The sequence below is a fragment of the Anaerosinus sp. genome (assembly GCF_965318445.1).
The window spans coordinates 55,708-113,378 of sequence record NZ_CBDNNH010000004.1 but is presented as its reverse complement, the minus strand read 5'-3'; the positions used below and the strand labels follow the sequence as shown (position 1 = coordinate 113,378).

The window sequence follows — 57,671 nt, the reverse complement described above, 5'->3', positions numbered from 1 at the left end:
ATATGATTATTTAATAGAAGCAAAAGATGAATTTTTACAAGAATTGTGTGAGCATCATGTTAGTGGACAACTGAAAGTTGCACCTGAACATATAGCGAAAAAGGTCACGGATTTAATGGGCAAATCAGGAAAAGAATCTTATGTTAAGTTTGCTGATGCTTTTAGAAAAATGAATGAAAAAATCGGCAAGGAACAATATTTAGTTCCTTATTTTATGTCCAGTCATCCGGGTGCAACCTTAAAGGAAGCTGTTGAGCTGGCTGAATTTATTCGAGATTTAAATTATCGACCTGAACAAGTTCAAGATTTTATTCCAACACCAGGGAGTTTATCAACCTGTATGTATTACACTGGAATAAATCCCTTAACGGGAGAGAATGTTTATGTTGCCAAAGATGCCCAAGAAAAAAAGATGCAAAGGGCATTATTGCAATATCGTGATGAGAAAAATTATATGTTAGTGTATCAAGCATTACAAAAAGCGAATCGTACTGATTTAATTGGTTTTGGACCAAAGTGCCTAATTCGTCCGATGCGGCATCAAAAGCAATTAAATGAAAAGAGAACAGCAAAGAGCTCAGCACGATTTCAAAGGAAGAAAAAAACTGAGAAAAAGAAATAAAAGGGAAAAAACTCCATTATCTAAGAAGATAATGGAGTTTTTTTGTAGGAATAGAAACCCAAAAATTTACATATTTTGAAAAGTTTTTTTGCTATACTTAGGAAAGTGAATCAATAGAAAGATGATGAAAAAATGTATATTTATCTTGATATTTTTATTGTTATTAACTTTATCTTAAATGGAATTATATTGTATTTAACTGCCTATTTAAATAATATACCCTGTAATTTTTATCGGTTAATTATAGCAAATATTTTTTCTGTTTTATATTTAATCATAGGACTAGTATTCAATAATCAGCTTTTTTTTCATCCTTTAATAAAGTTTATCATTTCTTTAGGTTTAATCTTCATTTTATTTGGCAAGAAAAAAGTGCGAAACTTTCTCATGTTAGTAGGCACTTTTTATTTTATTTCCTTTCTCTTAGGAGGTGCTATATTTGGATATTTATTTATGTTGGATTACCAGCCGATTGGATGGTTAGCGTCGAAAAATCAATTTTATTTATCTTTTACTCAATTGGTTTGTGGAGTAAGCATTGGTATTATTATCATTTTATTTATTTTTAGATCAATTGCTGTGGCAAGGAAAGAAAAAAATAGTTTTCAAAAAATTACGGTGGTCTATCAAAACAAATCTATTTCCGTGATGACTTTAATTGATACGGGAAATCGTTTGTATACGATGCAGGGACATTATCCAGTAATATTAATTGAAAAAAACGTGTTATTACCTTTGTTCCCAAAGTCTGTTATAGATTTTTTAAATAACAATTCGTCTTTAGAATGGATTAGTAGATTGGAACAAAATCTTGACGATGTATGGTGTAAGCGCTTATTCTTTGTTCCTTATAAAAGCTTAGGAGGAAAGCATATTTTATTAGCGTTTCACCCAGATGCAATTATGATTGGCGATAATTTAACGGCAATAAGTAAAGTTGCTATTGGAATACATGAAGAAGCATTCTCTGAGTTTGGACAATATCAAGGGTTATTGCATCCTGATATAAAGTAAGACTAAGATTCAGGCACTTAGTCGCTTGCCTGTGCAGGTATCAATCCTATTTATAGAAGTTAGGAGTCTTATAAGCAGGGAACCAAGATCTTTTATTTTGTGTGAATCGCTTATTTCGCTAGATGATTGGGTTAGTTATCGGATAAAAATACATTAGTTGAAAAGGGGTTAATGCATGAATATCAACCTTAATATGTTAAATATTAAATTACGATTTATCGCTTTATGTAAAATATTTGGATTTATAAAGGAATGTGAGATTTATTACATTGGAAGCAGCGAGGTATTGCCACCTCCTTTAAGCCCAGAGGAAGAAATAACTTTATTAAATTATTTAGAAACCGACCGTGAGGATGTTAAAAATATTTTTATTGAAAGAAATTTACGGCTGGTTGTTTATATTGCTCGAAAATTTGAAAATACAGGGATTGGAATAGAAGATTTAGTTAGTATTGGAACTATTGGATTAATTAAAGCAGTGAATACATTTAATCCTGTAAAGAAAATTAAGTTAGCTACATATGCATCAAGGTGTATTGAAAACGAAATTCTAATGTATCTTAGACGGAATAATAAGACTAGGTCTGAAGTGTCTTTTGATGAGCCCTTAAATATAGATTGGGATGGAAATGAGTTACTATTGTCTGATGTATTAGGAACAGAGAATGATGTTATTTATAAATCGATAGAGGAAGAAGTCGATCATAATCTTTTATATTCGGCAATGGGTAAATTAACTCAAAGGGAAAAAAAGATCATGGAATTAAGATTTGGATTAAACGATAATTATAAAGAAAAAACACAAAAAGAGGTTGCTGATTTATTAGGGATTTCTCAATCGTATATATCAAGACTGGAAAAGAGAATTATCAGAAGACTTAGAAGAGAATTTAATAAAATGGAATGAGAACAATAAAGCTTATCGGACATTTAATCCGATAAGCTTTATTTTTTACATTGAATGAAATGGAATTTATATGGTAATAATAACAAAAGAGATGAAGATCTAGATGTTTATAAAAAGCATATAGACTTTATTTGAAATTCCTAAACTTTGTTTGAATGATAAGAGGGAGGAAAGACAAAATGATGATAAATAAAGTTGAAATTTGCGGTGTAAATACAGCTAAACTTCCTGTAATTTCTGCTAGTAAAATGCGGGAGCTTTTTGTCATTTTACAAAGTGGTGAACTATCTGCAAGAGAGAAATTGATTCATGGAAACTTGCGATTAGTTTTAAGTGTGATTCAAAGATTTAATAACAGGGGAGAATATGTAGATGATTTATTTCAAGTTGGGTGTATTGGTTTAATGAAAGCGATTGATAATTTTGACTTATCGCAAAATGTTAAATTTTCGACCTATGCTGTTCCTATGATTATTGGCGAAATTAGACGTTATTTAAGAGATAATAATCCAATCAGAGTCAGCAGATCGATGCGAGATGTTGCATATAAAGCTTTGCAGGTAAGAGACTCATTAATCAATCGCTATTCTAGGGAACCTTCAATTAATGAAATCGCTTCTGAATTAAAGATTCAACGCGAGGAAGTTGTTTTTGCCTTAGATGCAATTCAAGAACCGATCTCGTTATTTGAGCCGATTTATCATGATGGCGGAGATCCTATTTTTGTTATGGATCAAATTGGGGATGATAAAAATCTTGATATGAATTGGTTAGAAAGTGTGGCAATAAAAGATGCTTTGCATAAGCTAAGTCAAAGAGAAAAACATATATTGACATTAAGATTTTTTGAGGGAAAAACACAGATGGAAGTAGCTGAAGAAATTGGAATATCACAAGCACAAGTATCACGTTTGGAAAAGGCTGCTTTAGGACATATGCGTAAACACATTTAGGAGGAGTATAGTGAAGGTTTCCAGGAAAAAGATATTTATAGTTTTATTATTGTATATTTTTTGTGCAGTTGGATGGAGTTTTTTTTCTGAAGCAATTGCACGTAATGCACCCGATGAAAAGGAACTAGGCTTAATTCGCTTACATGTTCTAGCTAATAGTGATAGTAATGAAGACCAAATACTAAAACAAAAGGTTAGAGATGGTATTTTAGCGTATTTAGAACCTAAAATGAAGTTGGCAGAAAAAAATTCAGATGCGAGACAGATTATTATTGATAATAAGAATGCATTGATTGAATTAGCTTATAAAGTAATTCATGAAAATGGTTATCATTATTCTGTGGATTTAGAACTAGGTGTTTTTGAATTTCCTATCAAATCATATGGCGACTTAGTTTTACCAGCAGGTCAGTATGAAGCTGTTCGCATACTAATTGGAGAGGCAAAAGGGAGTAATTGGTGGTGTGTGTTGTATCCGCCTCTATGTTTCGTAGAAGAGAGTAAAGTAAATTCAGTTATGTTATCGGATTCTGAAGCAAAAGATGAAGACATTCATTTCAAATTTAAGATTGTAGAATTATTGAAAGAATATATGTAAATTTACTAGCACATTTTTTTTACTTGTTCATATACTATAGTAACCAAGCAGTAGTCAGGAGGATATGAACAATGCTAAGAACATATGATTTACGAATGAAAGATGTGATTAGTATACATGACGGAAGAAAACTAGGAAGCGTTTCAGATATAGAGTTTGATTTAGAGTCGGGAAAAATGACAGCGTTAGTTGTTCCGGGAACGGGAAAATTTTTTGGGTTGTTTACTAGAGGGGAAGATATCGTAATTCCTTGGCATAAAATTAATAAAATAGGTGCAGATGTTATTTTAGTTGAAACAAATGAAATATATACAGTAAAATCATGAAATGCCAGATCGCTAAACCTTTTATAGGAATTTAGCGATTTTTTTGTTTTTAAAAGCAGGATTTGCACTATATATGACGTATTTAAAATAGGTCTAGTACAAGATATAGAGAGTAATATACTTTTATTTTAAATAAAGGTTTTGATAAATCTAGGAGGTCTATAATGAATTGTCCATATTGTAGTATTGGAGATAGTAAAGTAGTAGATTCACGGGCTGCGGAGGAAGGAACAACGATAAGAAGAAGACGTGAATGTTCAAATTGTGGAAAGCGCTTTACTACATATGAAGTTGTTGAAAAAATTCCGTTTATGGTGATTAAAAGGGATGAGAGGAGAGTTCCTTTTGATAGAGATAAATTATTTAATGGGATATTGAGATCATGTGAAAAAAGATCAATTCCAATAGACTCTATTAACGTATTGACAAATCAAATTGAAAAAGAGATCCGTAATACGATGGAAAGAGAAGTTTCAAGTCAAGTTATTGGCGAGGTTGTAATGAAATATCTTAAAGAGTTTGATCAAGTGGCGTATGTTCGATTTGCTTCTGTATATCGCAAGTTTGCTGATGTGCATGAATTCTTTCAAGAATTAGAAAATTTGATTGCAAACAGTGTTGGAAAGAAGGAATAGAATGTTTAACAAGATAAAAAAGCGTGATGGGCGGGAAGTTGATTTTGATGAACATAATATAACTGAAGCAATTTTTAAAGCTGCAAAGTCAGTTGGTGGAGCAGATCGGCAATTAGCAATGGAATTAACGTTAGAAGTATTAAAAATTTTAAAGGAAAAATATAGAGAAAAAATTTTTAGCGTTGAAGAAGTACAAGATACTGTAGAAAAAGTACTGATTGAAACCGGTCATGCTAAAACGGCAAAGGCATATATTTTATACAGGGATAGAAGAACGAAAATTAGAGATGCTAAATCTGATTTAATGGATACGGTTGCAGAAATTTTAATAGAAACAAGTAGAGAAAATGCGAATATATCAAATTCTCCATCTGCTAAAATGTTACAAATTGCTAGTGCTGCAAGTAAAGTTTACTATTTAAATCGATTGATTCCGGAAAAAATCGCCAATGCGCATATGTGTGGCGATATTCATATTCATGACCTGGATTATTATGGTAAGACGTTAAATTGTGTACAAATTCCTTTAGGAAAGTTATTAAAAAATGGCTTTAATAATGGAAATGGTTACATTAGACCGCCTAAACGCCCTAATGCGGCTACTGCATTGGCTGCAATTATTTTGCAGAGTTCGCAAAATGATATGCACGGAGGACAATCCTTTGCTTTCTTTGATCGTGATATGGCAGCATTTGTGGAAAAAGCATCAAATGATGAAGTCTACCAGGCGATGGAAGCCTTCATCTATAATTTAAATAGTTTGCATAGTAGAGCGGGAGCGCAGGTTCCTTTTTCAAGCATTAACTTAGGGACGGATATATCAGAAAGCGGTCGGAGAGTTACAAAAAATCTTTTACTTGCCTATGAAAAGGGGCTGGGACGTGGTGAAAACCCAATTTTCCCTAATATTATTTTCAAAGTAAAAGAGGGAATTAATTTTAATCCCGGGGATCCTAATTACGACTTGTTTAAATTGGCGATTCGAGTAGCAGCGCAAAGATTAAATCCTACCTTTAGTTTTCTTGATGCTTCATTTAATAAAATTTATGGAAATCAGATTGCCTATATGGGCTGTAGAACTCGCCTTATGGCAAATGTTTGCGGACCAGAGGTTACAGATGGAAGAGGAAATTTAAGCTTTACGACGATTAATTTGCCGCGAGTGGCAATACAGGCGAGAGGGGATTTAATTGCTTTTTATCAACGACTTACAGAATTGATAGACCTAGTGGTTGAACAATTATTACATCGCTTTAAAGTACAAGGAAATTTAAAAGTGAAAGATATGCCCTTTTTAATGGGACAAGGCGTATATTTAGATTCGGAAAAATTAAATTTTAATGATAGAATAGAAGATGTGATAAAGAATGGATCTTTATCGGTAGGGTTTATAGGTTTAGCAGAAGCCTTATATGCGTTAATGCGAAAGCATCATGGAGAAAGCAAGGAAGCGCAACTTTTAGGCGAAGAGATTATTGCTTTTATGCATAATAAGATGAATAAAGCAACGGAGCGCTATGGTCTTAACTTTTCTTTGATTGCTACTCCTGCTGAGAGTTTAGCAGGGCGTTTTGTCAAACTTGACCGAGCTCAATATGGCATAGTAAATGGTGTGAATGATAAGGATTATTATACCAATTCGTTTCATATCCCAGTAAATTATAAAATTAATGCATATGAAAAAATCCAGCTGGAAGGAATTTATCATAAATATACTTTAGCAGGGCATATTAGTTATGTTGAATTTGATGCACCGCCAATTAATAATCTTAGTGCGGTGGAAGATATCATTCGTCATATGAAGGCTTCTGATATAGGTTATGCAGGAATCAATTTCCCGGTGGATTTTTGCGAAAATTGTGGGTATATTGGTGTAATTCATTCAGATAGCTGTCCATTATGCAAGCAAAATAATATTAAGCGTATTCGCAGAATTACAGGATATTTAAGCACAATTAATCGTTTTAATGATGCAAAATATGATGAGTTAAATGATAGAATTGTTCATTTGTAGTAATTTGCTATAAATAATTAAACGCCCACATATTTGTGGGCAGTTTTTTATTTAAGATTTGGAGGAGTTTTATATGTCGTGGGTAATAAAAGAAGCCCTAAATAAAATATTAGACCAGGAAGAAGGATATATTACTTTTCCGGCAGGTCAAAGAACACCATTTGCATTAGTATATCCCAATTCATATCATGTAGGTATGTCGAATTTGGGGATTCATATTTTATATAAGTTATTAAATGAGCGCAAAGATATTGCATGTGAACGCTTCTTTTTGCCGGAGAAAAAATTTGAAGCAGAGTTTATCAAAACGAATACTCCTTTGCTAAGCTTAGAGACGCAGATGCCATTGCACAAATTTCCGCTCATCGGGATTAGTATATCCTTTGAAATGGATTATTTTAATATCGTCAAGATATTGGATATGGGAAAAGTGAAAATATTTGCAAAAGATAGAAGCGACATGGATCCGATTGTTATCGCAGGGGGACCTTGCGCAACTTTTAATCCAGAACCATTAAGTGATTTTATTGATGTTTTTGTTATTGGTGAGGGAGAAAATACCGTTCAAGAGCTTATGGATGTATATTTTTCAGCAATTGATCAAGGGTTATCAAGAGATGAAGTCTTGCTTTCCTTTACGAAGATTCCAGGTGTTTATATTCCTAAATTTTATCGGCACCAGCTTAATGAAAATAATCAATTAACTGTTATACATCTTACAAGTGTACCAGAGAAAGTAACTCGTCAATGGGTAGAAAATTTAGATGATTTTGATGCGCAGAGTGTCATTTTTACGGATAAAACTGAATTTGGTGGGTTATGTTTACTAGAAATAGCTCGTGGTTGTGGCAGACATTGTCGATTTTGTATGGCGGGATATTGTTTTAGAAAGCCTAGGACGCGTTCATTAGAAAAGCTAAAAGTAAATTTAGAAGAAATAAAAAAAGTTGGGAAAAAAGTCGGATTGATGGGAGCTGCCATTTCAGATTATCCTGAAGTTGATGCATTATGTAAAGATATATTGGGACTTGACATGAGTATGTCGGTTGCGTCATTAAGGGCTGATTCTTTTACGAATGATTTAGCCGATTCTTTAGCTAAAAGTGGATTGAAGACAATTACTTTAGCGCCTGAGGCTGGAAGTGAAAAATTACGAAATGTAATAAATAAAGGGATTAATGAAGAGGATTTATTTCGGGCAATAAATATCGCAGTCAACGCGGGAATAAAAAATTTAAAGCTCTACATTATGATTGGTTTGCCATTTGAAACAGATGACGATATTGAAGAAATTATTAAAATGGCAAAGAAGATAAAAGACTATAGAGAAAAGTTAAACTGCCGAGGAACGATTACTTTGAGTATAAATCCTTTTATTCCTAAACCTTTTACCCCATTTCAATGGTTGCCAATGGACGATTTAAAAAATATCGATTATAAGTTAAAGCAGATAAAGCAATCGTTAAAGGGAATTAAAGGAATCGAAATTATTATGGAATCTCCTAAAGAAGCTTATGTGCAAGGAATACTCGCGCGCGGAGACCGAAGGGTTGGAAAGGCTATTTATGACGCTTATCAACTAGGTGGAAGTAAAAAACTAAAAGTTTCCCTGGAACAAAATGGCTTAGAGGATTCTTTTTACTTATATCGAACCAGAGATAAAGATGAAGTATTTCCATGGGAAACTTTAGATATGGGGTTTACGAAGCAATATCTTTATGATGAATTGCTAAAAGCTGCCGAACAGAAAAAAACAATAAAATGTTTTGATGGCTGTAATCGATGTGGAGTTTGTAAACACAGTGAATAAGGATGTGACAAGATGTGTCGTTTTTATATAAAATGCAAAAATAATCTATGGTATGGATTTTTTAATCACTTTAATTCTAACTTAGTTACCCAAGCAATATCTACACGATTTCATGGTGTTAGTAAGGCTGAATTTTCCTCTTTGAATTTAGCTTTGCATAATGGTGACAATTCGAAAGATGTATGGCAAAATCGCGAGGCTTTTTGCTTAGGATTAGGAATCGATGCAAAAAAAATAGTAACTGCGCAACAGGTTCACGGAACGAATGTTCTTTGCGTCGATGAATCTTACTTGGGGCGGGGGGCCTTCGATTATGAGGAGGCAATTGAAAATACAGATGGACTGATTACCAATGTACCCGATTTACCATTGATGATGTTTTTTGCAGACTGCGTTCCCATCTTAATTTTTGATCCAATAAAAAAAGCAATTGGAATTTGTCATGCTGGTTGGAAAGGAACTGTACACAGAATTGCTCAAAAAACTGTACAAGCTATGGAAAGTTCATTTAATTCAAGGCCAGAAGATTGTTTAATTGGAATTGGACCATCTATAGGCCCATGCTGTTTTGAAGTAGATGAACCTGTGTATACACAATTTAAGCAGGCGTTTCCTTCGCTTACTTACAAGCAAACTTCAAAAGAAAAATGGAAAATTAATCTATGGGAAGCAAATAGGCTTCAGCTAAAGAATATTGGTGTTCTTGATAAAAATATAATTTGTAGCAATGTTTGTACAAAATGCAATTCAGATGTATTTTTTTCCTATCGTGCTGATGAAGGAAAAACAGGACGAATTGCAGCGATAATTCAATTAAAAAGTTAACAAATATTTGTTTTGATGATATTTTAGTAGAGGATATTTATATTTCTTCTCGAATTATCCATATGATGGAGGGGTTATCGTTGATTGCAGAAAAATTAACCCAGGTTATGCGAAATATAGAAATAGCGAAAGGAAATAGAAATCGCTATTTTGATGAAAATGTAAAATTAATTGCAGTAACAAAAAATCATGACGTAAATGCAATGCGCGAAGCGATAGACCATGGAGTAAAATTTGTGGGAGAAAATCGCATTCAAGAAGCAATGCAAAAGGTTGAAACATTAAATCGTTCAGTAGAATGGCACTTAATTGGACATCTACAGACAAACAAAGCAAAGTATGCAGTGGATTTATTTGATTTAATTCATTCGATTGATAGTGAAAGGTTAATGGCTGAAGTTAACCGTGTCGCTAACAAAATAAATAAGATACAAAAGGTATTACTTCAGGTAAATGTCTCAGAGGAAAAAAATAAATTTGGTATTTCTACAAAAGAAATAGAACCATTTTTAGATTCTGTTGGACAATATGATCATATTCATTTATGCGGTTTAATGACAATTGCGCCACACTATAACAATGTTGAAGATGCCAGACCAATATTTAGAGAATTGTTCCAGATTTTTTGTAATTTGAAGCTGAAGCGTTTTAAAAATGTTTCTATGGACTGGTTATCTATGGGAATGACCAATGATTATATGGTAGCTATAGAAGAAGGTGCAAATTTAATTAGAGTTGGCACGGGGATTTTTGGCCAACGGCAATATTGATGGAGGGGAAAAAATGAGTTTTTTAGATAAAGTGTGTGGAAAATTAGGTCTTATGGATACGGTGGATACTGATGAGGAATTTAAGGAATCTCCATTACCTACTGAAAATGTCAATGAGACGAAATCCAAAAAGGCAGCAGGAACTAGTTCAACCGCAACTTCCTTTAGCAATGTAATCAATATGCCAAAAGCTAATATCACTGCGGTGAAACCATCGGTAAAAGTAATTGTAGTAGAGCCGTTTTCCTTTGATGATGCACAACATATTGCAGATCATTTAAAAAACCATAAACCGGTTGTGGTTAATTTTGAGAATACAGATCAAGAAGTAGCTAGGCGTATGATTGACTTTATTAGTGGAACAGTTTATGCGTTAGCAGGAACGATTAAAAAGGTTGGAAACAATATCTTTTTATGTACTCCAAGTAATGTTGATGTAGCTTATACCCCTAAGAATGAAGAAGAATCTGAGTTAGTTATGCCTTGGTTAAATAAATAGGAGGAAGCAATTTGGATAATTTAAAGATTGGATTTATTGGTGGCGGGGCAATTGCTGAAGCTATTTTAAGTGGGATAATCAAAGCAGGATTAGTTCCTGCAAGAAATATTAATGTAGCTGAGATTATTGAATCACGTCGAGCATATTTACAAACTACATATAATATTGAAGCTCAAGGTGAAGGAAATATTGTTGGAAGTAGTGTAGATGTTTTATTTTTAACAGTGAAGCCACAAGTTGTTCATGGTATTTTAAAGTCTATTTATAAAAGTGTAAAAAAGGACACCTTAATTATCTCTGTTGTTGCTGGATTGACTTTAGAATCCTTACAAAGATATTTTTCAGAACAACCCGTAATTCGCGTCATGCCTAATACGCCAGTAGCAGTAGGAGAAGGAATGGCGGCAATTGCAATGGGACAATATGCGACAGAAGACGATAAAAAAATTGCATTAGAAATCTTTGATTCAGTTGGTAAGGCAGTTGTTTTAAGTGAGAGTGCCATGGACGCAGTAACGGGATTGTCAGGTAGTGGTCCGGGATATGCTTTTGTTATTATTGATGCTTTAGCTGATGCTGGAGTAAAGATGGGATTAACTCGAGATGTATCAATTACACTTGCTGCTCAAACGATGTTGGGGGCAGCGAAAATGGTTTTGGAGACAGGCAAACATCCGGCTGAGCTTCGTGATATGGTCACTTCTCCAGGAGGAACAACTATTGCAGGAATTTACGAATTAGAAAAAAGTGCTGTAAGAAGTGCTTTAATTGATGCGGTTGAATCTGCAACGAATAAATCTAAATCAATGGGGAAAAAGAATGGCTGATCGTGAAAAAATATTGAGATATTATCGTGGAACTGAAGGAGCGGAAATTGCGGCTAGATTACTTGATATTGCAGAGCTTGTGTCTAAAAATCGCAAGTATAAGGTGAGTGAATTTTTAGACCCGTATGGCTATACAATTGCTGAGACGATTGCCGCGTCTTACGATAATATAGAAATTAATAGTTCTGGGGGGTACTATGGAGCTGAGCGGCAGCGGGTTTCCTTTAAACATAAAGATTTTCTTGGCAATGAGGATTTTGCGATAAAGGTAATCAAAGCGACTTGGAATGATAAGTATTATCATATTTCGCATAGGGATATCCTCGGCTCTTTAATTGGCCTTGGTATCGAAAGAAATGTCCTTGGTGATCTATTAGTGAAAAGTGATCATTGCAAAATATTATTAGATAGCACCATTTATGAATATGTTATGCAGAATTTTATTCAAATTGGAGCGGCAAGTATTAGTGTAGAAGAATGTGATTTAAGTGAAATTGAACCTAAAGAAGAGCGGTGTAAAGAGATTAGGGCAACTGTAGCATCGCTTCGACTTGATTCAGTTGCTGCAGCAGGTTTTAGTTCATCACGTAGTAAAATTGTTGCGGATATTGCAACAGAAAAAGTAAAACTAAATTGGCAATCAATCAAAGGCGCTTCACAGACAATAAAAGTTGGGGATATTATCTCAATGCGTGGGCGAGGCAGAGTTGAAGTAGAGGAAATCCGTGGACAAACTAAAAAAGGTAGAATTAGTATTGTATTAAAAAGATACATATAAAGTGATATTTGAGGAGGAGTATGCATGCTTACACCATTAGATATTCATAATAAAGAATTCAAAAGAAGTTTTCGCGGTTATAATGAAGATGAGATTGATGAGTTTTTAGATAGGGTTGTTAAAGATTATGAGCAACTATATCGTGAAAATGTTGACTTAAAGGATTCTATTGATAAACTTAAAACTAAAGTTGAACATTTTCAGCATTTGGAAAATACTTTACATAATACTTTAGTTGTAGCTCAGGAAACTGCAGAAGAAGTGAAATTAAATGCGAAAAAAGAAGCAGAGCTCATTATAAAAGAAGCAAAGGCTACAGGACAGCGTTTGCTTGATGAAGCAAATCTAAAAGTAAAAGAAAAAATGACTGAATATGAAGAAATAAACCAGAGATCACAGCTTTATCGAACAAGAATGCGTACATTGGTTTTGACTCAATTAGAGCTATTAAAAGATTCTGATGAGGCAGAGGAAGAATAATTTAATAAAGAATTTGACTACGAGATATTAATTTTGTATAATATCTCGTAGTTAGTTGTTCATTATATGTTAAATAGTTATGATAGAGAGAGTAATTAGCAATCATTTTTTTCAGCGAGTCGGGAAATGGTGGGAGCTCGATAGAAGTTGTTAATGAAGATCACTCTTGAACTGCGGATTGAACGTAAAGTAGATTGCGCCGAATGACGAACGTTATAACGTCAAAAGTGGCTTTTTATGAGATAAGTCATTAGGGTGGTACCACGGGAATAACCTCTCGTCCCTTTTTGGGGATGGAGAGGTTTTTTTATTTTACTTACTTTTGGAGGGAAATATTTTGGATTATAGTAAAACTTTAAATTTACCAGATACTGAATTTCCGATGCGCGGTAATTTGCCACAAAGAGAACCGGAAATGTTAAAACATTGGGAAGAAATAAATATTTATCAAAAACGACGTCAGCAAGCATCAGGCAAGCCACAATTTATTTTACATGATGGGCCTCCATATGCGAATGGAAATATTCATATGGGACATGCTTTAAATAAAGTATTAAAAGATATTATTATGAAGTATAAATCATTGCAGGGCTTTGATACCCCGTATGTTCCAGGCTGGGATACACATGGATTGCCAATTGAACACGCAGCAATAAAAATCTTAGGGTTAAATCGACATGAATTAGATGCACTAGCTTTACGCAAAGAGTGTAAAGATTATGCGTTAAAATATGTTGATATTCAAAGAGAGGATTTCAAACGCTTAGGAGTTCAGGCCGATTGGGACCATCCTTATGTGACTTTGCAACCAGAATACGAAGCAAAGCAAATTGAAGTATTTGGTGAAATGGCGAAAAAAGGCCATATTTATAAAGGGCTTAAAACTGTTTATTGGTGTACCTCTTGTGAAACGGCTTTAGCAGAGGCTGAAATTGAATATGCAGAGAAAAAATCTCATGCAATTTTTGTAAAATTCCCTTTAATTGATGCGAAGAATAATTTACCGAGTGGCGTGGATGCAAGTAAGGTTTATGCTGTTATTTGGACAACGACACCTTGGACGTTACCTGCCAATGTTGCAATTGCAGTTAGTCCAGAATTTGAATATTCTTGGGTGCAAGTAAACGAAGAAGTTTATTTAATGGCTTCTGGTCTAATTGAAAGTGTAATGAAACAGTGCAAAATTGAAGATGAATATAAGGTTTTAGCGAAGATAAAAGGTGCAGATTTAGCCGGAATGGTGTTTGCTCATCCATTCATTGACAGACAATCTCCGGTTGTAACTGCCGACTATGTAACATTAGAACAAGGTAGCGGATGTGTTCATACAGCACCGGGACATGGGCAAGATGACTTTGAAACGGGAATGAGATGTAAATTACCGATTATCAGCCCTGTAGATGCTAGTGGTAAATTTACAAGTGAGGCTGGGAAATATGAAGGTATGCTTGTTCATGATGCAAATGTACCAATTATTAAGGATTTAGCTGCATCGGGAAAATTACTTGGCAATGGTTCCATTCGTCACCAATATGCACATTGTTGGCGTTGTAAAAATCCAATCATTTATCGTGCTACTGAACAATGGTTTGCCTCTGTTGATGGGTTTAGGGACGCGGCTTTAAAAGCAATTGAAGATGTAAAATGGATTCCTGCCTGGGGTGAAAATCGAATTCATAATATGGTGGCAGATCGTCATGATTGGTGCATTTCACGTCAACGTGTTTGGGGGATGCCGATTCCAATTATGTATTGCAAAAAATGTAATGAACATATTATTAATGATGATACAATTCATGCAATAAAAGACTTATTTAAAAAAGAAGGATCTAATGCATGGTGGGCGAAAACTGCAGAAGAAATTTTACCAGAGGGCTTTGTTTGTCCGAAATGTGGTCATAACCATTTCCGTAAAGAAAGCGATATTATGGATGTGTGGTTTGATAGCGGTTCAAGTCATGCTTCTGTATTAGAACAGCGCGAAGGTTTGGCTTGGCCGGCCGATTTATATCTCGAAGGCAGTGACCAACATCGTGGTTGGTTCCAATCTTCCCTATTAACATCAGTTGCAACGCGTGGTAAAGCACCATATAAAGCTGTACTGACCCATGGCTTTGTCGTTGATGGTGATGGTCGTAAAATGTCTAAATCTATTGGAAATGTCGTGGCTCCAAAAGACATTATTAGTAAATTTGGTGCGGATATTCTACGTTTATGGGTTGCATCAGCCGATTATCAAGCAGATATTCGTTTGTCGCAAGATATTTTAAAACAAATGTCAGAAGTTTATCGGAAAATTCGTAATACGTTCCGTTATATTCTTGGCAATACAAATGGGTTTGATCCTAACAAAGATAAAGTAGCTTATGCTGAATTAAAAGATCTGGATAAATGGGCGCTATTACGTTTGGAACAAGTTCGCGAGACGGTTACTGAGGCATATGAAAATTATGAATTCCATGTGGTTTATCATACGATTCATAATTTCTGTACAGTGGATTTAAGTTCGATTTATTTGGATATTTTAAAGGATCGCTTATATACATCTTTGCCAAATTCTCTGGAAAGACGTGCAGCTCAAACGACGATGTATGAAATTTTAAAAACATTAGTCAAAATGATTTCGCCGATTCTTACCTTTACCTCTGAAGAGGTGTGGAAGTATATGCAAAAAGAAACCGGGATGCCTGACAGCGTACAGCTTGCATCATGGCCAAAAGCACAGACTGAATATTTGAATGCCGAGTTAGAACAAAAATGGAGTAATGTTTTAGCTATGCGTGGTGAATTAACAAAAGCATTAGAGATTGCTCGCCGCAATAAAGTGATTGGACATCCGTTAGATGCTAAATTAAACATTTATGCAGATGGAGTAACATATAGTGAATTAATGAATATCAAGGAAGCTTTACCTTCAATTTTGATTGTTTCTCAAGTAAATGTTATTGAAGGTACTGATAAAGCTTTAGGAGAAAGCGTATATAAAAATCCAGAAAAAGAAATTGCCGTTGAGGTAACATTAGCCGAAGGTGATAAATGTGAACGATGCTGGATTTATGATGATTCAGTAGGCGCTGATACTGAACATCCAACTTTATGCAAACGTTGTGCTGAAGTTGTAAAACAACTTTAATATAAGAAAAAACGGGCTTAGCCCGTTTTTTCTTATATTAAATGGCAATGCTATAAATGGAGGTTTTGTCATGGAAAATGAGCGTATGAATAAGTTGGATAAACAAATAGATAAGTTAGCTGATCGATTAGAGTCTATGAGAATTGCTGAGTATATTGATTTATTACAAAAACCATCTAAAATCATTTATTTGAATTTTTTGGCTGGGATCTCTAAAGGATTAGGAATAGCTGTAGGTGCTACAATTGTTTTTGCAATTCTTATTGATTTGTTAAGTCGGTTGATTGTATTGAATTTACCTGTTATTGGAGATTTTATTGTCCAAATCCTTCATATCATTGAAGCAAAACAAGGTAACTTGTAATAGGTTTAATTAACTTAAAGAGGAGATACTGTGAAGAATAAAGAAGGCTTAACAATACGATTTTTATCCATCATTGGGATATTCTTTTTGTATTATTTAGTTCCGGAATTACAGAAATTTTGCAAAGATGTATTAGAAATATTGCGAAGTGCGAATATTGAAGAAATGAAGAACTTTTTAATTTCATATGGAATATGGATGCCTATCATGAGCATTCTTATTATGATTTTTCAGTCATTGTTTCCTTTTATTCCAGGAATGATTATTACTTTGGCAAATTCTTGGTTATTTGGTTGGCAATTAGGGGCTTTATATTCCTGGATTGGGGCATTATTAGGTGCGATTATAGATTTTTTATTGTCAAGATTTTATGGGAAAGTTATCATAGAAAGGATTGTTCCCGAACATTACTTGACAATATTTAATGATTATATCCGGGAAAATGGTTTATTTGGTGTTCTAGCAGCACGTATTATTCCCATTGTACCTTTTAAAGTGGTTAGTTATAGTTGCGGGCTATCCAAAATGCAAATTTTTTATTTTATTATTGTGACTGGAATTGGACAAATTCCAGGAATTTTAATTTATTCAATCATAGGTGAGAATGTTTTCTGCTCCCCCCAATTCAGTATATTTGTTACTTTACTTCTTATTGTTTGTGGGCTTATTTTATATTTTCAAAGAAAAAGGATTACTGAATTTTCTTTTTGTAGATGGCTAAAATCTTTTTCGATAATTAAATAAAGGGTTGTTTTTAGAAGACGCAGAATTGATTTAAGTAGTAAGTTTTAATAAATTAAGCAAGATGATATAATAAAGCAATGTAAGAATGAAAAAATTTGTGTTAGGAGAACGCGTGTGCCGATATATTTTTTAGCTATTGGGATAATTTTGTTAGATCAAATTAGTAAATTTCTTATTGAAAATAGTATGGAATTAGGAGATTCTATTCCTGTGATAGAAGGGATATTCCATATTACCTATATATTAAATCCAGGAGCGGCTTTTGGAATATTAGAAAATCAGCGACTGTTTTTTATTTTAATTGCTACAATTATGATTTTAATGACAGGATATATATATCCGCGCATCCCTCAAAAATCTAAAATGCTTAGACTTGGTGTGGGAATGCTTTTTGGCGGAGCTGTAGGGAATTTGATAGATAGGATAAGGACTGGATTAGTTGTAGATTTTTTTGACTTTAAAATTTGGCCTATTTTTAATATTGCAGATATTTTTATTGTTGTTGGCGTAGGTATGATTATTATTGCAATGTTTTATGCAGATTGTAAGATGAAGGGAGAAAAAAATGAGTAATCAATTTACCTTTATGATTACAGAAAATGATGTAAATCAAAGATTGGATCTTTACTTAGTAGATCATATAAAAAATTTATCGCGTTCGCATATTCAGAAAAAAATTGAACAAAACCAAATTTTTGTGAATGACAGAGTTGTGAAATCAAATTATAAGCTTAAATTATCAGATAAAATAGATGTTACAATAGAGGAGCCTAAACCAGTAGAAATTGTACCTGAAGATATCCCATTAGACATTTTATATGAGGATGAGCATTTGATTGTAATAAATAAAAAAAGAGGTATGGTTGTACATCCTGCAGTTGGAAATTATACGGGTACTTTAGTTAATGCGCTTCTATTTCATTGTGATGATTTATCTGGAATTAATGGTGAAATTAGACCGGGAATCGTTCATCGACTCGATAAAGATACATCAGGTGTTATGGTTGCTGCAAAAAGCGACATTGCACACTTGAATTTAGCCGCCCAAATAAAAGCTAAGACAGCACAAAGAAAATATTTAACGATTGTACATGGAAATATTAAAGAAGATGAGGGCGTTATTGAAGGGGCAATTGGTCGTCATGTCACGGATCGGAAAAAGATGTCGATTGTTTTTGAAGGTGGCAAAGATGCGATAACTAAATTTAGAGTGCTTGAACGTTTTGTTGAATATACATTAGTGGAATGTAGCCTTTTAACTGGAAGAACACATCAGATTAGAGTACATATGACTTATATCGGGCATCCGGTTTTAGGAGATCCTAAATACGGTACGTTAAAGTCACCGTTTAAAATTGAAGGACAAGCACTTCATTCTGCTACTTTGGAGTTTATTCATCCAATTACAGAGGAAGAAAAGTTTTTTTCTGCTCCATTGCCGGAGGATATGGAAAAGATTCTAAAAGTTTTAAGGTTGAAGATGAAGCGATAGGAGGAGTTTATATGAAAAATATTATTGAAAAAACTGTGCTTATGGATAGCCAAGCAATCAAACGTGCACTAACGCGTATTTCACATGAAATCAATGAAAAAAATAAAGGGATACAAGATATTATTCTTGTTGGCATTAGAACGCGTGGTGTTCCGATTGCGGAGAGAATTGCGAAAGAAATAGAAAAGATTGAAGGGGTAAAAGTTCCGGTGGGAACGCTCGATATTACATTATATCGTGATGATTTATCTACTTTAGCTTATCAACCGGTCGTTCACCAAACAGAAATTCCTGTTGATATCACAGGAAAAATTATTATTTTAGTTGATGATGTCTTATATACAGGGAGAACTGTTCGCTCAGCATTAGATGCATTGATCGATATGGGAAGGCCGCGTATTATTCAATTGGCGGTATTAGTTGATCGCGGACATAGGGAGCTGCCGATCAGAGCTGATTATGTAGGGAAAAATGTTCCTACGGCAAGCAAGGAAATTATTAGTGTACAGATTGCTGATGTAGATGAAATAGATCAAGTGATACTTAGTGAATTAAAAGAAGCATAGAAAAGAACTGTCGATGAATGTCGACAGTTCTTTTCTATTGATTGATAAAGGGATTTATTATTATTAACCGAATATTAAATGTTAAAAATATTTTTGGAGATTAGTAGGAAAATGGAGAAAATAACGTCAGCTCAATTAGCTGAATTAATAAACTTAGATAAACTTACAAGTGATCAAATAGATGAACTGCGTAATGATCCTCGTAGTACAATAAGTAAACTGATTAAAAAGTGGGATAAATTGCAGTTGGAAAAGGCCCGTGTACAAACGTTATATCATTATGAGTTTCAATTAAAGAAAAAAGGAATAAATTTTATCGCTGGCGTTGATGAAGCTGGGCGAGGGCCATTGGCCGGTCCCGTCGTCGTTGCTTCGGTGATATTGCCGTTAGGAATACATATTCCCTATATTAATGATTCTAAAAAACTTTCACAAAATAGACGGGAAACTATTTATCAGTTTATTTTAGATCATGCAATCAAGATAAAAAGAGCGGTTATTTCTGAAAAGGTTATTGATGAAATCAATATTTATCAGGCGACAATTCAGGGGATGTATCAGGTCATAGATGAATTACAGCCACAGGTGGAGGCTGTATTAATTGATGCAGTTAAGTTGGATAAATTAGCTGTTCCATCCATCTCAATTATTAAAGGGGATGCATTAAGTGCATCAATTGCAGCAGCTTCTATTGTAGCAAAAGTTGAACGAGATAGACTGATGGATCAAATTGACAAAAAATATCCGATGTATGGTTTTGCTAAAAATAAAGGGTATGGTACAGCAGAGCATATCCAAGCGATTCAAACTTATGGAGCGTGCGAATTTCATCGCAGAACCTTTGAACCAATTAAATCTTTGGAGGTGAGCAATCAATGTCGATGAATAATGTAAATACAAATGTGAGCGGCGTTGCCCGTCCAAGTCAAGTGTCTAGTACGCAGAGTAAGCCCAATGTTAGCAGTGCTTCGTCATTTCAACCGAAAACCGAAGTCAATATCGAAAACTCCGTACAAAGCACATTAAATGTATTAACGAAGACTATTTTAGATAAGATGGACGTAAAGCAAGAACTTCCTCCAGCGTTACAAAAAATGATGAATGAAATATTGCAAAGCTCTTTTTCCTTAGAATCCTCTGTAAGCCAAGGCTTATCAGATACAATTCAAAGTCAGAAAGTTTGTTTGGAGCAGTTAACTATTTTAGCGAAATTTCTTGAACAATTAGGGGTTGAGTTTACACAAAGTTCAATAGAGAAACTTCCTGAAATCTTTAAAACATTGTTCGCAAATTTAAATTTGAATGGAAAAGAAAATGGGATAGAGATTAATGCAACGAATTTAAATAAAATTGCTTTGCAATTGTTAGAAGGAAAAGAGTTTAATCAGCTTCCCCAAGAAATACAGTTATTATTGCTGAATAATTTTTCGCTTGTTCAAGCGCCAATACAAAAATCACCAGAGACGGATATTTTACAACAGCTGATTAAGTTTTTTATTCCTTCAGCTAAAAGTGAGAATTCTGGAGCAGAAGTTGCAGAAAAATCTATTGCGAATGAGCAGGATCCGACTAAGCAAGGACAGGCGCAGGATAAAGATTTATCTAAAAATGAAGTGAAAGAGAAAAATAATAGTGAAGTTCTTGATGCAAAGAAAAATGCAAATGAAACTGTAACGAATTCTTCCAAAGATACACCGAATGTAAAACAAGAGAATTTAGCAAATTCAGCTAAAGGACAAGTTCTAACTGAAAAGAATCTGGGCGAAGGATTGGCAAAAGGGACGAAGAATACAGAGCAACTTGGAAAGCAAAATATAAATGAAAACTTAGAAATTGGACAGAAAAATTCTCAAAATGCGAATGCTGTAAATTCTAATTTGGCAAATCAGATAAATAGCAAGGATATACAGGCGCTATTGAAAAATTTATCAATGCAATTGTTGAATAGTAACAAAGAGCTGTCGGAAGAAGATGTAACTTTACTAAAGAATTTTATCAATGATAAACAAAGTGTGTTATCAGAAAAAGATGTTGCCACTCTTAAAACATTATTAACTATGGCTGAAGAAAACATTCCGTTTTCAATCCGGCAAGCGGCGGTGAAAGAAAATTTGCCGGAGTTGCCAAAGCTTTGGGCGTTTGTCCAACTTACGAATTTGACAAAACTCTTAGATTTAAATCAAAATAAATTGCAAAATGCAGGTAAAAATATCTTGGACTTTTGTAATGGGTTAAAAAAGGCTTTAGAATCTGAGGTAGAGGTAAGTGGCAATCAAAAATCTATGTCATTTATGTCACCTATCTATCTTGGCGATAATGAACATCAATATCCTGCCTATATTCACATTTATCATCAGGAGGCTGAAGAAAAGAACAATAAAAAACAAGAAGCTGAAACATGGTTAAGAATATGTTTAATTACAGAAAATATTGGTGCAGTAGAAGTAATCTTTCGTTTATATGAAGGTGATAAGCTAAATCTCCGTTTAGCGTTTTCAAATGAAGAAAGTGTAAATTCTTTTAGTGAATTTATCCCTGAGCTGGAGACTGCCTTTAAAAAATTACCATTTACCTTAACAGATGTAAAAGTAAATGAAATAGGTGAAAAACAATATGGATAAAGAAAATATTAGTGGGAAGCAAGCGATTGCGTTAAGCTATGATGAAGAAAAATTTACTGCACCAAAAGTTGTAGCAAAAGGGAAAGGGTATGTCGCGGAAAATATTATTCAAGCGGCAAAGCAAAATGCAGTTCCGATTTATCAAAATAAAACGTTGTCAGCTATGCTGATGGCAGTTGATTTAGATAGGGAAATTCCCCCTGAATTATATAAAGCGATTGCTGAAGTTTTAGCTTATGTATATCGAATGGATCAAAAAGCGAAGCCTAAACTTTTTTAGCTAAAGAAGGTTTAAAAATGAATAATCGTGAGTTTGGAATCCAAGGGGAAAAAATTGCAGCAGATTATTTATTAGCGAAAAATTATAAGATATTAAAATGTAATTATAAAATAAAGCTTGGGGAAATTGATCTTATCGTGAAAAAGGGATCGCTTATCACATTTGTTGAAGTAAAAACAAGAAAAAGTTTAAATTATGGCGTACCATCACAAGCTGTGAATTGGAAAAAGCAACGTAAAATTATCCAAGTGGCACAAGTATATATCTCTACGATAGAAGAGGAAAATTATCATTTTAGCTTTGATATTATTGAGGTGGTATGGAAAAATAATCATTCATGGGATGTAAATCATATTATCAATGGGTTTGAAATTTAGATAGGAGTAAATATGCGTATAATAATAGGAATTACAGGTGCAAGTGGATCTGTATATGCATTAAAATTAATAGATGTATTAAGAAAGCAGCGTTGTGAAGTTCATGCAGTTGTTAGTAACAGTGGTTGGGAGGTGCTTGACTATGAAATGAATATTACAAGAGAAGTACTGCGTCAAAAAGTAGATGTGTTACATGAAGTAAATAATATAGGGGCGAGTATCGCAAGTGGTTCATTTAAAAATGATGCAATGATTGTTGTTCCTTGCTCTATGAAAACGTTGGCCTGTATAGCAAATGGTATTTCCGATAATTTGTTAACTCGTGCTGCTGATGTTACATTAAAAGAAGGACGATCTTTAATTATCGTACCTAGAGAAACACCGATAAATGCGATTCATTTAGAAAATATGTTAAAACTAGCAAAGCTAGGCGTTAAAATTCTCCCAGCGTGTCCAGCTTTTTATCATAAACCAGATACAATAGAAGATTTAGTTGATATGCTTGTCGGAAAAATATGCGATTTAATATCTGTTGAACACGATTTATTTAAGCGTTGGGAGGGGAATGGTCGATAGGGAGGTACATAGATGTTTGCACAAACTTTAGGTTCTACAACACTTGGAGTAAATGGCATATTAATTAATGTTGAAGTTGATATGGGAAATGGTTTGCCGAGTTTTGATATTGTTGGCTTAGCGGATGCTGCGGTAAGAGAATCAAGAGAACGGGTTCGGGCTGCAATTAAAAATTCTGGATTTAGACTGCCAGCAAGAAAAACTACGATTAATTTAGCTCCAGCAGATATTCGAAAAGATAGTTCTGGCCTTGACCTACCGATTGCTATAGGTTTATTAGTCGCGGCTGGATTTATCTCTCAAGATTCGATTGCAGATACAATGTTTGCCGGTGAGTTATCACTTGATGGAAAATTACGAGGGATTGCAGGTCTTTTGCCAATGGCAATTCATTGTCAAAAGCAAGGAATTCAAAAGCTTGTTGTATCTCCAGAAAATTCGAATGAAGCTCTGTTGGTAGAAGGATTAACGGTATATGCACCACAGTACTTATCAGAGCTTATTCGTTATATTAATGGTGATGAAAATTTAAAGCCTTGCAATAAGAACAGTACTACGGCGATTGTTGATTCATTATCAGATGACTTTTCTGATGTTCAGGGACAATTTGCCGCAAAAAGAGCACTAGAAATCGCAGCTGCTGGCGGGCATAATGTACTTATGGTCGGACCGCCAGGTAGTGGTAAATCGATGTTAGCGAAACGAGTAAGTACAATTTTGCCGACAATGTCAAGTCAAGAGGCGCTAGAAGTTACAAAAATATATAGTGTTGCGGGTTTATTAAAAGATAACGCTGGTTTAATAAGAAGCCGCCCATTTCGTAGCCCTCATCATACCATATCAGATGCAGGTATGATTGGAGGTGGACGTATACCAAAGCCAGGAGAAGTAACATTAAGTCATAATGGTGTACTTTTCTTAGATGAGCTACCGGAGTTTAGCAAAGTTGCTTTAGAGGTGTTACGGCAGCCTTTAGAAGATGGACAAGTAGCAATTGCAAGAGCCAATGCATCTATTACGTACCCATCAAAGATCATGCTTATTGCAGCGATGAATCCCTGTCCGTGCGGATTTCTAAGTGACACAAAGCAAGTATGTATTTGTACACCAGCGGAAATTAAACGCTATACTAGAAAGATTTCAGGCCCATTATTAGATAGAATAGATATTCATATTCATGTTCCTAGATTAGAGTATTTGGAGTTCACAGATTTAAAAGTAGCAGAGTCTTCGTCAGTTATTAGAGCAAGAGTGGAGAAAGCCCGTACGATTCAAAAGAAACGTTTAGAAAACTATCACCTTTTTTGTAATGCGCAGATGGGTCATAGACACCTAAAGAAAACTTGCTTAATAAACTCGAAAGGAAAGATTTTATTAGAACAGGCATTTACGCGGATGAATTTATCTGCACGAAGTTATGATCGCATTATAAAAGTTGCAAGGACTATTGCGGATTTAGCGGACTGTGAAGAAATTGTGGAGCAGCATATTGCAGAAGCAATTCAACTGCGTGGAAATTACTCTACAATTTAATTTTATTTGGAGGTAATTCATATCAAAAAATTTTTAATGCCTGATTTAGTACGAAAGTCTGTTTTTGAAATTGATTTAGAGGAATTGAGGAGACAAGGAATTCGTGGGCTGATTTTAGATTTAGATAATACGGTTATTCATTGGAATCGTGATGTGTTAGAAAGTAAAATGTGCGATTGGTTTTATCTAGTCCATGTTCATCAGTTCGAAATATGTTTTTTATCTAATAATTTTTCCACGCGTGTATCGCGAATAGCAAAAGAAGTAAATGCTTATTATGTTGCCAGGGCTTGGAAGCCTTTTGGAAAAGGATTTAAAAGTTGTATAAAAAAAATGAATTTGCCGTCAAATTCTGTTGCAGTTATCGGGGATCAATTATTTACTGATATACTAGGTGGAAATTGTGCAGGTTTATTTACGATTTTAGTGAATCCGCTAAGTAAGGATGAATTTGTGACAACGAAAATCATGCGCATTTTTGAAAAAAAGATTTTAAAAAAGTATAAATAATGATTGGGGATTTTTATGTTAACAGGAAAAACAAAAAATATTGGAGTAATTGGATGTCCAATTGAGCATTCTTTGTCACCTTTAATGCAAAATATCGCAATAACAGATTCTGGACTTGACTATGCATATACGGCAATGCTGGTTCATCCGCATAAGTTAAAAGAGGCAATTAAAGGATTGCAGGCATTAAATTATCGAGGGGTTAATGTGACGATTCCTCATAAAATTGAGGTTATTTCGTTACTAGATGAAATAGATGAGAATGCAAAGATGATCGGTGCAGTCAATACAATTCTTTTTGAAGATAACTTGATAAAAGGTTTTAATACAGATGCCAGCGGGTTTATTAATTCACTCTATAATCATAAGGTGAAAATAAAAGATGAACAGGCTGTTTTGCTTGGTGCTGGTGGTGCTGCTAGGGCTGTAATTTGGGGCTTAATTAAAGCTGGAATAAAATCTATTGTGATTGGCGTTAGAAATCCATTGAAAGTGCAACCGTTAGTAGATGCTTTCAAAGATTATTTAGCTATTGAGGCTCAGGATTGGACAACGGACGCGTTTCAAAGTAAATTAACTGATATGTCGCTGTTAATTAATGCAACACCATTAGGAATGCATCCCAATTTGGAAGAAAAGCCACCTATTCAATGGAATAAAATTAAAAATAGGATTGTTGTTTATGATTTGATTTATAATCCCTCAATTACAAAATTTTTAAGCGAAGCTCAGCAAAACGGACATAAAATTATGAATGGGGCGGAAATGTTAGTTGAGCAAGGTGCTGAATCATTTAAAATCTGGACGGGTATTATGCCAAATACTAAAAAAATGTTGCAAGTTTTGTGAAAAAGTATAAATTTTCTTACTTTTTTTTCTTTTTTGGCAGGATTTATATATTAAAAGAAGAATATTGAAAATATGTTCTAGAGCTAAAGTACTAGGAACTGTAGTGAGAACATGAGGAGTTTATTATGGCAATTGTGAAAAAAAGACTAGGAGACCTTTTAATTGACGCAGATGTAATTTCGCAAGAGCAATTGGATAAGGCGTTAACTGTACAAAAAACAACAAAGGAGCGATTAGGAAAAGCTTTAATTAGTTTGGGATATGTGACTGAAAAATCCTTAATTAAAGCATTGGAGATACAGTTAGGTGTTCCTCATGTGGTATTAACCGGTTTAAATATAAACCCGGAAGTTATTGCATTGGTACCACAAGCGATTGCTGAAAGGTATAGTATTCTTCCAATTGATAAAAATGGCAAAAAATTAACCATTGCAATGGTGGATCCGACAAACTTTTATGCAATTGATGATGTTCGGACGATTAGTGGACTGGATATCGTTCCTGCGATTGCTACTGAAAAGGATATCTTGCGTGCAATTAATGAGTTTTATGGTGTTCAAGCACTTGTAAACAAAGCGTCTAGTATTATTAAGCCTGAGGATGTAGCAAGTATATCGGAGGTTCAGACGGCGAATGATGCTCCTGTAATTAGTATAGTAAATACGATTATTAGCCAAGCCATAAAAGAACGTGCGAGTGATATCCACATTGAGCCGACGGATACAGCGCTTAGAGTTCGTTATCGAATAGATGGGGCGCTAAGAGAATTTTTTTCTTTTCCCTATAAAACGCATGCTTTATTAGTGTCAAGAATAAAGATAATGAGTGATTTAGATATAGCAGAACGACGAATCCCTCAAGATGGACGAATTAAATATGTTGAAAACAACAAAGATTACGATTTGCGTGTATCGACATTACCGACAGTTATAGGTGAGAAAATTGTAATGCGAATCTTAGATAGAAGTTCTGTAATTGTTGATATTAAGAGTTTAGGTTTTTCTGAATACAATCTTAATCGATATAGTAAATTATATAATCAGGCATATGGAATGATCTTAGTTACTGGTCCTACGGGATCGGGAAAAACAACTACATTATATTCTACTTTAACGGGATTAAATAAGTCGACGGAGAATATTATTACAGTAGAAGACCCTGTTGAATATCGTTTAGATGGAATTAATCAAGTACAGATTAATCCAAAAGCTGGATTAACTTTTGCTGCGGGTTTGCGTTCTATTTTACGTCAAGATCCTAATATTGTTATGTTAGGGGAAATTCGTGATGGCGAAACAGCTGATATTGCAATTCGCGCAGCGTTGACAGGACATTTGGTTTTAAGTACTTTACATACAAACGATTCGGCTGGAGCTATTTCTCGTTTAGTTGATATGGGCGTTGCACCATTTCTTGTTTCATCCTCGGTATTAGGGATTATTGCCCAACGGTTAGTTCGTGTAATTTGTTCTGAATGTAAAGAATCTTATCAACTAGAAAAAGATTCTCTAGAATATGAGTTTATGGAAAATATGTGTGACGGTGATACTGTTTTATATCGTGGTAGAGGGTGCCCAAGCTGTGGTGGAACTGGTTATAAAGGGCGTTTAGCAATTCATGAAGTATTGCCAATCTCAAAGAATATTCGAGAATTAATTACGAATCATGCATCAGTAGATTTAATAAAAAATGCAGCTTTTTCTGAAGGAATGATTAGTATGAGACAAGATGGCATACAAAAAGTCTTAGAAGGAAAAACAACGGTGAAAGAGGTAATGAAAGTTGCTTACGCAGATTTATAAAAATCAACAATTTAGTAAAATTGATGAATTATTAAAAGAGGCAGCACAAAAAAAAGCCTCTGACTTGCATTTGACAGTCGGAATTCAGCCTGCATTTAGAATTAATGGAAAACTTGTTTTTTCAGAACATAATCGACTATTACCGAACGATACAAGAGAGATGTTTGAATCCATTACAAATGATAACCAAAAGGCACATTTTTTGGAGTATGGAGAAGTTGACTTTTCCTATTCTTTATCTGGATATGGAAGATTTCGTGTGAATGCATTTAGACAGCGAGGAACCATAGCCATTGTCCTTCGCTTAGTTGCTGATAGAATACCGACGCTTGAAGATTTAGGACATCCTGATATTTTAAAGACGTTAGCGTTAAAACCTCGTGGGTTGGTTCTTGTGACAGGACCTACGGGTTCAGGAAAATCGACAACGCTTGCGGCAATGATTAATTTGATTAATCAAACCCAGTATTCGCATATTATTACTATGGAAGATCCAGTGGAATATTTGCATAGACATAATAAGAGTATTGTAAATCAAAGGGAAGTAAATACAGATTCATTATCATTTGGTAATGCATTGCGTGCTGCATTGCGTGAAGACCCAGATGTTATTTTAGTCGGAGAAATGCGCGATGCGGAAACAGTTTCGACAGCGATTACCGCAGCAGAAACTGGGCATCTAGTTTTTGCTACGTTGCATACTTGTGATGCTGCACAAACGGTGGATAGAATTATTGATACATTCCCGCCGTATCAGCAACAACAAGTAAAAGTTCAGCTATCTATGACCTTGCAAGGAATTATCGCACAACAGCTCCTACCTAGAAAAGATGGCGATGGACGGATTGCAGCGTTAGAAATTATGATTGCTACACCAGCAATCCGTAATCTAATTCGTGAGGGGAAAACGCATCACATCATTTCAAGTATTCAAACCGGTGCAAAGCTGGGGATGCAAACGATGGACATGGCGCTGAAAAATCTTGTTCAACAAAATTTAATTAAAATGGAAGATGCTTTGGCATGTGCAAATGATCCAGATATCTTACTTAGAAACTCTCCCGTCAATCGATTAGTTTAATCCATTGATTTAATAGGAGTATAAATATGGCGAAAACTTTTACATATAAAGCGAGAGATCGCGGAGGTACTTTAATTACCGGAAAAATTGTTGCAGATTCTCAAAATGTAGTTGCTTCATTTATTCGTGAAAAAGGTTATTTTGTGACTCAAATTAAAGAGGCAAAGGAAACAACAGATATTAATGAATTCTTTAGTAAGTTGCGTGGCGTAAAGCCGAAAGAAATTGCAATATTCTGTAGGCAGATGTCAATTATGATTAATGCAGGATTGCCTTTGGTAACAGCAGTAAGTATTCTCATTGAACAGACGCATAACCCAGTATTAAAGAATGCCTTAAAAGATATTTATCAACAAATTCAAGGTGGGGATACCTTTAGTTCAGCAATAAAAAAATATGAACATATTTTTCCACCGATTATGATACATATGATTACTGCCGGTGAAGTCGGCGGCGTAATGGACGATGTAATGGATCGTCTGGCAGTGCATCTAGAAAAAGACTACAAAATGCGCGAAAAAATTAAATCGGCAATGACATATCCGGTTGTAGTCATTTGCTTAGCCGTTTTAGTTGTGATTTTTATTTTGACGTTTGTTATGCCGACATTTAAGAGTATGTTTGATAACATGCACTCTGAATTACCGTTACCAACACAGTTTTTATTAGGTGTAAGCGGATTTTTTCAAGAATATTGGTGGCTGGTGATTATCGGACTTATTGCGATGGTATTTGGCGCAACACGAATTTATAAAATTCCGCGATACCAACTATATTTTGATGCAATGATTCTCAGCATGCCTGTATTTGGCATGCTAGTTAGGAAAATTTCGATTGCACGATTTAGTCGTACATTGGGAACTTTACTACATGGTGGTGTACCGATTATCACGGCACTTGATGTTGTAAAAAATATCACCGGAAATATGCAATTGGTCAATGCATTAACCGCTGCACAAACCGATGTCAGGGACGGATTTACACTATCCGATACGCTGAATTCCAGCAAGGTTTTCACACCAATGGTCGTACAAATGATTGCCGTTGGCGAAGAAACAGGGCAGATGGATACGATGCTGGGAAAAATTGCCGATTTCTACGAAGATGATGTCGATGATGTTGTCTCAAGACTAAGCAGTCTATTAGAGCCTATGATGATTGTCATCCTTGGCTTAATTATTGGATCTATTGTTATTTCTATTGCATTACCAATGTTTGATGTAGTAAACAACGTTGGTGGCTAATTTGCAATAGAGGAATGCTATAGAAAATTAATGAGAGGAGGTGAAACAAATGATACAAGCAATTCGTAAACGAATGAACCAAAAAGGTTTCACTTTAGTTGAATTAATGGTAGTTATTGCGATTTTAGGTGTATTGGCAGCTATTGCGATTCCTAGATTTAATGAATCTACAGCAAAGGCGAATACAGCTAGAGTTCAAGCAGATTTGCGAACGATTGATTCTGCATCCGTTCAATATCAAGCAGACAATGGTAAAATGCCTGCTACTATAACAGATTTACAAAATTATTTAACTACTGAAGTTTCTAAATTAAAATCACCTAAAGGTGGTTTGTATTTAAAGGCAAATTCAACTACAACATTGGATGCGGAAACTGCATATGGAGTTAATACTACAACTGGTCGTGGTACATTAACTGTTGGAGGTACTGCAAAAGTAGCGGAAGACTTTGGTTATGTTGCATCATCAGGAACGTGATGAGGTTTTAATCTCTACAAATAAGCAACTAAGCTTTTGCTTAGTTGCTTATTTACTATCCGAATCTATCTAAAGGAGGTACAACATTGGATTTTGCATTTATTTTTATTTTAGGCTTATTAATCGGTAGTTTTCTCAATGTATGTATCTACCGATTGCCGCAGAATGAATCGATTGTTTTTCCGTCGTCACATTGCATGTCGTGTGGAAATGAACTAAAAGTATTAGATTTAGTGCCGGTACTTAGCTATTTTGTATTACAGGGAAAATGTCGTTTTTGCAAAACATCTATATCGCCTCGTTATGCAGGGATGGAGCTATTAACTGGTTTTTTATTTTTGTTTACTTATTATCAGGTTGGCTTAGGTTTAGAATTATTAAAAGCACTGATTTTTATTTCATTTTTAGTTGTAATTACGTTTATTGACTATGACCATCAATTGATTTTGGACAAGGTTTTATTACCGATGGGAATCGTTGGTGTTTTGATAAATTTATTATTTGAACATAGTGATTTAATCACTGATTTAGGTTTGTTATCTTTTTCTCTGCTGGTGAATCCTTTAGATTGGCTGAGTATGGGGATTGGGTTCTTTGTCGGTGGGGGATTGTTATTTATTATTGCTATGGTAAGTGGAGGGGGAATGGGAGGAGGAGATATCAAATTTGCCGCTGTGTTAGGCTTGTGGCTGGGCTGGCAAATGAATTTGCTCGTATTAATGTTAGCGTTTATCTTAGGTGGGATTGTTGGTGTCCTATTAATAGCAACACGAATCAAAAGCCGTAAGGATTATATACCGTTTGGCCCATTTATTGCGATTTCTGCTTGGATCGTCTATATCTATGGAATTGAAATTTTGCAATGGTATTTTTCTTTAACGTGAATCGCTGATGCGTGGAGTGACTTTAATTGAGCTTTTGATTTGTGTTGCTATTTTAGGGATTATTTGCTTAATTGGACTGCCAAAACAAAATATTGCGGAGAAGCATCAATTAAATTTTGCAACGGATGAGCTTGTGATGAATTTGCGTTGGATGCAGCAAATGTCGTTAAATTCATTGCGAGGAAATACAAGTCATCCCCAAATAATGCCAGATTTAGTACTTACGTTGAATCTTTTGCAGGGAAATAATTCAGGGTATATGATTTGTTGTGGCACAAAGATTTTAAAAAGGATAGATTTTCCAGGTGGGATAAAAATTGTTTCAAACAATCAACAGAATTTTATCAGTTTTAATTACAAGGGGCAAATCAATCAGCCATGTACGATTTCTTTGCAAGATAAAGATGGGAAAAATCGATTGATTATTATTGACCGCGTAGGGCGAATCCGAACGCAATAGATAGTGGAGATTGTTTATGATGAATGAAAAAGGGTTTTCATTAATTGGAGTTCTGATTTCATGTATTCTTTTGACAGCAATTACTTCTCTTTTATTTACTCAGCAAATGATAATAAAACAAAACATGAATGCGCAAAATCGTATGAATGCAGCGAATATTGCACAAGTAGCAATTGAGAGTTTAACCAAGGCCGATTTAATGGCAATAGATTATACGAGTTCAGTAAGGCAGGTAATCGAAAATCATACGACTTTTGAAGTAACAACAACAATTACACATGAAGAGTTTTTTCACATGGACAAAGTTAAAGTAATTGTAGCTTGGCAAGAATGGGGCGTTTTATATAATGTCACGTTTGAAACATTATTGTCTAAAGATATTTTATTTTAAAATTGTTTTCAGAGAAAACGGCTATTCTTTGGTTGCTTTATTAATTTCATTGACTTTGCATGTCATGATAGCTTCATGTGTTGTTCCTATAGCAGATATAGCGATAAAACAAAATACGCTCTTAGTTACACGAATTGCTTTGCAATCAGAAATGCGTTATGCACTAGAGTGTATAGTACAAGATTTTACCTATGCAAAAAAATTTGATATAACAGATGATACTTTAACTATTATTACTGATCTATATATAGATAAAGATAGGAAAGAAGAGAAAAAAACGATTTATAGGATAGATAATACGAAAGGTATTTGTAGATTGACTTGTGATTTTCAACCGATGACTGGTGAAAGTAAAATGTGTAATAGTACAATTACTGGGTTAACTTTTAAAAGAATTTCAGCAAAATCGATTTTTATTGAAATTTGCGCAAGCGATAAGGACAAAAAAGTTTTTTTAAAATTACATACCGTTGCTACTGCCTTAAATATTTTTAATGAAAATTCTTTGTAGGTGAGAAATTGAAAAATCAATATGGGTTTAGTACAATTATAAATTTAATTCTTCTCACATTATTAACGACAATCGTTATGTCTTGTATGAATTTAGTAAATGTAAATTTTGCTACTGAGGAGCTGCATTTATCTAATATTCAAGCACAATATTTAGCAAAAGCAGGAGCAAATTATGCAATTGTAAAATTAATACATAATAAGGAATATGCAAAAGAAAATAATTCTGGTATTATAGAAACGATAGAGTTTTCAACTGGCAAATGTGAAATTCGAGTGTATAATACTGGAGGTAAAGCAAGCATTTTAGCTGTTGGAATTAGTGAAAAATCAAGAAGTCAATATATTGTGGAAATGCAAGTAGACGCTGAAGAAAAAATGCATGTTGTTTATTGGAGACCTTAGATAAATAAAAATGCTAGAGGTGCTTTTATGAAGATTAAAAATTGTATGGAGGATTTTGTTTTTCAGCATTTGGACGGTTTTTTAGAGCAAAATCAGAGTGTTTGCAAATGCGAGCAATGTAAAACTGATATCGCAGTATTAGCACTTAATCGTTTAAAACCATGCTATGTAACGACTGAAAAAGGAGATTTATATACACGGCTTGAATTGTATGAAACAGAAAATGAAGTTGATATTTTCATTGCGTTAGGTAAAGCAATTGATATTGTGGAGGCAAATCCTAGACATGTTAAAAGATAAAAAGAAAATTCTAAATTGGATAGAAAATAAACTTTTTTCAAAGCCTAATTCTATTTTGGGGATTAATATAGGAAATTCTTATGTGAAAATGATTGAATTAAAAATGGAATCTGATGAGTTTATTCTGAAAAATATTGCTTATGCACCTTTATTTGGTGAGAAATATAATGATGATATGAGTAGATATGAACGTATTTTTTCGGCGATAACACATTTAATAGAACTTCATGGGATTCAATCTAAGGATGTTATTTTGTCTATAGGAGGTCGCGATATATTTGAACGTCGAGTAGAATTTCCTAAAATGCCAGATACAGAATTGGCAGAGGCTGTAAAATGGGATATTGAAAAATATGTGCCTTATGAAGCTGATACTTACTATTATGATTTTGCCATTCTAGAAAGTAATATGAATAATGAAACAGAAATATTGCCGGTTATGCTTGTAGCAGCACCAATGAGCGTGGTTGATGAGAATGTTAAAATGATGCAAGAATTGAATTTACATATTGTTGCAATTGAGGGAGAATCGTTTGCCTTAACAAGAACAATACGAACGGTAGAAAATTATATTGTAGTTGATATTGGTAAGGAAAATGGACAAGTTTTAATTTTTCAAAATAATATTCCAATTGCGGCAAGAAATATTCCTATTTTCGGGGATAGCTTTACGGAAATTATTCAATCAAGTTTATCTGTAGATAGTGCAGAGGCGGAAATGTTAAAGCAAAGTCAGCAAAATTTAATTCAAGCAGATGATACTGCAAATGAATTATTGATAACTTTAGCAAAAGAATTACAGGGTATTGTCCAAGAACTGTCAGATGAAATTTTGCGTACGATTGAATATTATCGTGTACAAAACAAAGATGCTGTTGTCGATAATATTTTTCTTACTGGTGGGGGTACGAGAATTAATGGTCTAGAGCAGCAGCTGGAGCAATTGATTTCTATTCCGGTTGCTCGGCATAATCCTTTTGCTTGCTTAACGATTAATGATTCCTTTGATTCTAATTATATTAAAAAAGTTTCACCACAATTTTCAATTGCAGTTGGATTGGCAATGAGAGGTAATGTTGTATGATTAAAATTAATTTATTACCACCTGAAAAACGGCGAAAACAAATTCCATTGAAACGATTCATTACGATAGTTATGAGTTCTTTTGTTATTGCTTGGGTTGGAATTTATTTTTTCATGCTTTTTCAAGCTGCTATATTGCAAGATACTATTCTTTCAGCCAAAGAAAGTTATCAGCTTATGACCAAAAGTATTGAAAAAAAAGAAATTACTGAAAAAAAACAACAGGTTATTAATAAAAAAAATGCAGTAGTGACAGGAATCTCTAAGAACATAAATGCGGAATATGCAGTTTTATCAAATATAAGTGAGCTGGTCACAGCTAATGTTTGGTTGACTGAATTTCATATGGATGAAAAAAAAGTTGTTAGAATTAAAGGCAATGCCTCTAGTTATCCTCAATTAGCAACTTTTTTAAATCGTTTTGAAAATAATAAGGCATTTACTGAGGTATCTTTGACCAGTGCAAATGTTACCAAAGTATCGAATCAGGAGATTACTCAATTTGAAGTTACTGCAAAATTCAAGGAGTTATAGAAATGAATTTATCATTGACAAAACTTGAGTTAAAATATAAACTGACATTATTCTCACTTATTTTAATCATTTTAAATATAATTTTCTACTTTTTCATCTATAGTCCGCAGAGTGAGGAAATTTGTACATTAAATAATCAATTGGAATTAGAACAGCAACAAATTAAAGTAATAGAAGATTTTATTAGTAACCATCCTGATATTAACGCTTATGATAATGAACTAAATAGTAAATTAGATAAAATAAATAAGATGATTCCTGAAAATCCTGATGTCAGCCTTTTTATTGATGAGATTTCAAAAATTGCTATACAGTCATCTATTCAAATTAACAATATTACTCCTGGTGAACTAGTTGATAAAAATAATTATCGTGAGTTTAGGATAGCTTTAAAAATAAGCGGTGATTATTTCGATTTCTTGAAATTTTTGCAAGCTTTAAATAGACTAGATCGATTGACAAGTATTTCTACGATTCAAGCATCGGCAAAAGGAAATATTGTGGAAAGTGATTTAGCATTAGTTGTTTACTGTTATGGAAGTTCAAAGGATTCATCTGGAGAAAATGCAAAAGCAACAAAATCATCTGCGTCTAAAACCAATTAGGTTAGACGCAGTTTTTTAATAGAAATAAAATGAAAAAGGAGATATAATATGTTTCGTTTTTTAACTGCAGGAGAATCTCATGGGCAATGCTTAGTTACAATTATAGAAGGATTACCTTCGGGTATTAAAATTGATATTAATAAAATTAATACCGATTTAGCGAGGCGCCAACAGGGCTATGGTCGTGGAGGTAGAATGAAAATAGAAACGGATAAAGCTGATATTTTATCAGGTGTTCGTTTTGGTGAAACTATTGGAGATCCAATTACAATTAGAATTAATAATAAAGATTGGTCTAATTGGGAAGAAAGAATGTCTGTATTTGGTAACGTTGCAGGAGCAAAAGTGACAGCAGCTCGTCCAGGTCACGCTGATTTAATTGGCAGCCAAAAATATAATCGTGAAGATATTCGTGATATTTTAGAACGAGCAAGTGCTAGGGAAACAGCGACAAGAGTTGCTGTAGGAGCTATAGCCAAATGTTTGCTATCAGCTTGTGGAATCGAAATTAGATCTCATGTTACTAATATTGGTGGTGTTAAAGTTAATCCTAAGAATATAGATTATACAATATTGAAAGAATCTAAAGTAGAATCAGAATTAAATTGTTGTGATAAAATTGCTGAAGCGAAAATGAAAGATGCAATTGATCAAGCGAAGAAAAATGGCGATACTTTAGGTGGAGTCTTTGAAATAGTTGTATTTAATACGATTCCTGGTTTGGGGAGCCACATTCAGTGGGATAGAAGACTTGATGCAAAATTGGCGAGTGCGCTAATGTCTATACAAGCAATTAAAGGGGTAGAAGTGGGTGAAGGTTTTGAATTTGCCAATTTACCAGGAAGTCAATCCCATGATGAAATGTTTTATAATGCGAATAAGAACGTCTATCGAAAAACAAATCATGCAGGTGGAATTGAGGGTGGCATGAGCAATGGAGAAGCTATTGTAATTAAAGCTGTAATGAAACCAATCCCTACCTTGATGCGTCCATTAGCTTCGGTTGATATAAACTCTAAGGAAGAAGTAAAAGCGAATACAGAGCGAAGCGATGTTTGTGCAGTCTCTGCAGCCTCAGTAGTAGGCGAAGCAATGACGGCAATTGTGCTTGCGGAACTGTTAATTGAAAAGTTTGGTGGAGACAATATTTGTGACTTAAAGGCAGCAATAGATCATTACATAGCAAGAATAAATAGGTGATATGATGAAAAATGTTATATTAATTGGCTTTATGGGCACAGGAAAGACGAGTACTGGACGATTATTGGCTAATAGAATAGGGTATTCTTTTATCGACACTGATAATAAGATTGAAGCTGTAAATAAGATGAGTATTCCGGAAATGTTTCGAAAATATGGAGAAAAATATTTTCGTGAAAGAGAAACAGAAATTATCAAAACTATTGCCAAATATCATCATGCAGTTATCTCAACTGGCGGAGGTGTGGTTCTTAATCCACATAATATGAATTTGCTAAGCCAAAATGGAGTTGTTGTCTCACTAACTGCTTCAATTGATTCTATTTTAGAGAGAACTAGCAGAAGAAATTCACGTCCTTTATTAGAAACGGTTGATCGACGTAAGGTAATTGAGGAGTTGCTAAAATCTCGTATAGAATTTTATCGTAAAGCGGATTGTGTGATTGATACAAGCAATATTTCGCCGTTACAAGTAACAGATAAAATCATTGATTTTATGAGAAAAGGGGGGATTTTACGTGCAAGAGGTTAGCGTTGTGCTTGGTAGTCAGAGTTACGATATTCATATTGGTGAAGGTTTTTTGGACCAATTAGAAGTACTGATGCAATCCTTTTCTTTTTCAAAGCGAGGCTTGTTAATTTCAGATAGTAATGTAGCACTTTTATATGGGGATAAACTATTAAATATCCTGAATCAAAATGGGTTTGCATTCGATTTGTTTGTTGTTCATGCAGGTGAGCAGGCAAAATCATTTAATATCGCACAAAAAATTTATACGAAAGTAATTGAATTGGGGTTAGATAGAAAATCTCCGATAATCGCATTAGGCGGGGGCGTGGTTGGAGATTTAACAGGCTTTATTGCTGCTACTTATTTGCGTGGTGTACCGTTTATACAGATTCCAACCAGCCTATTAGCGCAAGTAGATTCAAGTGTAGGCGGAAAGGTTGCAATTAATCACGAGTTAGGTAAAAATTTGATTGGTGCTTTTTATCAACCTAAATTTGTTCTGATTGATTTAGAGATATTACAAACACTTCCGCAACGTGAAATTTATTCAGGATTAGCGGAAATTATTAAATATGGGATTATTGCTGACGATAAGTTTTTTGATTATTTAGATACAAATAGTCAAAAAATATTGGAACTTGATAAAAATACATTATCTCATATAATTCGGCGTTCATGTGAGATAAAGGCAGATGTGGTGAGTAAAGATGAAAAGGAAGCTGGACTGCGGATTATTTTGAATTTTGGGCATACAATTGCGCATGCGGTTGAAAGTGATACGGGTTATAAAAAATATAATCATGGTGAAGCAGTTGGGATAGGAATGCATGGAGCCGCCTTATTAAGTCACTATTTAGGGCTTATTGATGAAACGGTTTTAAATAGAGTCATTCAGATCATACAAAAATTTCAGTTGCCTTTATATGCTTTTGATTGTACGATTGAAAACTTATTTGAATTTATTGGTCGGGATAAAAAAGTGACGAGTGGTAAAGTAAAGTGGGTATTGATGAACTCGATTGGGCAGGTAATTATTCGTAATGATATTTCAGATGACTTAGTAAAAAGAGTTTTATCTGAAATTGTAAAATCTTCCGATAGTAAGAATCTATGATAAATTTACTTGATTATTTTGGTGCACGATGTTAGAATTTAATTATTATTTATATATAATTTAAGCAGTCTTTGGGGAAGGTGAAACTCCTTACCGGCGGTAAAGCCCGCGAGCCTTTTGGCAGATTCGGTGAAATTCCGAGGCCGACAGTATAGTCTGGATGAAAAAAGACTTAGCTTATAGGAATTTTTATTTACTATAGGTATGTCTGTCTGAGGCTGTTAAAAGGGATGAATCTCTTTTTAATAGTCTCTTTATTTTTAGGGAGATGATTTAATGGATGAAATTTATATGCGTGAAGCATTAAGAATCGCTGCCTATGCATCAGGGCGAACAACGCCAAATCCATTAGTTGGTGCCGTTATTGTAAAAGATAATCGAATTGTGGGACAAGGCTGGCATAGAAAAGCTGGAACAGAGCATGCTGAAATTCATGCGCTACACCAAGCAGGAGAGTTAGCAAAAGGTGCAGATATTTATGTTACGTTAGAACCGTGTTCGCATTATGGGAAAACACCACCTTGCTGCCAAGCGATAATAAAAGCAGGGATAAAAAAAGTCATTGTAGCGATGACTGATCCGAACCCACTGGTTGCAGGAAATGGATTAAAAGAATTAAAAGCAGCAGGAATTGAAGTGGTTGAGGGTGTATGTCGCGATGAGGCAGAGAAACTAAATGAAGTTTTTCTAAAGTGGATTGTACATAAAATGCCCTTTATTGTCGTAAAAACGGCGATGACCTTAGATGGAAAAATTGCAACTGTTTCTGGGGATTCAAAATGGATAACAAATGAAAAATCACGTAAATTCGTACATCAATTACGTGATTTATATGATGGAATTTTAATTGGAATTGGGACTGTTTTAGCTGATAATCCTACGTTAACAACAAGACTAGACCACTTGGGAAAAAATCCAGTTCGCATCATTGTCGATAGCAAGGCACGAATTCCGTTAGATTCTATTGTTATAACGGATAAAAGTGCACATACTATTCTTGCGGTTACAGAAAGAGCATCTCAAGAAAAAATCGCGGCTTTACTTCAAGTAGGAATTGAAGTGATTGTGACGAAGGAAAAAGCTGATCGAGTTGATTTAAGTGATCTACTTAAAATTTTAGCTGAAAAAAATATTTGTAGTATCTTGGTTGAGGGTGGTTCAAGAATAAATTATTCATTTTTTGTTGAACATTTAGTGGATAAGGTGCATTGCTTTATTGCACCTAAAATTATTGGCGGAACAGATGCAGCTTCTCCGGTAGGCGGAAAAGGAACTTTTTATATGAAAGATGCCTATCAGTTAAATGATATTACTACGGAGCGCTTTGATGAAGATATTTTAATTACCGGCTATGTAAGATAAGGAGGCATAGGTTATTGTTTACAGGGCTTATTGAAGAATTAGGAATCGTAAAGGCAATTCAATCTGGTGCTAAATCAATTCAACTTACAATTACGGCAAAAAAAGTGCTTGAAGATGTAAAAATAGGAGACAGTATCGCAGTCAATGGAACTTGCCTTACGGTTGTTCGTTATCATCAACATGACTTTACAGCGGATGTTATGCCAGAGACAGTAAAAAGAACTGTTTTATCACAGCTCAAGATTGGTGATGTTGTAAATTTAGAAAGAACTTTGGCATTAGGTGATCGATTTGGGGGGCATATCGTTAGTGGTCATATTGATGGAATTGGAACAATTCTAAGTATGACAAAGGATGATAATGCAATTGTTGTAAAAATAAAAGTTGCAGACCATTTATTACGTTATATCATTGAAAAAGGGTCTGTAGCGATTGATGGTATCAGTTTAACGGTTGTTGAGATGGCAGATTCGTATTTTTCAGTATCTCTGATTCCACATAGTGCGCAAATGACGACTTTAGGAAAGAAAGCTGTTGGAGATATTGTTAATATTGAAAATGATATTATCGGAAAATACGTAGAACGTTTGCTGAATTTATCGGTAAAAGAAGAGAAAACAACAAGTATATCTATGGATTTCTTGCGAGAAAATGGATTTTAATGGAGGGAATATAATGAGTTTTAGCTCGATTGAATCGGCAATAGAAGATATAAAATTAGGTAAAATGATTATTGTTGTTGATGATGAAGAACGCGAAAATGAGGGCGACCTTCTTATGGCTGCGGAAATGGTTACTCCAGAAGCGATTAATTTTATGGCTACATATGGTAGAGGGCTAATTTGTATGCCTGTGCATGGAAAAAGATTAGATGAATTAGAATTAGATGCAATGGTAATGCATAATACAGATGCGAATGGAACTGCTTTTACTGTTTCAGTAGATGCATATGATACAACAACTGGGATATCCGCATATGAACGTGCTTATACAGTAAAGGCAATTTTAGATCCGAAAACTACTTCCGATAAATTACGTCGTCCTGGACATGTTTTCCCTTTGAGGGCAGTAGATGGCGGGGTTTTGAGACGTGCAGGGCATACTGAAGCTGCTGTAGATCTTGCTAAATTAGCAGGATTTACTCCTGCAGGAGTCATTTGTGAAATTATGAATGATGATGGAAAAATGGCACGCGTACCTGATTTATTGAAGTTTGCTCAAAAGCATGACTTGAAAATTATTACGATAGCCGATTTAATTAAATATCGCAAATCAACAGAAAATTTTATCAAATGCGTTGCTACAACTTCTCTCCCGTCCAAATTTGGTCAATTTAAATTGGCTGCATATGAAGATAGACTAACAGGCAAATGTCATGTAGCGATGATAAAGGGAGATGTAGAAAATAAAGAAAATGTATTGGTTCGAGTACATTCTGAATGCTTAACAGGAGATGTATTTGGATCTTTACGTTGTGATTGTGGAGACCAGTTAGCAAGGGCTATGGAACGAATAGAAGAAGAAGGTCAAGGCGTTTTATTATATATGCGTCAAGAGGGACGTGGCATTGGCTTAGCAAATAAAATTCGGGCTTACGAATTACAAGATCAAGGAAAAGATACAGTTGAAGCAAACTTATTATTAGGGTTTGCACCAGATTTACGAGATTATGGAATTGGGGCGCAAATTCTTTCTGATTTAGGGCTAACGAGCATTCGACTGCTAACAAATAATCCTGAAAAACGTGCTGGGCTTGAAGGTTATGGATTGAAAATTGTAGAGAGAGTACCATTAGAAATCAAAGCGAATAAGTTTAATAAAAAATATTTATCTATAAAAAAAGTAAAAATGGGACATATGTTGAAAGGTTATGAGGGGGACGTAAAGAATGGCTAATATTATTGAAGGTAAATTAACAGCAGAAGGATTAAAAGTAGGAATTGTAGTAGCAAGGTTTAATGAATTTATTACAAGCAAACTATTGGGAGGTGCATTAGATGGATTAAAGCGTCATGGGGCAGATGATGCAGATATTGATGTTGTATGGGTGCCAGGTGCTTATGAAATTCCAATGCTTGCTCAAAAAATGGCGACAAGCAAAAAATATGATGCAGTTATTTGCTTAGGCGCAGTGATTCGTGGATCAACTACACATTATGATTATGTTTGTAATGAAGTTGCTAAAGGCGTTGCTCAAGTTGGTTTAGCTAGCGGAGTTCCAACAATTTTTGGCGTAGTGACAACAGAAAATATTGAACAAGCAATTGAGCGTGCTGGCACAAAGGCTGGAAATAAAGGCTATGACGGTGCTATGGCAGCGATTGAAATGGCTAATTTATTAAAATCCATGTAATATATTTCCAGGGGAATGAAAGGTGGTATCTATCATGAAAATCGGTGTTATTAGTGATACACATGGTTCAGTGGAAATATGGAAAAAAGTTTATCAAAGTTTTTTTTCTGATGCGGATTTCATCATTCATGCAGGCGATGTTTTATACCATGGCCCGCGAAATCCGATTTTAGATGACTATAATCCAGCATCATTGGTTGAAGCTTTAAATGAATGTCCGATTCCACTTCATATCGCAAAGGGCAATTGTGATTCCGAGGTAGATGCAATGGTGCTTAACATGCCTTTACAAGCACCTTATGCTTATCTTGTGATTGACGGAAAAAGGATTTTAGTTACGCATGGTCACTTGTTTAGTGAGAAAGAAAAAATTGCGTTAGCAAAACACCTGAAAGTAGATCTTTTTATTACTGGACATATTCATACAAATGTCTTGGAAAAAATAAATGAGACAATCTTTTTAAATCCAGGTTCACCCTCTATGTCAAAGCGAGCTGATAAGAAATCCACCATTGCGATAATTGAGGCTGATAGGATAAGCATTAAAGATATCGATACAAAAGATACCTTGATGGAGCTTACTTTTTAAATTTTTTTGCTGGGTCGGTATAAACAAGGCTGTTTCAGCAGGAGTTTTACTCCCGCTGAAATCAGACGCGTAATCCAGGGGCTTACGAGGTCTTTACTTCCGCTTAAAGAAGCGGGGGTATGAGACCTCGTTTGCCATCGGATAAAAGTCGGCTCAGCATTTACTTTATAAATGAGGTGGATGAATGAAAAATCATTTAGTGAAAGCTACTGCAAATGGAATTCGTATATTTGCTGCAGTTACGACACAACTAGTTGATGAAGCTAGCAAAAGGCACGCGTGTTATCCTTTAGCAGCAGCAGCTTTAGGAAGAACGATGACGGGGGCTTTGCTCTTAGCAGCAAATTTAAAAACAGAAGAATGTATAACGTTAAAAATACAAGGCGATGGACCACTTGGTAAAATTGTTGCTGATGCAAATGCCGATGGTTTTGTTCGTGGCTACGTGGATTATCCTCAGGTTAACTTACCATTGAAAAATGGCAAGCTTGATGTAGGAGAGGGTGTAGGGCAAGGAACTATCTCTGTGACAAGATTTACGGGATTAAAGCAGCCGTTTACGGGGAGTGCGGAATTAATTACAGGTGAAATTGCTGAAGATATTACACAATATTTAATGGTATCAGAGCAAACTCCTTCTAGTGTTGGATTAGGGGTTTTAGTTAGCCCAGAATTAGACGTACTAGCTGCCGGTGGATTTTTTATTCAGGCTTTGCCTAATATTGAGCCAGAATCTATTGATAAGCTAGAAATGAATTTAAAGAACCTTGACCCTGTATCAAAAATGATAAAAGATGGAATGAACGCAAAAGATATCATTCATGCTGTTTTTAAAGGAATGGAAGTTACGTTCCACACGGAAAGTGAATTACAATTTGCCTGTCAATGTTCGGGAGAGAAAATTGAAGAGGTTTTAATCAGTTTAGGCGAAAGTGAATTAAAAAGTCTCATTGAAGAAGAAAAAGCAGAAATTATATGCCACTTTTGTGGAGAAAAATATGAGTTCTCCAAAGATGATTTAGAAAAAATTCTTTTAAAAATGAAAAAAGTATAAAAATAAGAGGGCTGATTATATCAGTCCTCTTATTTTTATACTAGCTAATTAGATAGCACGTTGAACTTTACCGGAACGTAGGCAACGAGTACAAACATTCACTCTTTTTACCTCACCATTCATTACAGCGCGTACACGTTGAATGTTTGGTTTCCATGTACGTTTAGTTTTTAAATGGGAATGGCTGACGTTAAAACCGCTAGCTTCACCTTTTGCACAAATTTCACAAACACTTGCCATGTATTCCACCTCCTTTTACGAAGGACAAGATCATCCTTATACAATAATATAACTATTCTATCATATCTTTAAAAGGTTTTGCAATCATTTTTTAGAGAAAAAGAGGATTTTCTCTTATTCTGATGAATTCATTGGGATAATGAAGAAACGGTATTTTAAAATAGGTGGGATTTGTTTTGCGATATAATGATTCAATACAAACAATAAAAGGGATAGGGGCCGTTAAAGCTAAATATTTTAGAGCACTTGGAATAAATAATATCGAAGATATTTTAACTTATTATCCTAAGCGATATGAAGATCGAACGGTAATAAAACCAATTAGTCAACTTACTATAGAAAATTTAGAGACAATTATCGGTACGATTACCAATGTGCAAGAAACGATGCCAAGACGTGGACTCAGCATATTGAAGGTTTTAGTGAAAGACTCCTCTGGTGTTATTGAATTGGATTGGTTTAACCAAAAGTTTTTAAAAAGTAAAATGAGTATTGGCTCTAAAATAATTGCAACAGGTAAAATAAGGGCTAGTTACTATCGATTATCGATGAATAATCCAGAGTTTGAAATATTAGATCAAGCAGCTAAGGATTTTGTACCAAATGCAATTTTACCAGTTTATTCCGTAAATGAACGTATTACTCAAAAAAATTTACGCAATACAATGCAGGAAGTTTTAAAAGGGATAAAGGAAGTCCCTGAAAATTTGCCAGTTGAAGTAATAAAAAAATTTTCTTTAGTAGATAAAATAACATCATTGCAAGAAATTCATTTTCCTAAAAATAAAGAGTCTTTATTAATTGCACGTCATCGACTTGTTTTTGAAGAGTTATTTCTTATTCAATGTTTTTTAGTTTATGTAAAAAAAATCAATAGTACCCATCATAAGGGGATAAAACACTTATTAGATAGCAAATTAAGCCAAGCTGTATACAAGATGCTACCATTTTCTTTAACAAAAGATCAGAAAAAAGCTTGGTGTGAAATAAAAGCCGATATGGAAAGAGACATTCCTATGCAACGTTTATTGCAAGGGGATGTTGGATCAGGAAAAACCATTATTGCTATTTTATCATTGGTAAAGACAGTTGAAAATGGGTATCAGGGGGCTTTTATGGTACCAACGGAAATTTTAGCAATGCAGCATTATCAAGTATTAATAGGATTATTATCTCAACATAAGATTAAGGTTGGAATGTTAGTAGGAAGTTTAAAAAAAAATGAAAAGGAAGCTATAGTGTTGGCTTTAGCAAATGGGGACATTGATATTATCGTTGGTACCCATGCCTTAATTCAAGAGAATATTCAATTTAATAATCTTGGCTTGGTAGTGACGGATGAACAGCATAGGTTTGGTGTAAGACAAAGAGCTTTATTACAGGAAAAGGGAATATCTCCTGATATTTTAGTGATGACTGCAACGCCAATTCCTAGGACGATGACATTAACGGTGTATGGGGATTTGGATGTATCCTTAATAAAGGAATTGCCCCCAGGCCGAAAACCTATAAAAAGTTTTTTGCGAACTCCCGATAAAAGAAGTTTAATTTATCAATTTGTTTTGCGTGAAATAGAAAAAGGGCGTCAAGCTTATATTGTTTGTCCATTAATTGAATCATCTGAAAAGATAGATACCGTCTCAGTGACAGATATTTTTGATGAATTGTCATCTAATATATTTAAAGAAGTTAAGTGTGCGCTTTTACATGGTAAATTATCTAAAGATGAGAAAGATACGGTCATGAAAGAGTTTTATTGTGGAAATATTAAAGTTTTAGTATCTACTACCGTCATTGAAGTAGGAGTTAATGTACCGAATGCAAGTGTTATGGTGATTGAAGGTGCAGAAAGATTTGGGTTGTCTCAACTTCATCAGCTGCGTGGCAGAATTGGTAGAGGGGAATATCAATCATATTGTATCTTAATTTCACATAGCAATTCAAAAGATACTTTTGAAAGATTATCTGTTATGGAATCCGTAAGTGATGGTTTTATCTTAGCTGAGGAGGATTTAAAACTTAGAGGTCCTGGGCAATTTTTTGGCATGAGGCAACATGGATTAAATGATTTAAAAATTGCAGACATTTTTTTGGATACGGATACATTATTACAGGCTCGATTAGCGGCTGCTGAGGTCATTAATGATACGGTTTTATTTAATAAATTTGAACCTATATTGAAATCCCATTATAAAGAATATTGGGAGAATATAAATTTTTGCTAAAAAAAGAGGCGGCATGAAAGCCGCCCAATATGGGAGAGGAGAAAATTTACACTACTATTATAACCATTCCGGTATATATAATACCTCACGAGTAATTATTTTTTTTATTTGTAACCATTCATTAAATTTACAAATTTTCAGCCGCATCATTTTGCAATTTCTTGGTGATATATAGACAAATTTCTTTCGTTACGGAATCGTCTGAATGACCAAGTAAGTGGAACACCTGCTTCAGCAAGTAGGGAAGTATGGGTATAGAGAAATGAATGTGGATGAATATTTTTGGACTTTAATTTTTTAGCTAAATTCATCGGATACTATAATTGTTCTTATGGATTTTTTAGCTTTTGGTTCTGTAATTTCATATGACTTATCTTTTTGTTGATATAAATTTTTAGTTGTTGATTTGCTTTTTTGAAAGGAAAATATTTGGACAATTGACGGACCTTTGTTTTATAGTGTATGGCTGTTGACTCGTAGATAAAAGGGGTATGTTCTGTCAGCCACATATCAGCTAGTTTAGAAAATGGAATATTTCAGTCAATATAATTTTCTCCATCATTTAATGCTACTTCTAATTTATGCGCGGCGTCCTATCTGAGATTAGAGAAATGACTACAAAATCTCCAGATGCTTTTTACCCGAGATTAAAGCAAATATTTAGTGAGTGCGGAGTGGCATTTGTGGCATTACCTTATTTGAAAAACTCAGGAATAAATGGAGCTGTTAAATGGCTCAATCCTGATAAAGCGTTGTTGTTAATCAATGATAGAAATAAACATGCGGATGTTTTTGGGTTTGCTTTATTTCATGAAATTAAGCATATATTACAGCAAAAAATTAAAACTATATATTTATCTTTTGATAAGAAAAATTTAGATTTATCATTAGGAAGTAATGATGAATTAAATGAAAAGGAAGCGGATGAATTATATGATAAAGCCATTTAGGCGATCACAATCCATAATTAGTACCTTCTTGCTTTTTGATAGTATATACAAAAATAGTAGAGGTTGTGATGGTCTAATAATTAAAAAACAAGTGGTATTGTATAGCCTGTTCACGTGTTGGACGGCTTTTTCTTATGGAAGATCAGGAATATGTTTTCTTTTGTTGAAGATAGTATTATTTTGGTAAAGGGAGTTGTGGGATTAGTGAGTTATACAAGAAAAATTAGGAGGGAATACTTTGAAGTGGCTTGTCGATGTATCAATGACAAAGCTAATATGCCTAATGTAGCATTTGATTTAAATTTATGGATAGCGAAACACAAATAAAATAGTAAGCCCTGTAGATGAGGCAATTCACAGGGCAAGGCAGATTGCCGCCCCAATAGACGCATTGCGACTGCAAAAAGACACCCCCTCAACAAAACTGGGTAAATGTATTGACTGCCAGCATAAAAACAAAATTTGCAATGATTTTGTTCTTATCACAGTACAATTTACAGCAGGAAGAATAAAGGTCATCATCGTACAGGGATTGACTGTCATCAAGGTATTTATCACCTTGACGATATAAAAACAATTAAGCAAGGAGGTGCCCTATGGGATTTTGCAATAAACTCTTGTATCAAAAATAAAGGAAAACCCACATGAAATTGTGCTAATCGGAATTGGCAATATGACAATATTACCATGCTGTTCTGTAATTACCTGGACCCTGCCGGACTGCTGTGATGACGGGGACTTTGGAAATGAACCACTGCCGGAGCCTTACTATAACTGGAACTCATGGGCAGACCCTTTGGCTTCTAAAATTGCGTTTGCTCCTGTGTGGCGATACACGGGACAAGCCCATTGGAAGTTACTGATGTTTCTTCTGAAAGCGGCAACACGAACAGTTGATAAGGAGCGGTTTTATCACATTCTAAGCACTACTTTGAACAGCCAGTAAGATAGCAAAGCCAGTCGATCTAGGCAACGGTCAAGATGAACGACGCATTTTATGTGCCGCCGTTGACAATCCCCACGTCTTTGCTGATGGGCAATCAAGGCGGGAAAGCTCTAAAACGGCTTTCCCACCCATTTCAATTTTGAGAGAAGAAACACCCCAAAATAGAGTGAACAACGGACAAGCACTTTGACGGTCGCCCGCTGTCCTGCTATTTTTCCGGGGGTATGGCCACAAGTTCAGGACATTTTGTCCCGAAGTCCGGCGGAGGACGATGGACGGGAGTTTTCATAATGATGGAAAGCTCTAGACAGTAGTACAAATGAGTATTGCTGTCTAGAGCTTTTTATTTTATATAAGTTGTTCCTCTTTAGTTTTTGGCAAAATAGCTTCTGCTATTTTTTCGATATTATCAAATCTTGTTATAATAAAATCTATTAAATAGTTTAAATCAAAGTTCCCTTTTTCCCATTCATCTGGAATTTGTGAGATAATAGATAAAATTTCATTTTTGCTAATCGTTTTTATGCGGTTTATATATGGATAAAAATCTTCTTTTGTTAAGAAGTTTCTTAATAGTACCCCGTATAAATGATTTTGATATACAGATACTTGCTTGGTAAGTTTTTTTAAAACTTCGTTATTCCAATGGCTACATTTAAATAGATGAGAATTATCAATTGCATAAATGCGATGACCTAAATGCGAAAATAAAAGATTTTTTCTATTTATTATTCTGTCTGGATTGTGAAAGATATGATCAAATAGTATTACTCCAGCCATTTCCTTAATATTTATAGCCTTTTTTAAATGATCGTGATTAAGATATTCTATATAAGGAATATATTGGGAAGCGAATTGTAAAGAAAAAAAAGATTCATTCATTTTTAATTGGCTTATATCAATTAAATCGCTATGGGGAAAAATTAATTCTAATCTTTCTCCAATAAATTTTCCTAAAAATTCACTAATTAGTATTTGTGCTGGTATGTTTTTCTTATTGGTTTTTACAATATATATATTCCCATCATTGGCCTCACAAAAGAATGGGCAGGTAACGCCAACGCCTACATTACCAAGAACTTTTTTCCCTCTTAACATAGTCGTTTATCTACAACAGCAATGACATTTTGTATCTCCACCAGAAACGGAGGTAATCGCTTCTAAATTTACCACTACGGAGCGAATATTTCTATCAGATATAAATTTATTACAGCCAGGAATGAAAATTTCATCAACAGTAAGAATTGCTAGATCTCTACAAACTTCACTAGGTACGCCTTCAAATAAAAATCCACCTGTGGTAGTAATAGCCACATTGTTTCCGATTAAGCGTTTTAAACTTCTAACTAAACAATCATATTCACGGTCTTGACCTTCTCTTATAATTGGTGTGTCATCATCACAAGATAAAGTACTATAAACAGGATCGCATACAATACCACTACCTTTAGCAATAATACTCCATAAGTCTATTCTAGCAAAATTGACAGTAACTAAACACCCGCCTGGAGTAATAATTTCTACATCAGAAGTTACAGATGTAATTGCTGGAGTTAAAACAGCCATACGACAATCTTCTATTGCTTGTAAACGACCGAAATAAGTAAAGCCATCAGCACCTAATAACAATATATCACTGTTTACTTCCCTTTTTAGGTCGCAAATTAATTCTTCGTTTTTTATTCTACAGTAAAAACTCATAATAAAACCCTCCCAAATAGATTTAGCATGATTTTACTGTACAATATGCAATAACAAGAAATGATGTGCATGATATAAAAATGTTTTTTCAACGTGAATATTTGTATAATTAATTTAATCGTTTTATAACTTTAGGTTGACACTATTGGAACAATTAGTATAAAATGTACATAAATTAAATAGAAGTCCTGCATAGGATGGAGTAGAGGTGCGATTAAATAAGAGTATTTCCATGGAGAAGGGGTTTGATGATATGGATTGAAAGGATTTGTCGCCGAAGTTTCAATATTTCCCAAAATGTTGATTCTGGTTTAACATTGAAAAAATGTTAGATTGTCACCGGATATTGGTGGAGAGCTATCTCATCTAGAATAGGGTCTTGAACCCTAGGAGCTGCCTTATATAGAAAGCTGGTGAGAATGGTCTTATCAGTTTTTTTTGTATATAGTTGACTTTTATTATTAGTTTTAGGAGGGATAAGGTTGATAAAAGTAGTAGTTTGTGGTGCATATGGGAAAATGGGTCGTGCTGTTTTAAATGCAGTACATAATGATAGTGATCTTATGCTTGTAGGTGCAGTAGATGTCATGTCCAAAGGTGATGATATTGGTTCATTGATTGGAATTGATAAAATTGGAATTAATGTAAAAAAAGACTTGCAAGAGGTGCTGACTGAAACCAGCGCAGATGTCGTTGTTGATTTTACGAATCCTAATGTAGTAATGAATAATATTAGAATTATACTTAAAAATAGAGTTTATCCGGTCGTTGGGACTACTGGATTGACAGATGAAAATAAAAAAGAAATAGAGCAACTGTGTAAAGAAAATAATGTGGGGGCATTCATAGCACCAAACTTTGCAATTGGGGCTGTTTTGATGATGAAGTTATCACAGGAAGTCGCAAAATACATGCCGGATGTTGAAATTATAGAATTGCATCATGATCAAAAATTAGATGCACCATCAGGCACTGCGCTACGTACTGCTGAACTTATTAGTGAAGTTCGTGGCATGAGAACACAAGGGCATCCGGATGAAGTAGAAAAAATAAAAGGTGCACGTGGATCTGATTTTGATGGAATACATATTCACAGTGTTCGTTTACCTGGATATGTAGCGCATCAAGAAGTGATTTTCGGGGGATTAGGTCAAACTCTAACGATTAGACATGACTCTATTAATCGAGATTCATTTATGCCAGGTGTTGTCATTGCTTGCAAAAAAGTTGTCAGTTTAGATACACTAGTATGTGGACTAGAAAATATATTAAATTAATTGATTGTTAGGAGTGCAGAATAAATGAAAAAATATAATGTTGCTATTTTAGGTGCTACTGGTGCAGTTGGGCAAGAATTTTTAAGTTTAATTGAAGAACGTAATTTCCCTTTTGCCAATTTAAAATTGTTAGCCTCAAAGCGTTCAGCAGGAAAAGTAATAAAGTTTATGGGCAAAGATTATGTAGTAGAAGAAGCAACAAATGAATCATTTAAGGATGTACAAATTGCTTTATTTGCAGGTGGCTCAGCAAGCACTGTTTTCGCTTCAGCTGCTGTGAAAAGTGGTGCTGTAGTTATTGATAATTCAAGCGCATTTCGAATGGATCCTGAAGTACCATTAGTAGTGCCAGAAGTAAATCCAGAAGCGATAAAGAATCATAAAGGAATTATCGCGAATCCAAATTGTTCGACGATTATTATGACAATGGCATTAAAACCGATTTATGATAAAGTGAAGATTAAAAGAGTTGTTGTATCGACTTATCAGGCTGTGTCTGGTGGTGGCAAAGAAGCAATTGATGAATTAGAACAACAAGTCAAGGCTATTGCTGAAAATCGTCCTGTTGAGGCAAAAATTCTACCTGGAGCAAGTTTAGCGAAACATTATCAGATCGCATTTAATTTAATTCCCCAAATTGATGTCTTTAAAGATAATGGATATACTAAAGAAGAAATGAAAATGATTGATGAAACACACAAGATTTTAGATGATTATGGAATGGGAATTACTGCTACTACAATTAGGGTTCCAGTATATCGTAGTCACGCAGAATCTATTAATTTAGAATTGGAAGATGATCTTAGTATAGATGAAGTTAAGTCAGCTTTATCAAATTTTGAAGGCGTGATTGTGAAAGACAATCCAGATGAAATGGAGTATCCTATGCCTCTTTATACATCAAATCAAGACGAAGTTTTCATCGGACGTATAAGAAAAGATTATTCAATAAAAAATGGTTTAAACTTATGGGTAGTTGGTGATCAAATTCGTAAAGGTGCGGCATTAAATGCTTTGCAAATTGCGGAATATATGATCAAACATAACATGTTTTGAGGTGTGTAGGTATGCGTATTGTTGTGCAAAAATTTGGAGGAACTTCAGTTGCAACTGAAGAAAGCCGAAGTTTTGTATTGGCAAAAGTGCTAAAATTGAAGCTAGAGGGCTTCTTTCCCGTAGTTGTTGTTTCGGCGATGGGACGTAGTGGAGAAAATTATGCAACAGATACGCTGATTCATTTATTAAAAGAAGTAAATGATTGTGTAAATGCACGTGAACTAGATCAAATTATGTGCTGTGGTGAAATGATTTCAGCAGCTGTTATGACAGCGACACTACAAAAGGCTGGTTTAAACACAGTAATGCTAAATGGAAGTCAAGCAGGAATAATAACAGATTCACAGTTTTCTAAAGCTAGAATTCAGAGAATTGATACAACACGTATTTTCCAACTGATTAACAAAGGTAAAATACCTGTGGTGTGTGGATTTCAAGGAGTAAATGAATTTAATGATTTTACAACTTTAGGTCGTGGTGGCAGTGATACAACTGCTGCGGCATTAGGGGTAGCATTACAAGCGGAGCGAATTGAAATTTATACAGATGTAGAGGGGATTATGACTGCAGATCCAAGATTGGTTGATAATACTAAGATTTTAGATAAGGTGAGTTATGATGAAGTTTGTCAGTTAGCATATCAGGGTGCCAAAGTGATTCATCCTCGTGCTGTCGAAATTGCAATGCAAAAGCATATTCCACTTTTAATCAAATCTACTTTTTCTGATGTAGAGGGAACTCTGATTGGTGATTTTATTGATGATGATATTCATGATCGGATTGTAACAGGTATTGCTTATTTAGATGGTTTATCTCAGGTAAAAGTAAGTAATATTATTCAAAGTGAGCAAATGAATTTATTTAGGTTATTAGGGAATGGTGGAATCAGTATTGATTTAATTAATATTTATCCTGATTATATTGTGTTTACAATAAATTCAGGGGCAACCTCACAACTTTTAGAAATTTTAGAGATGTATTCGACAAATATTGAAATAATAAGTTATTGTGCAAAGGTTTCTATCGTTGGTGGTGGAATGCGCGAGGCTTCAGGTGTTATTGCTAGCTTTGTAGAATCTCTGTCTAAGAATAACATTAAAATTCTTCAAACGGTTGATTCACATACGTCTATTTCAGCGCTAATTGCAACATCTGACCTAAAAAATGCAATAACTTTCTTGCATGATAGGTTTATTTTAGAAAAATAATAAAAAGCGAACTATTACAATTTAAATAGTTCGCTTTTTTATATCTAATTGTATTTTATAGATAAAATTGAACATACTACCACCATAGATTTTAGTTAGGAGGTAGTTGATTGAGTGGAAAATCATGATAAAAATAATCAAAAAAACGCTTCAGATAAAAATATAGCAAAAGGTATTGCGAAAAATCCACCATTAGATAATATAAAAGAATTAGGAACACCTGAGATTGCAATTGCAAAATCTAATATTCATGTTATGACAATCATTGGTCAGATTGAAGGGCATATGATCTTATCACCAAATAACAAAACGACTAAATATGAACATATTATGCCTCAGTTAGTGGCGATTGAACAAAATAAAGATATTGAAGGCTTAATGATTTTATTAAATACAGTTGGTGGAGATGTAGAAGCAGGGTTAGCTATTGCTGAAATGATTGCAAGTTTATCCAAGCCCTCTGTTTCAGTTGTTTTAGGAGGAGGCCATAGTATAGGCGTGCCAGTTGCTGTATCGGCTAATTATTCTTATATTGTAGAAAGTGCGACTATGACAATTCATCCTATTCGGTTAAACGGAATGGTGATTGGGGCGCAAAGCTCATTTGACTACCTTGAAAAAATGCAAGAACGTGTTAATAATTTTGTTGTAGCTCATTCAAAGATTAAAAGTAATTGTTGGAAGGATTTGCTTTATAAAACAGGCGAATTATCAAGAGATATTGGAACTTCAGTAGGAGGAAAAGATGCAGTTAAATATGGATTAATTAATGAAATTGGCGGAGTATCACAAGCAATGAATAAGTTGCAAGAAATGATTCAATTAAATAAAAGCAGCAAGGTGATGAAGCAGTAATGGTTATGTGGACAATAGTTCCAGACATGTTTTTATTCTCTAAGGATGATCCGAAATTTCTAGAAAATGAATATAACGAAATTGAATTTTCAAATAAAATTCTAGTAACAAGAAAATTAAATGAAAAGCAATATGAAATTGTTAGAATAATTACAACTGATCCTAGGGATTATCTAAATGAAAAAATACAACCAGGATCAATTATCAATAGCAATCTATTTTAAAACATTTTGCGCAAAGCATTATTTTTGAATAGATTTCCTTGCTCAATGTATCGGCGTACCATTTTTTCAGATTTATGTCTAGTTTGTTGCATAATAGTCCGTTCATCTACATTATGTTGGGCAGCACTACTTGCAAAACCCCGTCGTAAGCTATGCCCCGCAAAATCCCTGGAGTCAAATCCGAGTAATTCCATATATTTTTTTACTAATAATGCTACAGATTTATCTGAAAGATGAGTGTTTTTTAGCTGGCGTTTTTTTGTGAAAGGGCGAAAAATAGGGCCTGTATGGATATGGCTTTTCTCTATCCATTTTTGCAAAGCTGTGACAGCACAGATATTTCTATCAGAAGCATACGGAATTGCTAAATATTCGCCTTCGCCAAGCTGATCAGCTTTGGAATTTTTTAATAAAATAATTAAACCTTCTCTGGTGAAAGTCAAATCTTCATATTGAATGTTTACTAGTTCTGAGCGACGAAAAGCACCGGAAAACCCTAATAAAATTAATGCTTTATCTCTACATTGAATAATATCTTCGGTGTTAAATAACATGGATAATTCAATAATATCTTCAACTAAAATAGGAGCTTTGCCTTGCTGCATAGTTCCTTTTTCTCTTTTTATTGCTTGTAGTGCATTTTTAACTAAATTAGATTTTACAGGATTATTTTCAATGAAGCCGGCAGCTTTATGGTTTTCAGAAATGGCAGTTAATCGACGAGATATAGTATTGGATTTTGCATGATCGGCTAAATCATTAATATAATTTACAATAGTCTCTTCTGTAGCACCTAATGCATCTACATTATGATATTTACACCATTGATAAAAATCCCGCCAATCACTTTCATATGCTGATAAAGTGTTTTTTGCTAAAACACTTTGCATACGGTTTTTACTTTTCTGAGATAAGTTTTTATTGTTTAAAATGCTAGAATTATCTTTTAGAAAAAAATTGTCATTCATTAAATAGCCTCATTTATATAAAATAATATAAAAAAATATATATTTCTATTTGATTTTTATATGATCCATATTGTGGATAAATGTATAATTGATTGAACAAAGAGATTATTTATATTCAATAAAAAATCTTTATGCTATAAAATAGTATAGCATAAATTAATATATTTTTTAATATTATAATTTAATAAACTTTCTAGAGATAAAGGGGGGCGAGTTTTGATAATAAGTTTGCGTATTTCTAAAATGAAAAAGATTGTATTAGCTTTAAGTGTGCTATTTTTCTTATCTGCATTACCTTTTTCTCATAAATTCTTAGTTGAAAATAGTAGTAATAAGGAGCCAATTTTCCACGGTGATACAACAAAACAAAGAGTGGCCTTTGGGTGTAATGTTTTTTGGGGAGAAGAATATATACCAAAAATGTTAGAAGTCTTAGAATCTCATAATGTACATATTACTTTTTTTATTGGCGGAACTTGGGCGAAGAAAAATCCAGATATGCTTAAATTGATTGCATCTAAAGGACATGAAATTGCGAATCATTCGTATAGTCATCCGCATCCTAATAATTTAAATAAAGAAAAAAATAAAGAAGAAATTCAAAAGGCTGAAGATATTATCAATGAAATAACACAAGTAAAAACCAAATTATATGCACCACCATATGGAGAATATAACAATACAGTAATTAATGCAGCGGAAGAACTTGGTTATCCGCTAATGATGTGGACAGTAGATACCGTAGATTGGAAGAGACCTCCTCCTTCGGTTATAAAGAATCGTGTAATGAAAAAACTCTCAAATGGCGCATTAATTTTAATGCATCCTACAGAACCAACTGTCCAGGCGTTGCCGGAGCTTATTGAAGAAATACTAGCCCAAGGATATAATATAGAGCCAATATCAGATATCTTATAAGAAATAAAAGTGCTTAATTTACATAATATTCTTATTGAAAAAAAACACTAATTAAGATATACTTTCTAATGTCTTTAAAAATAAAAAATTAGAAAGTTAGAGAAATGAAAAAAATATATTATATCTTAATTGTTTGTTTTATTGCATCGAATTTTGGATTAAATGATGTATATGCTTCTTCTCTAAATAATGAAAATATAAATCAAGCTAAAGTACAAATATCAAGTTTTTTAGAGAAAGTAGCAAAAACGTTTTTGGAAAATTTAAAGAAAGAATATTTAAATAGTGATGTTAAATTAAATGAAAAAAATGAGAGCTTAGCTGGTAAGAAAATACTAATTGATCCTGGACATGGAGGAACAAATCCCGGTGCTGTATCTTATGGCTTTCGAGAAGTCGATAATAACTTAGCAGTCTCATTAAAGTTGAAAACTTTATTAGAAAAACAAGGAGCAAATGTTCTCTTAACTAGGTATGAAGATGAGAATATAGCAGAGCGAGGAAGCTCTTTGCGTGAAGAATTACAAGCTAGAGTAGATATTAGTCGTGAGTACCAACCAGATATTTTTGTAAGTATTCATACGAATTCAAATGAAAATCCAAATATTCAAGGGGCAATGACTTTTTACTATGATGAAGAGTCAAAAAAATTAGCTAATTCTATCCAAACTGGCTTGATTAATTCTATCAAAGCTACAGACAAAGGAATTGCTAAAGAGAATTTTTATGTTTTACGAAACTCAGAAATTCCTGCTGTTTTAGTGGAAATGGGCTTTATTACAAATAAAAATGAGGCAGAAAAGCTAAGCTCAGATAATTATCGTGACTTAATCGCACAAGGTATTAGTAAAGGCATCTCGGAGTATTTCTCAAAATAAAATGTGCTTGTAAAGGACGTCGATCCTTTACAAGCACATTTTTGTTTATATCATATCATTTTTATTTGAAACAGAAAAAATAAATCCAAGATTTTCTTTATATTTAAATACATACTTTATATTTCCACGAATAGTTTCTGCATTTATGCTTTTTAAATCTTT

The 57,671-nt window shown here is 34.1% G+C and carries 66 protein-coding genes, 2 riboswitches and 1 other annotated feature (2 of these 69 only partly in view); of the genes, 61 read left to right on the top strand and 5 right to left on the bottom strand.

The window, feature by feature from the left end; translation table 11 throughout:
• The 51 genes from ACWZFG_RS03805 to hslO form a co-directional block, all read left to right on the top strand.
• A protein-coding gene (locus ACWZFG_RS03805; protein ID WP_455577119.1) for a YgiQ family radical SAM protein crosses the window boundary here: on the top strand, positions 1 to 622 show its end. 1,250 nt of this gene lie to the left of the window's left edge; the window shows 622 of its 1,872 coding nt (coding positions 1,251–1,872); its start codon lies beyond the left edge, outside the window; the stop codon is at positions 620 to 622.
• Positions 623 to 754: 132 nt separating this feature from the next.
• Complete coding sequence (locus tag ACWZFG_RS03800) at positions 755 to 1,636, top strand: sigma-E processing peptidase SpoIIGA (protein WP_455577118.1); 882 nt, start codon at positions 755 to 757, stop codon at positions 1,634 to 1,636.
• Between the two features lie 175 nt (positions 1,637 to 1,811).
• Complete coding sequence (gene sigE / locus ACWZFG_RS03795; protein WP_177503149.1) at positions 1,812 to 2,543, top strand: RNA polymerase sporulation sigma factor SigE; 732 nt, start codon at positions 1,812 to 1,814, stop codon at positions 2,541 to 2,543.
• A 179-nt stretch (positions 2,544 to 2,722) separates the two neighbouring features.
• Entirely contained in the window at positions 2,723 to 3,496 is a 774-nt protein-coding gene (gene sigG / locus ACWZFG_RS03790; RefSeq protein WP_147668339.1) for an RNA polymerase sporulation sigma factor SigG, read from the top strand.
• Positions 3,497 to 3,506: 10 nt separating this feature from the next.
• Positions 3,507 to 4,094, top strand: a complete 588-nt coding sequence (spoIIR, locus tag ACWZFG_RS03785; protein ID WP_309320748.1) for a stage II sporulation protein R — start codon at positions 3,507 to 3,509, stop codon at positions 4,092 to 4,094.
• A 71-nt stretch (positions 4,095 to 4,165) separates the two neighbouring features.
• Entirely contained in the window at positions 4,166 to 4,420 is a 255-nt protein-coding gene (locus tag ACWZFG_RS03780; RefSeq protein ID WP_147668343.1) for a YlmC/YmxH family sporulation protein, read from the top strand.
• A 164-nt stretch (positions 4,421 to 4,584) separates the two neighbouring features.
• A complete protein-coding gene (nrdR, locus tag ACWZFG_RS03775) occupies positions 4,585 to 5,055 on the top strand; it encodes a transcriptional regulator NrdR (protein WP_147668345.1) in 471 nt (156 codons plus the stop codon).
• Between the two features lies 1 nt (position 5,056).
• Positions 5,057 to 7,069: an anaerobic ribonucleoside-triphosphate reductase gene (nrdD, locus tag ACWZFG_RS03770; RefSeq protein WP_418627111.1), complete on the top strand. Its 2,013-nt coding sequence runs from the start codon at positions 5,057 to 5,059 to the stop codon at positions 7,067 to 7,069.
• Positions 7,070 to 7,142: 73 nt separating this feature from the next.
• A complete protein-coding gene (locus ACWZFG_RS03765; protein ID WP_455577117.1) occupies positions 7,143 to 8,879 on the top strand; it encodes a TIGR03960 family B12-binding radical SAM protein in 1,737 nt (578 codons plus the stop codon).
• A gap of 12 nt (positions 8,880 to 8,891) precedes the next feature.
• A complete protein-coding gene (gene pgeF / locus ACWZFG_RS03760) occupies positions 8,892 to 9,704 on the top strand; it encodes a peptidoglycan editing factor PgeF (RefSeq protein ID WP_177503141.1) in 813 nt (270 codons plus the stop codon).
• A 62-nt stretch (positions 9,705 to 9,766) separates the two neighbouring features.
• On the top strand, positions 9,767 to 10,474 hold the full coding sequence (locus ACWZFG_RS03755) for a YggS family pyridoxal phosphate-dependent enzyme (RefSeq protein WP_455577116.1): 708 nt from the start codon (positions 9,767 to 9,769) through the stop codon (positions 10,472 to 10,474).
• A gap of 13 nt (positions 10,475 to 10,487) precedes the next feature.
• Positions 10,488 to 10,973 carry a cell division protein SepF gene (locus tag ACWZFG_RS03750; protein ID WP_147668355.1) on the top strand — a complete coding sequence of 162 codons (486 nt, stop codon included), beginning with the start codon at positions 10,488 to 10,490 and terminating at the stop codon, positions 10,971 to 10,973.
• A gap of 11 nt (positions 10,974 to 10,984) precedes the next feature.
• Complete coding sequence (gene proC / locus ACWZFG_RS03745) at positions 10,985 to 11,800, top strand: pyrroline-5-carboxylate reductase (protein WP_147668357.1); 816 nt, start codon at positions 10,985 to 10,987, stop codon at positions 11,798 to 11,800.
• Complete coding sequence (locus ACWZFG_RS03740) at positions 11,793 to 12,578, top strand: YlmH family RNA-binding protein (protein ID WP_177503137.1); 786 nt, start codon at positions 11,793 to 11,795, stop codon at positions 12,576 to 12,578. Before proC ends, ACWZFG_RS03740 begins: the two co-directional genes overlap by 8 nt.
• A gap of 24 nt (positions 12,579 to 12,602) precedes the next feature.
• Positions 12,603 to 13,058: a DivIVA domain-containing protein gene (locus ACWZFG_RS03735; protein WP_177503135.1), complete on the top strand. Its 456-nt coding sequence runs from the start codon at positions 12,603 to 12,605 to the stop codon at positions 13,056 to 13,058.
• 70 nt (positions 13,059 to 13,128) lie between these two features.
• Positions 13,129 to 13,346: a binding site (T-box leader), on the top strand.
• Between the two features lie 49 nt (positions 13,347 to 13,395).
• Positions 13,396 to 16,191, top strand: coding sequence for an isoleucine--tRNA ligase (gene ileS, locus ACWZFG_RS03730; protein ID WP_418627107.1), 2,796 nt, complete (start codon positions 13,396 to 13,398; stop codon positions 16,189 to 16,191).
• A 70-nt stretch (positions 16,192 to 16,261) separates the two neighbouring features.
• Complete coding sequence (locus tag ACWZFG_RS03725) at positions 16,262 to 16,555, top strand: DUF5665 domain-containing protein (RefSeq protein ID WP_177503131.1); 294 nt, start codon at positions 16,262 to 16,264, stop codon at positions 16,553 to 16,555.
• Between the two features lie 30 nt (positions 16,556 to 16,585).
• Positions 16,586 to 17,299, top strand: a complete 714-nt coding sequence (locus tag ACWZFG_RS03720; RefSeq protein ID WP_418626990.1) for a TVP38/TMEM64 family protein — start codon at positions 16,586 to 16,588, stop codon at positions 17,297 to 17,299.
• Positions 17,300 to 17,413: 114 nt separating this feature from the next.
• Positions 17,414 to 17,872 carry a signal peptidase II gene (lspA, locus tag ACWZFG_RS03715; protein ID WP_177503127.1) on the top strand — a complete coding sequence of 153 codons (459 nt, stop codon included), beginning with the start codon at positions 17,414 to 17,416 and terminating at the stop codon, positions 17,870 to 17,872.
• Positions 17,865 to 18,791, top strand: coding sequence for an RluA family pseudouridine synthase (locus tag ACWZFG_RS03710; RefSeq protein WP_418626991.1), 927 nt, complete (start codon positions 17,865 to 17,867; stop codon positions 18,789 to 18,791). Before lspA ends, ACWZFG_RS03710 begins: the two co-directional genes overlap by 8 nt.
• An 11-nt stretch (positions 18,792 to 18,802) precedes the next feature.
• Positions 18,803 to 19,357, top strand: a complete 555-nt coding sequence (gene pyrR / locus ACWZFG_RS03705) for a bifunctional pyr operon transcriptional regulator/uracil phosphoribosyltransferase PyrR (protein ID WP_418626992.1) — start codon at positions 18,803 to 18,805, stop codon at positions 19,355 to 19,357.
• Between the two features lie 111 nt (positions 19,358 to 19,468).
• Positions 19,469 to 20,242 carry a ribonuclease HII gene (locus ACWZFG_RS03700; protein ID WP_455577115.1) on the top strand — a complete coding sequence of 258 codons (774 nt, stop codon included), beginning with the start codon at positions 19,469 to 19,471 and terminating at the stop codon, positions 20,240 to 20,242.
• Positions 20,233 to 21,978 carry a hypothetical protein gene (locus ACWZFG_RS03695; RefSeq protein WP_455577114.1) on the top strand — a complete coding sequence of 582 codons (1,746 nt, stop codon included), beginning with the start codon at positions 20,233 to 20,235 and terminating at the stop codon, positions 21,976 to 21,978. The genes ACWZFG_RS03700 and ACWZFG_RS03695 overlap by 10 nt, the downstream gene beginning before the upstream one ends.
• The gene (locus ACWZFG_RS03690; protein WP_147668379.1) at positions 21,971 to 22,258 is read left to right on the top strand and encodes an EscU/YscU/HrcU family type III secretion system export apparatus switch protein; all 288 of its coding nucleotides are present in this window, start codon (positions 21,971 to 21,973) and stop codon (positions 22,256 to 22,258) included. The genes ACWZFG_RS03695 and ACWZFG_RS03690 overlap by 8 nt, the downstream gene beginning before the upstream one ends.
• A gap of 17 nt (positions 22,259 to 22,275) precedes the next feature.
• Positions 22,276 to 22,635, top strand: coding sequence for a YraN family protein (locus ACWZFG_RS03685; RefSeq protein ID WP_177503116.1), 360 nt, complete (start codon positions 22,276 to 22,278; stop codon positions 22,633 to 22,635).
• A 12-nt stretch (positions 22,636 to 22,647) separates the two neighbouring features.
• The gene (locus ACWZFG_RS03680; RefSeq protein ID WP_147668383.1) at positions 22,648 to 23,211 is read left to right on the top strand and encodes a UbiX family flavin prenyltransferase; all 564 of its coding nucleotides are present in this window, start codon (positions 22,648 to 22,650) and stop codon (positions 23,209 to 23,211) included.
• 12 nt (positions 23,212 to 23,223) lie between these two features.
• Positions 23,224 to 24,744, top strand: a complete 1,521-nt coding sequence (locus ACWZFG_RS03675; RefSeq protein WP_177503114.1) for a YifB family Mg chelatase-like AAA ATPase — start codon at positions 23,224 to 23,226, stop codon at positions 24,742 to 24,744.
• A gap of 6 nt (positions 24,745 to 24,750) precedes the next feature.
• Complete coding sequence (locus ACWZFG_RS03670) at positions 24,751 to 25,254, top strand: YqeG family HAD IIIA-type phosphatase (protein ID WP_455577113.1); 504 nt, start codon at positions 24,751 to 24,753, stop codon at positions 25,252 to 25,254.
• 15 nt (positions 25,255 to 25,269) lie between these two features.
• Positions 25,270 to 26,103 (top strand): shikimate dehydrogenase, encoded by an 834-nt coding sequence (locus ACWZFG_RS03665; RefSeq protein WP_177503111.1) that lies wholly within the window; start codon positions 25,270 to 25,272, stop codon positions 26,101 to 26,103.
• A 125-nt stretch (positions 26,104 to 26,228) separates the two neighbouring features.
• Positions 26,229 to 27,905 carry a GspE/PulE family protein gene (locus tag ACWZFG_RS03660; RefSeq protein WP_177503109.1) on the top strand — a complete coding sequence of 559 codons (1,677 nt, stop codon included), beginning with the start codon at positions 26,229 to 26,231 and terminating at the stop codon, positions 27,903 to 27,905.
• A complete protein-coding gene (locus ACWZFG_RS03655) occupies positions 27,886 to 28,986 on the top strand; it encodes a type IV pilus twitching motility protein PilT (protein WP_455577112.1) in 1,101 nt (366 codons plus the stop codon). Before ACWZFG_RS03660 ends, ACWZFG_RS03655 begins: the two co-directional genes overlap by 20 nt.
• Positions 28,987 to 29,012: 26 nt before the next feature.
• Complete coding sequence (locus ACWZFG_RS03650) at positions 29,013 to 30,230, top strand: type II secretion system F family protein (RefSeq protein WP_455577111.1); 1,218 nt, start codon at positions 29,013 to 29,015, stop codon at positions 30,228 to 30,230.
• 49 nt (positions 30,231 to 30,279) lie between these two features.
• Positions 30,280 to 30,708: a competence type IV pilus major pilin ComGC gene (locus ACWZFG_RS03645; protein WP_147668581.1), complete on the top strand. Its 429-nt coding sequence runs from the start codon at positions 30,280 to 30,282 to the stop codon at positions 30,706 to 30,708.
• A gap of 86 nt (positions 30,709 to 30,794) precedes the next feature.
• Positions 30,795 to 31,592, top strand: coding sequence for a prepilin peptidase (locus tag ACWZFG_RS03640; RefSeq protein ID WP_455577110.1), 798 nt, complete (start codon positions 30,795 to 30,797; stop codon positions 31,590 to 31,592).
• A gap of 7 nt (positions 31,593 to 31,599) precedes the next feature.
• Positions 31,600 to 32,052, top strand: a complete 453-nt coding sequence (locus tag ACWZFG_RS03635; RefSeq protein WP_455577109.1) for a pilus assembly FimT family protein — start codon at positions 31,600 to 31,602, stop codon at positions 32,050 to 32,052.
• Between the two features lie 16 nt (positions 32,053 to 32,068).
• Positions 32,069 to 32,443, top strand: coding sequence for a type IV pilus modification PilV family protein (locus ACWZFG_RS03630; protein ID WP_455577108.1), 375 nt, complete (start codon positions 32,069 to 32,071; stop codon positions 32,441 to 32,443).
• 64 nt (positions 32,444 to 32,507) lie between these two features.
• A complete protein-coding gene (locus ACWZFG_RS03625) occupies positions 32,508 to 32,954 on the top strand; it encodes a hypothetical protein (RefSeq protein WP_455577107.1) in 447 nt (148 codons plus the stop codon).
• An 8-nt stretch (positions 32,955 to 32,962) separates the two neighbouring features.
• Complete coding sequence (locus tag ACWZFG_RS03620) at positions 32,963 to 33,358, top strand: hypothetical protein (RefSeq protein WP_177503097.1); 396 nt, start codon at positions 32,963 to 32,965, stop codon at positions 33,356 to 33,358.
• Positions 33,359 to 33,385: 27 nt separating this feature from the next.
• Positions 33,386 to 33,658 (top strand): late competence development ComFB family protein, encoded by a 273-nt coding sequence (locus tag ACWZFG_RS03615; protein ID WP_177503217.1) that lies wholly within the window; start codon positions 33,386 to 33,388, stop codon positions 33,656 to 33,658.
• A complete protein-coding gene (gene pilM / locus ACWZFG_RS03610) occupies positions 33,645 to 34,742 on the top strand; it encodes a type IV pilus assembly protein PilM (protein ID WP_455577106.1) in 1,098 nt (365 codons plus the stop codon). Before ACWZFG_RS03615 ends, pilM begins: the two co-directional genes overlap by 14 nt.
• Positions 34,739 to 35,275 carry a PilN domain-containing protein gene (locus ACWZFG_RS03605; RefSeq protein ID WP_455577105.1) on the top strand — a complete coding sequence of 179 codons (537 nt, stop codon included), beginning with the start codon at positions 34,739 to 34,741 and terminating at the stop codon, positions 35,273 to 35,275. The genes pilM and ACWZFG_RS03605 overlap by 4 nt, the downstream gene beginning before the upstream one ends.
• Positions 35,276 to 35,277: 2 nt before the next feature.
• The gene (locus tag ACWZFG_RS03600) at positions 35,278 to 35,880 is read left to right on the top strand and encodes a type IV pilus inner membrane component PilO (RefSeq protein WP_418627021.1); all 603 of its coding nucleotides are present in this window, start codon (positions 35,278 to 35,280) and stop codon (positions 35,878 to 35,880) included.
• A gap of 48 nt (positions 35,881 to 35,928) precedes the next feature.
• Positions 35,929 to 37,080, top strand: a complete 1,152-nt coding sequence (gene aroC, locus ACWZFG_RS03595; protein ID WP_177503089.1) for a chorismate synthase — start codon at positions 35,929 to 35,931, stop codon at positions 37,078 to 37,080.
• 4 nt (positions 37,081 to 37,084) lie between these two features.
• Positions 37,085 to 37,612: a shikimate kinase gene (locus ACWZFG_RS03590; protein ID WP_177503081.1), complete on the top strand. Its 528-nt coding sequence runs from the start codon at positions 37,085 to 37,087 to the stop codon at positions 37,610 to 37,612.
• Positions 37,599 to 38,705 carry a 3-dehydroquinate synthase gene (aroB, locus tag ACWZFG_RS03585; RefSeq protein WP_177503079.1) on the top strand — a complete coding sequence of 369 codons (1,107 nt, stop codon included), beginning with the start codon at positions 37,599 to 37,601 and terminating at the stop codon, positions 38,703 to 38,705. Before ACWZFG_RS03590 ends, aroB begins: the two co-directional genes overlap by 14 nt.
• A 63-nt stretch (positions 38,706 to 38,768) precedes the next feature.
• A riboswitch (FMN riboswitch) is annotated at positions 38,769 to 38,881 on the top strand.
• A 100-nt stretch (positions 38,882 to 38,981) separates the two neighbouring features.
• Positions 38,982 to 40,067 (top strand): bifunctional diaminohydroxyphosphoribosylaminopyrimidine deaminase/5-amino-6-(5-phosphoribosylamino)uracil reductase RibD, encoded by a 1,086-nt coding sequence (ribD, locus tag ACWZFG_RS03580; protein WP_177503077.1) that lies wholly within the window; start codon positions 38,982 to 38,984, stop codon positions 40,065 to 40,067.
• Positions 40,068 to 40,081: 14 nt separating this feature from the next.
• Positions 40,082 to 40,729, top strand: coding sequence for a riboflavin synthase (locus tag ACWZFG_RS03575; protein ID WP_455577104.1), 648 nt, complete (start codon positions 40,082 to 40,084; stop codon positions 40,727 to 40,729).
• 13 nt (positions 40,730 to 40,742) lie between these two features.
• A complete protein-coding gene (locus tag ACWZFG_RS03570) occupies positions 40,743 to 41,963 on the top strand; it encodes a bifunctional 3,4-dihydroxy-2-butanone-4-phosphate synthase/GTP cyclohydrolase II (protein WP_147668611.1) in 1,221 nt (406 codons plus the stop codon).
• Complete coding sequence (ribH, locus tag ACWZFG_RS03565) at positions 41,956 to 42,420, top strand: 6,7-dimethyl-8-ribityllumazine synthase (RefSeq protein WP_147668613.1); 465 nt, start codon at positions 41,956 to 41,958, stop codon at positions 42,418 to 42,420. Before ACWZFG_RS03570 ends, ribH begins: the two co-directional genes overlap by 8 nt.
• A gap of 34 nt (positions 42,421 to 42,454) precedes the next feature.
• Positions 42,455 to 43,009: a phosphodiesterase gene (gene yfcE / locus ACWZFG_RS03560; RefSeq protein WP_418627020.1), complete on the top strand. Its 555-nt coding sequence runs from the start codon at positions 42,455 to 42,457 to the stop codon at positions 43,007 to 43,009.
• Between the two features lie 184 nt (positions 43,010 to 43,193).
• Positions 43,194 to 44,063, top strand: coding sequence for an Hsp33 family molecular chaperone HslO (gene hslO, locus ACWZFG_RS03555; protein WP_455577103.1), 870 nt, complete (start codon positions 43,194 to 43,196; stop codon positions 44,061 to 44,063).
• Positions 44,064 to 44,111: 48 nt separating this feature from the next.
• Here hslO and rpmB read toward each other — a convergent pair whose 3' ends face one another.
• Positions 44,112 to 44,303: a 50S ribosomal protein L28 gene (gene rpmB, locus ACWZFG_RS03550; RefSeq protein ID WP_147668619.1), complete on the bottom strand. Its 192-nt coding sequence runs from the start codon at positions 44,301 to 44,303 to the stop codon at positions 44,112 to 44,114.
• Positions 44,304 to 44,479: 176 nt separating this feature from the next.
• Between rpmB and recG the strand changes: the two genes are divergently transcribed.
• The 3 genes from recG (at position 44,480) to ACWZFG_RS03535 (ending at position 48,049) form a co-directional block, all read left to right on the top strand.
• Positions 44,480 to 46,528 (top strand): ATP-dependent DNA helicase RecG, encoded by a 2,049-nt coding sequence (recG, locus tag ACWZFG_RS03545; protein WP_177503069.1) that lies wholly within the window; start codon positions 44,480 to 44,482, stop codon positions 46,526 to 46,528.
• A gap of 611 nt (positions 46,529 to 47,139) precedes the next feature.
• Positions 47,140 to 47,478: a hypothetical protein gene (locus ACWZFG_RS03540; RefSeq protein WP_177503303.1), complete on the top strand. Its 339-nt coding sequence runs from the start codon at positions 47,140 to 47,142 to the stop codon at positions 47,476 to 47,478.
• 328 nt (positions 47,479 to 47,806) lie between these two features.
• Positions 47,807 to 48,049, top strand: a complete 243-nt coding sequence (locus ACWZFG_RS03535; RefSeq protein ID WP_455577130.1) for an LUD domain-containing protein — start codon at positions 47,807 to 47,809, stop codon at positions 48,047 to 48,049.
• 723 nt (positions 48,050 to 48,772) lie between these two features.
• Here ACWZFG_RS03535 and ACWZFG_RS03530 read toward each other — a convergent pair.
• Both ACWZFG_RS03530 and ACWZFG_RS03525 read right to left on the bottom strand, forming a co-directional pair.
• The gene (locus tag ACWZFG_RS03530) at positions 48,773 to 49,522 is read right to left on the bottom strand and encodes a HipA family kinase (RefSeq protein ID WP_177503305.1); all 750 of its coding nucleotides are present in this window, start codon (positions 49,520 to 49,522) and stop codon (positions 48,773 to 48,775) included.
• A gap of 6 nt (positions 49,523 to 49,528) precedes the next feature.
• Complete coding sequence (locus ACWZFG_RS03525) at positions 49,529 to 50,125, bottom strand: hypothetical protein (protein WP_177503307.1); 597 nt, start codon at positions 50,123 to 50,125, stop codon at positions 49,529 to 49,531.
• A gap of 195 nt (positions 50,126 to 50,320) precedes the next feature.
• Positions 50,321 to 50,493, top strand: a riboswitch (Lysine riboswitch).
• A 114-nt stretch (positions 50,494 to 50,607) separates the two neighbouring features.
• On the opposite strand from ACWZFG_RS03525, the gene dapB reads away from it, so the two are divergent.
• The 5 genes from dapB to ACWZFG_RS03500 all read left to right on the top strand — a co-directional run bounded on the left by dapB (position 50,608) and on the right by ACWZFG_RS03500 (position 54,745).
• Positions 50,608 to 51,402 carry a 4-hydroxy-tetrahydrodipicolinate reductase gene (gene dapB, locus ACWZFG_RS03520; RefSeq protein ID WP_455577102.1) on the top strand — a complete coding sequence of 265 codons (795 nt, stop codon included), beginning with the start codon at positions 50,608 to 50,610 and terminating at the stop codon, positions 51,400 to 51,402.
• A gap of 24 nt (positions 51,403 to 51,426) precedes the next feature.
• Positions 51,427 to 52,458 (top strand): aspartate-semialdehyde dehydrogenase, encoded by a 1,032-nt coding sequence (locus ACWZFG_RS03515; RefSeq protein ID WP_177503315.1) that lies wholly within the window; start codon positions 51,427 to 51,429, stop codon positions 52,456 to 52,458.
• Between the two features lie 11 nt (positions 52,459 to 52,469).
• Positions 52,470 to 53,666: an aspartate kinase gene (dapG, locus tag ACWZFG_RS03510; protein WP_177503319.1), complete on the top strand. Its 1,197-nt coding sequence runs from the start codon at positions 52,470 to 52,472 to the stop codon at positions 53,664 to 53,666.
• A 114-nt stretch (positions 53,667 to 53,780) separates the two neighbouring features.
• Complete coding sequence (locus tag ACWZFG_RS03505) at positions 53,781 to 54,521, top strand: ClpP family protease (RefSeq protein ID WP_455577101.1); 741 nt, start codon at positions 53,781 to 53,783, stop codon at positions 54,519 to 54,521.
• 5 nt (positions 54,522 to 54,526) lie between these two features.
• Complete coding sequence (locus ACWZFG_RS03500) at positions 54,527 to 54,745, top strand: YlzJ-like family protein (RefSeq protein WP_455577100.1); 219 nt, start codon at positions 54,527 to 54,529, stop codon at positions 54,743 to 54,745.
• On the opposite strand, the gene ACWZFG_RS03495 is transcribed toward ACWZFG_RS03500, so the two are convergent.
• Complete coding sequence (locus ACWZFG_RS03495; protein ID WP_177503323.1) at positions 54,742 to 55,713, bottom strand: tyrosine-type recombinase/integrase; 972 nt, start codon at positions 55,711 to 55,713, stop codon at positions 54,742 to 54,744. The two genes, ACWZFG_RS03500 and ACWZFG_RS03495, sit on opposite strands and share 4 nt — an antisense overlap.
• Positions 55,714 to 55,956: 243 nt before the next feature.
• Between ACWZFG_RS03495 and ACWZFG_RS03490 the strand changes: the two genes are divergently transcribed.
• Both ACWZFG_RS03490 and ACWZFG_RS03485 read left to right on the top strand, forming a co-directional pair.
• Positions 55,957 to 56,631 (top strand): polysaccharide deacetylase family protein, encoded by a 675-nt coding sequence (locus ACWZFG_RS03490; protein WP_177503370.1) that lies wholly within the window; start codon positions 55,957 to 55,959, stop codon positions 56,629 to 56,631.
• Positions 56,632 to 56,735: 104 nt separating this feature from the next.
• Entirely contained in the window at positions 56,736 to 57,509 is a 774-nt protein-coding gene (locus ACWZFG_RS03485) for an N-acetylmuramoyl-L-alanine amidase family protein (RefSeq protein WP_177503325.1), read from the top strand.
• Between the two features lie 45 nt (positions 57,510 to 57,554).
• On the opposite strand, the gene ACWZFG_RS03480 is transcribed toward ACWZFG_RS03485, so the two are convergent.
• Positions 57,555 to 57,671: the 3' portion of a hypothetical protein gene (locus tag ACWZFG_RS03480; RefSeq protein WP_177503328.1), read on the bottom strand. 555 nt of this gene lie beyond the right edge of the window; 117 of the gene's 672 nt are visible here — the last part of the coding sequence; its start codon lies off the right edge, out of view; its stop codon occupies positions 57,555 to 57,557.

Bases quoted from the DNA above. Each gene is read 5' to 3' on its own strand.
- dapG (WP_177503319.1), top strand. From the start codon at position 52,470: ATGCGTATTGTTGTGCAAAAATTTGGAGGAACTTCAGTTGCAACTGAA.
- ACWZFG_RS03525 (WP_177503307.1), bottom strand. From the start codon at position 50,125: ATGAGTTTTTACTGTAGAATAAAAAACGAAGAATTAATTTGCGACCTA.
- ribH (WP_147668613.1), top strand. From the start codon at position 41,956: ATGGCTAATATTATTGAAGGTAAATTAACAGCAGAAGGATTAAAAGTA.
- nrdD (WP_418627111.1), top strand. From the start codon at position 5,057: ATGTTTAACAAGATAAAAAAGCGTGATGGGCGGGAAGTTGATTTTGAT.
- nrdR (WP_147668345.1), top strand. From the start codon at position 4,585: ATGAATTGTCCATATTGTAGTATTGGAGATAGTAAAGTAGTAGATTCA.
- ACWZFG_RS03750 (WP_147668355.1), top strand. From the start codon at position 10,488: ATGAGTTTTTTAGATAAAGTGTGTGGAAAATTAGGTCTTATGGATACG.
- ACWZFG_RS03635 (WP_455577109.1), top strand. From the start codon at position 31,600: ATGCGTGGAGTGACTTTAATTGAGCTTTTGATTTGTGTTGCTATTTTA.
- hslO (WP_455577103.1), top strand. From the start codon at position 43,194: ATGAAAAATCATTTAGTGAAAGCTACTGCAAATGGAATTCGTATATTT.
- ACWZFG_RS03660 (WP_177503109.1), top strand. From the start codon at position 26,229: ATGGCAATTGTGAAAAAAAGACTAGGAGACCTTTTAATTGACGCAGAT.
- ribD (WP_177503077.1), top strand. From the start codon at position 38,982: ATGGATGAAATTTATATGCGTGAAGCATTAAGAATCGCTGCCTATGCA.
- ACWZFG_RS03485 (WP_177503325.1), top strand. From the start codon at position 56,736: ATGAAAAAAATATATTATATCTTAATTGTTTGTTTTATTGCATCGAAT.
- ACWZFG_RS03615 (WP_177503217.1), top strand. From the start codon at position 33,386: ATGAAGATTAAAAATTGTATGGAGGATTTTGTTTTTCAGCATTTGGAC.
- pyrR (WP_418626992.1), top strand. From the start codon at position 18,803: ATGAAAAATATTATTGAAAAAACTGTGCTTATGGATAGCCAAGCAATC.
- ACWZFG_RS03600 (WP_418627021.1), top strand. From the start codon at position 35,278: ATGAATTTATCATTGACAAAACTTGAGTTAAAATATAAACTGACATTA.
- ACWZFG_RS03515 (WP_177503315.1), top strand. From the start codon at position 51,427: ATGAAAAAATATAATGTTGCTATTTTAGGTGCTACTGGTGCAGTTGGG.
- ACWZFG_RS03695 (WP_455577114.1), top strand. From the start codon at position 20,233: ATGTCGATGAATAATGTAAATACAAATGTGAGCGGCGTTGCCCGTCCA.
- ACWZFG_RS03540 (WP_177503303.1), top strand. From the start codon at position 47,140: ATGACTACAAAATCTCCAGATGCTTTTTACCCGAGATTAAAGCAAATA.
- ACWZFG_RS03590 (WP_177503081.1), top strand. From the start codon at position 37,085: ATGAAAAATGTTATATTAATTGGCTTTATGGGCACAGGAAAGACGAGT.
- ACWZFG_RS03495 (WP_177503323.1), bottom strand. From the start codon at position 55,713: ATGAATGACAATTTTTTTCTAAAAGATAATTCTAGCATTTTAAACAAT.
- ACWZFG_RS03690 (WP_147668379.1), top strand. From the start codon at position 21,971: ATGGATAAAGAAAATATTAGTGGGAAGCAAGCGATTGCGTTAAGCTAT.
- ACWZFG_RS03765 (WP_455577117.1), top strand. From the start codon at position 7,143: ATGTCGTGGGTAATAAAAGAAGCCCTAAATAAAATATTAGACCAGGAA.
- ACWZFG_RS03755 (WP_455577116.1), top strand. From the start codon at position 9,767: ATGATGGAGGGGTTATCGTTGATTGCAGAAAAATTAACCCAGGTTATG.
- ACWZFG_RS03605 (WP_455577105.1), top strand. From the start codon at position 34,739: ATGATTAAAATTAATTTATTACCACCTGAAAAACGGCGAAAACAAATT.
- rpmB (WP_147668619.1), bottom strand. From the start codon at position 44,303: ATGGCAAGTGTTTGTGAAATTTGTGCAAAAGGTGAAGCTAGCGGTTTT.
- sigE (WP_177503149.1), top strand. From the start codon at position 1,812: ATGAATATCAACCTTAATATGTTAAATATTAAATTACGATTTATCGCT.
- ACWZFG_RS03740 (WP_177503137.1), top strand. From the start codon at position 11,793: ATGGCTGATCGTGAAAAAATATTGAGATATTATCGTGGAACTGAAGGA.
- ACWZFG_RS03530 (WP_177503305.1), bottom strand. From the start codon at position 49,522: ATGTTAAGAGGGAAAAAAGTTCTTGGTAATGTAGGCGTTGGCGTTACC.
- yfcE (WP_418627020.1), top strand. From the start codon at position 42,455: ATGAAAATCGGTGTTATTAGTGATACACATGGTTCAGTGGAAATATGG.
- ACWZFG_RS03570 (WP_147668611.1), top strand. From the start codon at position 40,743: ATGAGTTTTAGCTCGATTGAATCGGCAATAGAAGATATAAAATTAGGT.
- ACWZFG_RS03675 (WP_177503114.1), top strand. From the start codon at position 23,224: ATGTTTGCACAAACTTTAGGTTCTACAACACTTGGAGTAAATGGCATA.
- ACWZFG_RS03490 (WP_177503370.1), top strand. From the start codon at position 55,957: ATGAAAAAGATTGTATTAGCTTTAAGTGTGCTATTTTTCTTATCTGCA.
- ACWZFG_RS03685 (WP_177503116.1), top strand. From the start codon at position 22,276: ATGAATAATCGTGAGTTTGGAATCCAAGGGGAAAAAATTGCAGCAGAT.
- aroC (WP_177503089.1), top strand. From the start codon at position 35,929: ATGTTTCGTTTTTTAACTGCAGGAGAATCTCATGGGCAATGCTTAGTT.
- ACWZFG_RS03700 (WP_455577115.1), top strand. From the start codon at position 19,469: ATGGAGAAAATAACGTCAGCTCAATTAGCTGAATTAATAAACTTAGAT.
- ACWZFG_RS03780 (WP_147668343.1), top strand. From the start codon at position 4,166: ATGCTAAGAACATATGATTTACGAATGAAAGATGTGATTAGTATACAT.
- ACWZFG_RS03680 (WP_147668383.1), top strand. From the start codon at position 22,648: ATGCGTATAATAATAGGAATTACAGGTGCAAGTGGATCTGTATATGCA.
- ACWZFG_RS03645 (WP_147668581.1), top strand. From the start codon at position 30,280: ATGATACAAGCAATTCGTAAACGAATGAACCAAAAAGGTTTCACTTTA.
- sigG (WP_147668339.1), top strand. From the start codon at position 2,723: ATGATGATAAATAAAGTTGAAATTTGCGGTGTAAATACAGCTAAACTT.
- ACWZFG_RS03725 (WP_177503131.1), top strand. From the start codon at position 16,262: ATGGAAAATGAGCGTATGAATAAGTTGGATAAACAAATAGATAAGTTA.
- ACWZFG_RS03500 (WP_455577100.1), top strand. From the start codon at position 54,527: ATGTGGACAATAGTTCCAGACATGTTTTTATTCTCTAAGGATGATCCG.
- ACWZFG_RS03710 (WP_418626991.1), top strand. From the start codon at position 17,865: ATGAGTAATCAATTTACCTTTATGATTACAGAAAATGATGTAAATCAA.
- ACWZFG_RS03650 (WP_455577111.1), top strand. From the start codon at position 29,013: ATGGCGAAAACTTTTACATATAAAGCGAGAGATCGCGGAGGTACTTTA.
- pilM (WP_455577106.1), top strand. From the start codon at position 33,645: ATGTTAAAAGATAAAAAGAAAATTCTAAATTGGATAGAAAATAAACTT.
- ACWZFG_RS03665 (WP_177503111.1), top strand. From the start codon at position 25,270: ATGTTAACAGGAAAAACAAAAAATATTGGAGTAATTGGATGTCCAATT.
- ACWZFG_RS03625 (WP_455577107.1), top strand. From the start codon at position 32,508: ATGATAGCTTCATGTGTTGTTCCTATAGCAGATATAGCGATAAAACAA.
- ACWZFG_RS03630 (WP_455577108.1), top strand. From the start codon at position 32,069: ATGATGAATGAAAAAGGGTTTTCATTAATTGGAGTTCTGATTTCATGT.
- ACWZFG_RS03735 (WP_177503135.1), top strand. From the start codon at position 12,603: ATGCTTACACCATTAGATATTCATAATAAAGAATTCAAAAGAAGTTTT.
- ACWZFG_RS03800 (WP_455577118.1), top strand. From the start codon at position 755: ATGTATATTTATCTTGATATTTTTATTGTTATTAACTTTATCTTAAAT.
- pgeF (WP_177503141.1), top strand. From the start codon at position 8,892: ATGTGTCGTTTTTATATAAAATGCAAAAATAATCTATGGTATGGATTT.